This window comes from Clostridium sulfidigenes (assembly GCF_000732635.1).
Lineage (GTDB): Bacteria > Bacillota > Clostridia > Clostridiales > Clostridiaceae > Clostridium_J > Clostridium_J sulfidigenes.
The window spans coordinates 57672-115342 of record NZ_JPMD01000035.1 but is presented as its reverse complement, the minus strand read 5'-3'; the positions used below and the strand labels follow the sequence as shown (position 1 = coordinate 115342).

At 30.3% G+C, this 57671-nt stretch carries 56 protein-coding genes and 1 other RNA gene (2 of these 57 cut by a window edge); 12 read left to right on the top strand and 45 right to left on the bottom strand.

Translation table 11 applies throughout. The annotated features are described in order from the left end of the window. Together IO99_RS14080 and IO99_RS14075 are read right to left on the bottom strand one after the other, a co-directional pair. Nucleotides 1-41 carry the 5' end (the start) of a MarR family winged helix-turn-helix transcriptional regulator gene (locus tag IO99_RS14080; protein WP_035134522.1) on the bottom strand. 382 nt of this gene lie to the left of the window's left edge, so the window shows 41 of its 423 coding nt (coding positions 1-41); its start codon is at nucleotides 39-41; its stop codon lies off the left edge, out of view. Nucleotides 42-113: 72 nt separating this feature from the next. After that, complete coding sequence (locus IO99_RS14075) at nucleotides 114-1019, bottom strand: AEC family transporter (RefSeq protein ID WP_051824149.1); 906 nt, start codon at nucleotides 1017-1019, stop codon at nucleotides 114-116. A 172-nt stretch (nucleotides 1020-1191) separates the two neighbouring features. Here IO99_RS14075 and IO99_RS14070 point away from each other — a divergent pair, with 172 nt between their 5' ends. After that, entirely contained in the window at nucleotides 1192-1458 is a 267-nt protein-coding gene (locus tag IO99_RS14070) for a DUF1294 domain-containing protein (protein WP_035134518.1), read from the top strand. A 228-nt stretch (nucleotides 1459-1686) separates the two neighbouring features. Here IO99_RS14070 and IO99_RS14065 read toward each other — a convergent pair whose 3' ends face one another. The 9 genes from IO99_RS14065 to IO99_RS14025 form a co-directional block, all read right to left on the bottom strand. Beyond that, nucleotides 1687-2196, bottom strand: coding sequence for a flavin reductase family protein (locus tag IO99_RS14065; RefSeq protein ID WP_035134516.1), 510 nt, complete (start codon nucleotides 2194-2196; stop codon nucleotides 1687-1689). A gap of 30 nt (nucleotides 2197-2226) precedes the next feature. After that, the gene (gene orr, locus IO99_RS14060) at nucleotides 2227-3381 is read right to left on the bottom strand and encodes an ornithine racemase Orr (protein WP_084178192.1); all 1155 of its coding nucleotides are present in this window, start codon (nucleotides 3379-3381) and stop codon (nucleotides 2227-2229) included. Between the two features lie 45 nt (nucleotides 3382-3426). Next, nucleotides 3427-4755 carry a GlmL-related ornithine degradation protein gene (locus tag IO99_RS14055; protein ID WP_035134514.1) on the bottom strand — a complete coding sequence of 443 codons (1329 nt, stop codon included), beginning with the start codon at nucleotides 4753-4755 and terminating at the stop codon, nucleotides 3427-3429. A gap of 166 nt (nucleotides 4756-4921) precedes the next feature. Continuing rightward, a complete protein-coding gene (oraE, locus tag IO99_RS14050) occupies nucleotides 4922-7102 on the bottom strand; it encodes a D-ornithine 4,5-aminomutase subunit OraE (RefSeq protein WP_198028597.1) in 2181 nt (726 codons plus the stop codon). Between the two features lie 3 nt (nucleotides 7103-7105). Next, nucleotides 7106-7465, bottom strand: coding sequence for an ornithine aminomutase subunit alpha (locus IO99_RS14045; RefSeq protein ID WP_035134510.1), 360 nt, complete (start codon nucleotides 7463-7465; stop codon nucleotides 7106-7108). Nucleotides 7466-7537: 72 nt separating this feature from the next. Continuing rightward, nucleotides 7538-8950, bottom strand: a complete 1413-nt coding sequence (gene ortB, locus IO99_RS14040; RefSeq protein ID WP_035134508.1) for a 2-amino-4-oxopentanoate thiolase subunit OrtB — start codon at nucleotides 8948-8950, stop codon at nucleotides 7538-7540. A gap of 24 nt (nucleotides 8951-8974) precedes the next feature. Further along, nucleotides 8975-9271 (bottom strand): 2-amino-4-oxopentanoate thiolase subunit OrtA, encoded by a 297-nt coding sequence (gene ortA / locus IO99_RS14035; RefSeq protein ID WP_242844134.1) that lies wholly within the window; start codon nucleotides 9269-9271, stop codon nucleotides 8975-8977. A 37-nt stretch (nucleotides 9272-9308) separates the two neighbouring features. Then, nucleotides 9309-10355, bottom strand: coding sequence for a 2,4-diaminopentanoate dehydrogenase (ord, locus tag IO99_RS14030; protein ID WP_035134504.1), 1047 nt, complete (start codon nucleotides 10353-10355; stop codon nucleotides 9309-9311). Nucleotides 10356-10687: 332 nt separating this feature from the next. Continuing rightward, complete coding sequence (locus tag IO99_RS14025) at nucleotides 10688-12046, bottom strand: sigma-54 interaction domain-containing protein (protein WP_035134502.1); 1359 nt, start codon at nucleotides 12044-12046, stop codon at nucleotides 10688-10690. 238 nt (nucleotides 12047-12284) lie between these two features. Between IO99_RS14025 and IO99_RS14020 the strand changes: the two genes are divergently transcribed. Further along, nucleotides 12285-13052 (top strand): threonine/serine exporter family protein, encoded by a 768-nt coding sequence (locus tag IO99_RS14020; RefSeq protein WP_035134500.1) that lies wholly within the window; start codon nucleotides 12285-12287, stop codon nucleotides 13050-13052. 1 nt (nucleotide 13053) lies between these two features. Continuing rightward, a complete protein-coding gene (locus tag IO99_RS14015) occupies nucleotides 13054-13515 on the top strand; it encodes a threonine/serine exporter family protein (RefSeq protein WP_035134497.1) in 462 nt (153 codons plus the stop codon). Nucleotides 13516-13571: 56 nt separating this feature from the next. On the opposite strand, the gene IO99_RS14010 is transcribed toward IO99_RS14015, so the two are convergent. From IO99_RS14010 to IO99_RS13985, 6 genes are all read right to left on the bottom strand, one after another. Further along, nucleotides 13572-14078, bottom strand: coding sequence for a hypothetical protein (locus tag IO99_RS14010; protein ID WP_051824146.1), 507 nt, complete (start codon nucleotides 14076-14078; stop codon nucleotides 13572-13574). Next, nucleotides 14057-15583: a TrkH family potassium uptake protein gene (locus IO99_RS14005; RefSeq protein WP_035134495.1), complete on the bottom strand. Its 1527-nt coding sequence runs from the start codon at nucleotides 15581-15583 to the stop codon at nucleotides 14057-14059. The genes IO99_RS14010 and IO99_RS14005 overlap by 22 nt, the downstream gene beginning before the upstream one ends. 77 nt (nucleotides 15584-15660) lie before the next feature. Next, on the bottom strand, nucleotides 15661-16350 hold the full coding sequence (locus IO99_RS14000; protein ID WP_051824145.1) for a potassium channel family protein: 690 nt from the start codon (nucleotides 16348-16350) through the stop codon (nucleotides 15661-15663). Further along, nucleotides 16335-16742, bottom strand: a complete 408-nt coding sequence (locus IO99_RS13995) for an NAD-binding protein (RefSeq protein WP_051824143.1) — start codon at nucleotides 16740-16742, stop codon at nucleotides 16335-16337. Before IO99_RS13995 ends, IO99_RS14000 begins: the two co-directional genes overlap by 16 nt. A gap of 2 nt (nucleotides 16743-16744) precedes the next feature. After that, nucleotides 16745-17110: an NAD-binding protein gene (locus IO99_RS13990; protein ID WP_035134494.1), complete on the bottom strand. Its 366-nt coding sequence runs from the start codon at nucleotides 17108-17110 to the stop codon at nucleotides 16745-16747. Between the two features lies 1 nt (nucleotide 17111). Then, nucleotides 17112-17492, bottom strand: coding sequence for an NAD-binding protein (locus tag IO99_RS13985; RefSeq protein WP_035134492.1), 381 nt, complete (start codon nucleotides 17490-17492; stop codon nucleotides 17112-17114). Between the two features lie 196 nt (nucleotides 17493-17688). Here IO99_RS13985 and IO99_RS13980 point away from each other — a divergent pair, with 196 nt between their 5' ends. Together IO99_RS13980 and IO99_RS13975 are read left to right on the top strand one after the other, a co-directional pair. Beyond that, entirely contained in the window at nucleotides 17689-19518 is a 1830-nt protein-coding gene (locus IO99_RS13980; protein WP_035134490.1) for a HAMP domain-containing histidine kinase, read from the top strand. Nucleotides 19519-19526: 8 nt separating this feature from the next. Further along, nucleotides 19527-20102: a response regulator gene (locus IO99_RS13975; RefSeq protein WP_035134488.1), complete on the top strand. Its 576-nt coding sequence runs from the start codon at nucleotides 19527-19529 to the stop codon at nucleotides 20100-20102. A 237-nt stretch (nucleotides 20103-20339) separates the two neighbouring features. Here the strand turns inward: IO99_RS13975 and ssrS are convergent. From ssrS to IO99_RS13885, 19 genes are all read right to left on the bottom strand, one after another. Next, nucleotides 20340-20519, bottom strand: a non-coding RNA gene (ssrS, locus tag IO99_RS19865) — 6S RNA. A gap of 141 nt (nucleotides 20520-20660) precedes the next feature. Next, entirely contained in the window at nucleotides 20661-22445 is a 1785-nt protein-coding gene (gene aspS / locus IO99_RS13970) for an aspartate--tRNA ligase (protein WP_035134486.1), read from the bottom strand. A gap of 93 nt (nucleotides 22446-22538) precedes the next feature. Continuing rightward, nucleotides 22539-23987, bottom strand: a complete 1449-nt coding sequence (locus IO99_RS13965; RefSeq protein ID WP_084178191.1) for a coproporphyrinogen III oxidase — start codon at nucleotides 23985-23987, stop codon at nucleotides 22539-22541. 60 nt (nucleotides 23988-24047) lie between these two features. Continuing rightward, nucleotides 24048-24650: an MBL fold metallo-hydrolase gene (locus IO99_RS13960; RefSeq protein ID WP_035134484.1), complete on the bottom strand. Its 603-nt coding sequence runs from the start codon at nucleotides 24648-24650 to the stop codon at nucleotides 24048-24050. A gap of 36 nt (nucleotides 24651-24686) precedes the next feature. Continuing rightward, the gene (gene dtd / locus IO99_RS13955; protein ID WP_035134482.1) at nucleotides 24687-25136 is read right to left on the bottom strand and encodes a D-aminoacyl-tRNA deacylase; all 450 of its coding nucleotides are present in this window, start codon (nucleotides 25134-25136) and stop codon (nucleotides 24687-24689) included. A gap of 15 nt (nucleotides 25137-25151) precedes the next feature. Next, on the bottom strand, nucleotides 25152-27323 hold the full coding sequence (locus IO99_RS13950) for a RelA/SpoT family protein (protein WP_035134480.1): 2172 nt from the start codon (nucleotides 27321-27323) through the stop codon (nucleotides 25152-25154). A 106-nt stretch (nucleotides 27324-27429) separates the two neighbouring features. After that, complete coding sequence (locus IO99_RS13945) at nucleotides 27430-27948, bottom strand: adenine phosphoribosyltransferase (protein ID WP_035134477.1); 519 nt, start codon at nucleotides 27946-27948, stop codon at nucleotides 27430-27432. Between the two features lie 123 nt (nucleotides 27949-28071). Next, a complete protein-coding gene (locus IO99_RS13940; protein ID WP_035134475.1) occupies nucleotides 28072-28917 on the bottom strand; it encodes a DHH family phosphoesterase in 846 nt (281 codons plus the stop codon). Between the two features lie 252 nt (nucleotides 28918-29169). Then, nucleotides 29170-31314, bottom strand: a complete 2145-nt coding sequence (locus IO99_RS13935; protein ID WP_035134473.1) for a protein translocase subunit SecDF — start codon at nucleotides 31312-31314, stop codon at nucleotides 29170-29172. Nucleotides 31315-31482: 168 nt separating this feature from the next. Next, nucleotides 31483-32847, bottom strand: coding sequence for a thioether cross-link-forming SCIFF peptide maturase (scfB, locus tag IO99_RS13930; RefSeq protein ID WP_035134471.1), 1365 nt, complete (start codon nucleotides 32845-32847; stop codon nucleotides 31483-31485). A 58-nt stretch (nucleotides 32848-32905) separates the two neighbouring features. Beyond that, on the bottom strand, nucleotides 32906-33043 hold the full coding sequence (scfA, locus tag IO99_RS13925) for a six-cysteine ranthipeptide SCIFF (protein ID WP_035134469.1): 138 nt from the start codon (nucleotides 33041-33043) through the stop codon (nucleotides 32906-32908). A 27-nt stretch (nucleotides 33044-33070) separates the two neighbouring features. Beyond that, a complete protein-coding gene (locus IO99_RS13920; RefSeq protein WP_035134467.1) occupies nucleotides 33071-33439 on the bottom strand; it encodes a TIGR04086 family membrane protein in 369 nt (122 codons plus the stop codon). A gap of 54 nt (nucleotides 33440-33493) precedes the next feature. Then, the gene (gene yajC, locus IO99_RS13915; protein WP_035134465.1) at nucleotides 33494-33784 is read right to left on the bottom strand and encodes a preprotein translocase subunit YajC; all 291 of its coding nucleotides are present in this window, start codon (nucleotides 33782-33784) and stop codon (nucleotides 33494-33496) included. Between the two features lie 51 nt (nucleotides 33785-33835). Further along, nucleotides 33836-34963: a tRNA guanosine(34) transglycosylase Tgt gene (gene tgt / locus IO99_RS13910; protein ID WP_035134462.1), complete on the bottom strand. Its 1128-nt coding sequence runs from the start codon at nucleotides 34961-34963 to the stop codon at nucleotides 33836-33838. Nucleotides 34964-34979: 16 nt separating this feature from the next. Further along, complete coding sequence (gene queA / locus IO99_RS13905; protein WP_035134460.1) at nucleotides 34980-36008, bottom strand: tRNA preQ1(34) S-adenosylmethionine ribosyltransferase-isomerase QueA; 1029 nt, start codon at nucleotides 36006-36008, stop codon at nucleotides 34980-34982. Nucleotides 36009-36046: 38 nt separating this feature from the next. After that, nucleotides 36047-37054, bottom strand: a complete 1008-nt coding sequence (gene ruvB / locus IO99_RS13900; RefSeq protein ID WP_035134458.1) for a Holliday junction branch migration DNA helicase RuvB — start codon at nucleotides 37052-37054, stop codon at nucleotides 36047-36049. 37 nt (nucleotides 37055-37091) lie between these two features. Next, nucleotides 37092-37685, bottom strand: coding sequence for a Holliday junction branch migration protein RuvA (gene ruvA, locus IO99_RS13895; RefSeq protein WP_035134456.1), 594 nt, complete (start codon nucleotides 37683-37685; stop codon nucleotides 37092-37094). 294 nt (nucleotides 37686-37979) lie between these two features. Continuing rightward, nucleotides 37980-38639, bottom strand: coding sequence for a hypothetical protein (locus IO99_RS13890; RefSeq protein WP_035134453.1), 660 nt, complete (start codon nucleotides 38637-38639; stop codon nucleotides 37980-37982). 184 nt (nucleotides 38640-38823) lie between these two features. Beyond that, the gene (locus IO99_RS13885) at nucleotides 38824-39237 is read right to left on the bottom strand and encodes a DUF3785 family protein (protein ID WP_035134451.1); all 414 of its coding nucleotides are present in this window, start codon (nucleotides 39235-39237) and stop codon (nucleotides 38824-38826) included. Between the two features lie 233 nt (nucleotides 39238-39470). Here IO99_RS13885 and IO99_RS13880 point away from each other — a divergent pair, with 233 nt between their 5' ends. The 4 genes from IO99_RS13880 to IO99_RS19365 all read left to right on the top strand — a co-directional run bounded on the left by IO99_RS13880 (nucleotide 39471) and on the right by IO99_RS19365 (nucleotide 44618). Beyond that, nucleotides 39471-40862, top strand: a complete 1392-nt coding sequence (locus IO99_RS13880) for a transporter permease (protein ID WP_035134448.1) — start codon at nucleotides 39471-39473, stop codon at nucleotides 40860-40862. Nucleotides 40863-41059: 197 nt separating this feature from the next. Beyond that, entirely contained in the window at nucleotides 41060-41353 is a 294-nt protein-coding gene (locus IO99_RS13875) for an ArsR/SmtB family transcription factor (RefSeq protein WP_051824141.1), read from the top strand. Nucleotides 41354-41511: 158 nt separating this feature from the next. Next, nucleotides 41512-44004 (top strand): CoA-disulfide reductase, encoded by a 2493-nt coding sequence (locus IO99_RS13870; RefSeq protein ID WP_035134446.1) that lies wholly within the window; start codon nucleotides 41512-41514, stop codon nucleotides 44002-44004. Nucleotides 44005-44450: 446 nt separating this feature from the next. Beyond that, nucleotides 44451-44618, top strand: coding sequence for a hypothetical protein (locus IO99_RS19365; protein ID WP_198028596.1), 168 nt, complete (start codon nucleotides 44451-44453; stop codon nucleotides 44616-44618). 252 nt (nucleotides 44619-44870) lie between these two features. Here IO99_RS19365 and IO99_RS13865 read toward each other — a convergent pair whose 3' ends face one another. From IO99_RS13865 to IO99_RS13855, 4 genes are all read right to left on the bottom strand, one after another. Further along, nucleotides 44871-45119: a BhlA/UviB family holin-like peptide gene (locus tag IO99_RS13865; protein WP_035134549.1), complete on the bottom strand. Its 249-nt coding sequence runs from the start codon at nucleotides 45117-45119 to the stop codon at nucleotides 44871-44873. A 268-nt stretch (nucleotides 45120-45387) separates the two neighbouring features. Continuing rightward, entirely contained in the window at nucleotides 45388-45552 is a 165-nt protein-coding gene (locus IO99_RS19165) for a hypothetical protein (RefSeq protein WP_156964377.1), read from the bottom strand. 402 nt (nucleotides 45553-45954) lie between these two features. Continuing rightward, nucleotides 45955-46431, bottom strand: coding sequence for a hypothetical protein (locus tag IO99_RS13860; protein ID WP_035134444.1), 477 nt, complete (start codon nucleotides 46429-46431; stop codon nucleotides 45955-45957). Nucleotides 46432-47103: 672 nt separating this feature from the next. Continuing rightward, complete coding sequence (locus tag IO99_RS13855; RefSeq protein WP_051824139.1) at nucleotides 47104-47466, bottom strand: helix-turn-helix domain-containing protein; 363 nt, start codon at nucleotides 47464-47466, stop codon at nucleotides 47104-47106. 428 nt (nucleotides 47467-47894) lie between these two features. On the opposite strand from IO99_RS13855, the gene IO99_RS13850 reads away from it, so the two are divergent. The 3 genes from IO99_RS13850 to IO99_RS13840 are packed head-to-tail and all read left to right on the top strand — an operon-like array spanning nucleotide 47895 to nucleotide 52576. Continuing rightward, complete coding sequence (locus IO99_RS13850) at nucleotides 47895-49538, top strand: ABC transporter transmembrane domain-containing protein (protein WP_051824138.1); 1644 nt, start codon at nucleotides 47895-47897, stop codon at nucleotides 49536-49538. Beyond that, on the top strand, nucleotides 49531-51342 hold the full coding sequence (locus IO99_RS13845; RefSeq protein ID WP_035134442.1) for a YcaO-like family protein: 1812 nt from the start codon (nucleotides 49531-49533) through the stop codon (nucleotides 51340-51342). Before IO99_RS13850 ends, IO99_RS13845 begins: the two co-directional genes overlap by 8 nt. A gap of 4 nt (nucleotides 51343-51346) precedes the next feature. Beyond that, nucleotides 51347-52576 carry a radical SAM protein gene (locus IO99_RS13840; RefSeq protein ID WP_035134438.1) on the top strand — a complete coding sequence of 410 codons (1230 nt, stop codon included), beginning with the start codon at nucleotides 51347-51349 and terminating at the stop codon, nucleotides 52574-52576. Nucleotides 52577-52946: 370 nt separating this feature from the next. Here the strand turns inward: IO99_RS13840 and IO99_RS13835 are convergent, their stop codons facing one another. The 5 genes from IO99_RS13835 to hflX all read right to left on the bottom strand — a co-directional run. Then, nucleotides 52947-53687, bottom strand: coding sequence for a YebC/PmpR family DNA-binding transcriptional regulator (locus tag IO99_RS13835; protein ID WP_035134436.1), 741 nt, complete (start codon nucleotides 53685-53687; stop codon nucleotides 52947-52949). Between the two features lie 95 nt (nucleotides 53688-53782). Continuing rightward, on the bottom strand, nucleotides 53783-54436 hold the full coding sequence (locus tag IO99_RS13830; RefSeq protein WP_035134433.1) for a YigZ family protein: 654 nt from the start codon (nucleotides 54434-54436) through the stop codon (nucleotides 53783-53785). A gap of 73 nt (nucleotides 54437-54509) precedes the next feature. Then, nucleotides 54510-55418 carry an EamA family transporter gene (locus tag IO99_RS13825; RefSeq protein WP_035134432.1) on the bottom strand — a complete coding sequence of 303 codons (909 nt, stop codon included), beginning with the start codon at nucleotides 55416-55418 and terminating at the stop codon, nucleotides 54510-54512. After that, nucleotides 55411-56115, bottom strand: coding sequence for a HEAT repeat domain-containing protein (locus IO99_RS13820; RefSeq protein WP_035134430.1), 705 nt, complete (start codon nucleotides 56113-56115; stop codon nucleotides 55411-55413). Before IO99_RS13820 ends, IO99_RS13825 begins: the two co-directional genes overlap by 8 nt. Before the next feature lie 71 nt (nucleotides 56116-56186). Continuing rightward, nucleotides 56187-57671, bottom strand: the 3' portion of a protein-coding gene (gene hflX, locus IO99_RS13815) for a GTPase HflX (RefSeq protein ID WP_035134428.1). It continues 303 nt past the right edge of the window; the window shows 1485 of its 1788 coding nt (coding positions 304-1788); its start codon lies off the right edge, out of view; the stop codon is at nucleotides 56187-56189.

The window sequence follows — 57671 nt, the reverse complement described above, 5'->3', positions numbered from 1 at the left end:
TTATTTGTTATAAATGCAATGCAATCATCTAAATCAAACATATATAATTTACATTCCCTTCTATACTTATTTAAAATAGCTAAATCATTAAAACCTATTACCTATATAATTAATTATCTTACTAAATATATAAATAGTGGAATAGTTATTACGGATAAAAGTGTAGTTATAAATATACACTGTGAGCCATACTTACCATCTCCACCAGCAGATAATGCAATTACAGGTCCTACCACCGCTCCTGGCATAGCCATAAGTAAAGTGCATATAGCTACCAACATTGAATCTATACTAAACATATTCATAGTAAAATATGTTGCTATAGGAACTAAAATTAGTCTAACAATAGATAAATAGTATAAACTAAAATCTCCTATCATTTCCTTTATGTTAGAACCACAAAGCATAGAGCCAATGATTATCATAGATATTGGAGTCGTCATATTTCCTACACTTTTTACCGTTGAGTTAATGGCAAAGGGTAGTTTAATTTGACCTACAAATATTATAATTCCTATAATTACAGCCCATATGGATGGATTCTTTAAAATGCTCTTACTAGCTTCCTTCATAGATATTTTCCCTGTAAACAAAGATACCCCTACGGTCCACACTAAAGCAGTGAATACCATAGTAAAAATTGAAGCATAAAACACTCCTATTTCTCCAAATATGCTGTTTAATACTGGATAACCCATAAATCCACAGTTGGAAAAAGATGTTGTAAATATAAGTAGTGGTTTCTTTCTATCACTAGCCTTAATATAAATATATCTTGATAAAATAAGTAACACCAAATGTATAACTATGGAATAGAAGAATATCTTTATAGCATTTCCCATAATAGCTTTATCAAATTCTAAGCAAAAACTATTTATGATCATTAATGGTAAAGTTATATTGATTAATATTGCACTTAATCCCTTCTCTACTCTATCATCTATAAAGCCTTTCTTTCTAGCATATATTCCTATAACCATCATAATGGATAGAACTAAAACTTGATTTACTGCATCCATTAAATTATCCCCCATACATAAAAAAATTAAATTCCATACTAATTATACTCTATTTTCTTTGGTTTTTAATTATTATTTTATTTTTTATTTTTGAACTTAAATTAAATATATCCTTATTGCTTTTTATTTTTATATAATATAAATTAAATATATAAATACTTTAGGAGGTCTTATGTTTAATAATCTTATTTTATATTTAGTAGTAATAAACCTTATTGGATTTTTTATAATGTTAATAGATAAAAGGAAGGCTATAAAAAGACAATGGAGGGTTAGTGAAAAAGCTCTTATATGTATATCTATAATAGGAGGTTCCATTGGTATGTTAGCTGGTATGAGCACTTTTAGACATAAAACTAAGCATAAAAAATTCACTATTGGTATTCCTCTTATCCTTGTTATACAAATAGCTATATTAACTTATTTTAGCAGTTTATAATTATAAAAATGGCTTAATAATCCTTGAACTTTCAGTGTGTTTTCACTGGTATTATTTTTTGCTGGTATTATATAGTAAACCCCTGAAACCCGCATGAATAGAACAAATAGTTAACTAGTTATATAGTTTTATAGCTTCATAGTTAACTATTTTTATAGTTCTATATAAAAATAGCTTCCTATACAAATATTTATATAGGAAGCTATTAATTCAATTTAAAATACAGTTTTATAGTTTATAGCAAGCTTCTACTTCACCTACATATAATACATGATAGTCCTCTGCTGGATAGCTTGAGCTCTTTATTGAATCAGATAAAAACTCTGGATTCATTTCTTGTTTATAAACTATTTTACATTCATAAGTCAATACATTAGATTTTTCTATTATTGGAGTATCTACAGTTTTAGCTGGAATTAGTTTTAAATTACATTCCTTAAATTTATCATAATCTCTTCCTGATTTAGTACCACAGAATTTAATTTCCTCCTTTAAGCTATCATCAAGAGGAATTGTTACAGTAAAGTTATCAGCTTTTTCTATAATAGAAAAGGTATGTCTATGCTTTCTCACTAGTACTGTAAATATAGGTTTTCCCCATTGGAAGCCAACATTTCCCCAACCTATTGTCATAGTATTAACTTCATCTCCAGCCTTTACAGTTAAAAAGGCACCTTTTTCATGCAGATTCCTTATTGCTACATTTAAGTCTTCAGTAAATAATTTAAAATCAACCATTTAAATCTCTCCTTAAAATTATTTTTTTATTTACATTATACACTTATTTATATAGGAGGAGGTCATTGAAGATAATAATGCTCCATAATCTACATCAAAGGAAATTATATCACCAACTTTGTAGTCTGCTTCACTTTCCGTTACATCTAATAAAAGATGATCACTACTGCCACCTAATATTATTATTTTTTCATCTCTAGGAGTTATTCCATCAATTTTTACATCTTGTCTTCCCATTGAAATTATAGCTCTTTTTATTGTTCCTCTATCCTTAAAGGTTGGAACCTCTCCAAAGGCATCCATTCCAATATTTCCTATTGGTACAGATGGCTTATCCTTAATTTCTATAATTTCACCCTTTAAGGTAAACACATCTTTAAACATTCCTGGAATATCTCTTCCATAAGCAGTTTCTCTTCCTAAAACCACTGATTCACCAAGTCTTAAATTATTAATTCCTTCTGGAATAGTTTTATTCATTACCATATATAAACTACTAGAATTTCCTCCTGATACTATAGGTATCTTAATATTTAATTCTTCTTCTATGGTGTTTTTTATTTCTAGCAACCTTCCTAAATTTACTTCATCAGGTATTACTCCTCCATAGCAAGTTAAATTTGTTCCTATCCCCATAAGCTTTATATTAGGCAATTTAATAATTTCCCTGGACATTTCTAGTACATCCTTCTCTAAAACACCTTCCCTTAAATCTCCCAAATCCACCATTAAAATTATTTTATGAGTTTTCTTAGCTCTTATAGCTTCCTTTGATAATGCCTTAATTGTATCTATCTCTGAATTAAGGGAAATATCACTATACATGATTACTTCTCTTACTTCACTAAGAGCTGGAATTCTAAGAAGTAGCTTTTCACAATTTAAATTTGCTATCTTTTTTAAATTAGCCACTCTTGAATCTCCTATGGTTTTTACCCCTGCATCTAAAACACCTTGAACTATATCGGGGTGTGAACAAAACACCTTAGTTACTACAGCGATGTCTATCATTTTTCCATTACACATATTTAATAAAAATTTAGTATTATAGGTTAATTTATTTAAATCAATTTCAATTCTAGGATATCTATCCTTTACTTCTTCTTTCCATAACTCTTGTTCAAGGGCAATATTATAAGTTAAATTTTCTTGATTTAATTCTACTTCTGAATAACATTTTTCCATTCTCTAACTCTCCTCCTTTACAGAAACTAAAAATCTAATTTGTCATTATAAATTTAAACTAGCTTTAAGCAATTCTATTGCAGCTTCTTTATTTTCTCTACTTAAAACTCCAGCACAGGCCATGATATACATATTATCTAGGAGTACCTTTGCCTCTTTTGTGGGACGCATAGTAATGTCTCCCTTAACATCCTTTATACTCTCTAGCATTTCCTTGCCTTTACCTAACCTAGTTAGAGCACCCCCTGTACCTATGATATATTTAACCATTGATAAATCCTTTCCATAGGCACTAAACTTTCTTCCTGAATTGTATACTCTTTTAATTTGCCCTACATGTCTATCTATGGCAGTGTTTACAGCCTTTTGAGCAAGGACCCTACTCCAATATTTCTCTTCTTCTGTAGTTGGAATAGGCTTAATGAAACTACTTATACTATCCTTAGTTCTTCCTTCTAACTCGTGATATTGTAAAAGTTCTAATACATTTTCTCTATTTACATATACCCCTAAATCACCTTCTACGGTACGCTTTGCTTTTGGTTCTGGAGTGACTAATATATCTAAAATTTCCACACTACCTTCTGTTACGGAATGAACATCTGTAGTAGCTCCTCCAACATCCACCACTATTACATCACCGATTATTTCATAGAGTAACTTTGTAGCTTCCATTACAGCTCCAGGAGTTGGCATTATAGCTCCATCCACCATTTCCTTAATTTTATCCATACCACCGGCTTTAACAATATTTACTTCAAAAGCATCTTGAATTATCCCCCTAGCAGGCTCCACATTTAGTTCATCTACCCTAGGATATACATTATCTATTACATAAAGTTCTCTACCTTCAAAAATCTCTTTTATTTCCTCTTGGTTAGCTATATTACCACAATAAACTACAGGGATATTCAGCTCAGCATCTCTTATAATCTCAGCATTGTCTAAGGCAGTTTCTCTCTCTCCATAGTCTGTACCACCTGCAATCATTATAAGATTAGGATTTATTTCTTTTATTTTTTTAATATCCGTTCTTCTAAGCCTACCTGCTGTAACCATTTTTATAATTCCGCCTGCACCTAGGGCTGCTTCCTTTGCAGCTTTAACTGTCATATCTTGTACTAATCCATGAACAGTTATTTTTAATCCTCCTGCGGCGCTACTAGTACCTATCATTCTGTCATATTCAATGGATTCTCCTAGCTGTTCCTCCATTTCATTAATTGCATTTCTAAGTCCAATAGTTACATCACCTTGTAAAACAGAAGTAAAGGCCTTACCTTGTCCTACAACCTCAACTCCTTTTTTAAAATTAAAGGCTGTTACTACAGTGGTTGTACTTCCGATTTCCGCTATTAAATATTCAACTCTCATAGCTTCCCTCCTAGTTTAAAGGGGATACCTCAAAATTTTACTAAGTATTAATCTATCCTTAAGGTAAACTTAGTTTAATTATTTGAGACACCCCCAGTACTTTATATAAATATCATATATTTTTTATTATTTAATCTAGTTTATCTAATAATAAATCTTGAAATTATTATTGTTCTTTTTTCATTAAGGTTTCAATGATAAAGGAGGCAACATTATTTCCATGAGTTCCTCTACCAAAGCCTGCATCCATACCATTAGCTACAGCAATCTCATTAGTTACTTGAGTTCCTCCACAAGCTATTATGAATTTGTCTCTTACACCTTTTTCTATGCATAGGTCATGAATCTTTTGCATGTTCTTAGTGTGTACATCATTGTGAGTGATAATAGTACTCATTATTATAGCTTGAGCCTTTGTTTCAATAGCTGCATCTATTAATTTTTCTACTGGACAAGAAGTTCCAAGATATACTACATCTATACCATATCTTTCAATACCACCATGCTTAATATCTATAATTTCTCTTAGCCCAACAGAATGTTCATCTTCTCCAACAGTAGCAGCTACCACTCTAATAGGATTATTCTTAACGTAATCTCTCATTACATCATCTGGTAAAAGCTCTTGCTTTTCTGGAATCTTAAGTTCATCTTTTTTAATTGCAAAGCTTACTCTACCTTTGATTTCTACTAAAGTACCTTCTGCATCTTGCATAACTTGTTTATGAATAACTTCTACATCAGTTAAATTCATTCGTCTTCCTATTTCAAGGGCTGCAGCCTCTGCTATATTTTCCTCTTCAGTTAGGAATAATGTTGTAGATACATATCCATCGTTCTTCCACTCTACTTCTGGAATTATAGTTCCTTCCTCTTTACTATTTTTAGCCATTCTTACATTAACATTATCTTCTTCATCAAGTTCATCTATATAAACTATTTTGCTATGATTACATAATGTACATTCATCTATTGCATCGCATGGTTTGTTATATTCTTCTGGAACATTATTATATCCAAAGTGAGCACATACTGGAGCAAAGTATTCTTTATCTCTTGGAACTACTGTATCAACAGCAATACCTCCATCTATCTTTCTTACAATACCATCACTATTTCTTTCTGGATATTCTCCTGAATCTACAAAGAATCCATCTTCTACAGCTTTGAAGTATCCACCATTTTCAATCATTTCCTCTAGGAATAATACTGCTCTTTCCTTAAGTTCTCTAACCTTCTCTGGAAGATATCCATCCTTTTTAAGCTCTATCATATCCATTAAGCCATCCATACCAATTAAAGCTTGCTTAGCTGTATTTACAGCATGGATATTATTATAATGCCAAGGTACATTTCTTCCTTCATCAGGAGTGATTGTACTTTGAATATCTGCTGAAGTAAGTTCAGATATTAACAAGTTTAGTGAATGGGTTACTGTAGCTTCTCTAGTACAAGATGCCATGTATTTTGTGTTCATCTGTGCTCTCATTTTATAGTTTTTAAATAAGTCTCTAAGTGCTACAGCATAAGGTAAATCATATCTTAAACATGGAGCTGGTGGTGCTGTTGGTGGTACTGTAGATAGTGATATATTGCTTTGTTTCATACCAACCTTCTCAGAGAATTTTGAATTTATAGCATGTTGAACCATAAGTTCAGGCATTACCTTATAACCCTTCATTGCAGTTGCGTTTGCATTATGTGCTCCATCTATTTGTAAAATATCAGCCCATGCCATTATATGTTTTGCTACTGCTGCATCAACGAAGGATCTAACCATATTTATGTTTCTGTAAAGTACATTATATTGAGGATCCTGGTGAGCTCCATTTATTCCTTCCTCTGCAAACATTACAGCAATATCTGGACCTGCGACCCCTGATACATAGGAGTGGAAATTTATTGGTCTTCCTACTTCTTCCTCTATCATATCAAGAGCTTTTCTTGTAGCTCTAACTTCTTTTCTAGTTATTGGAACTCCTCCAGTTCCTTCTGGACTTCCTTCAATTAAACTATCATAGTGACTTTGTCCTGATGTTCTTATAACCATTATATGATCTGCACCATGCCAAGCTGCCATTCTCATTCTTCTAATATCATCTTCAAATCTTCCTGAAGCTATTTCTGAAGTTATTACAGCTTTTGGTTGAGGGTCTATATTAGCAAAGCTAGTTGCTGATGGAAGTGCTTTACTATTTTTTAGGGGTTTTGATATCTCCTTATATTCAAACTCTCCCATTGGCTCTTTATATTCTTCTCTCCAATGCCAACCTCTTCTTTTAGGTTCATACTTATCTAAGTCCTTAAGTATTTCTGCTACATCTATTTTCTTATTTATATCTAGCATTATTTATCCCCCCACAAACAAATTAGTTACTTCATTCCAGCCTTTTCCTTCTCCAAGTTCTCTACCAGCTTCTAAATATGGCACACTCTTTAATTTTGCATATTTTAAAACTACGTTTCCCATACCTTTTCCAAGAAGTCCTGCTTTTAAGCCTTCTTGAACTATAGCTTGAGATTCTATGCTTGAAAAGCCCATTCTAAGAAGTACTGACCTTTCTATAGAGGATGAGGTATTTCCATATGCTAAATCCACCATAGGATTTACTATTTCTTCTGTCAATTTCCAAAACCTTTCATATAATTCTTCATCACTTAAACTTTCTAAATGTTTTCTTCTTATTTCAAAATCGTCTTCTCTTTTCACTACTTCTCTCCCCCTAATGGTTTTTTTATTATTTCACACATTATTTATCTTTACCCTATTTACTTATTAACCCTATTTCACATTAACCCCAAATTCTTTAAGAATATCTATTACTGTTTCTTTTCTAAATTTTGTTTCCTCACATAAGAAATCTAAATCTACCTGTCCAATTTCTTTTTCTTTTAAGAGTTTTACTGTGTTTTTAATTAGTGATTTTCTATAATCATCTAGCTCTTTATTATCTATTTGCAAATAAGATGGATCCTCTGGAAGTATAATATTTTCTCCTGGAACTTCATCCATTGGATTACCTCTAAGCACTTTAATTCCATTTTCCTTTGCAAAGGTTAATTGTGGAACTATATGCTTTCCAGCACCAGTATACTCAGTCTCCTGAACTACTAAAATTGCATCATCCTCCATCTCTTGAGCTATGACAAAGGCCGCTGCTAAAGAAGTATTTCCAGCTGGTCCTCTTTCAAGTCCTTCAAGCTGTGCTAAAAGCTCAGTCATGTAGAACACTTCCCCTTGAGGCAAGGTTACATATCTATCTAAATATCTTAGAGGTCTTGCTGCACTTCTTGGTACGTCACTTCTATCTGGCCATACCATGAATGGAATGCCAAATCCAGTGTGTCCAGTAGTGAAGGATTTTCTATTAAAGGCTTTATCACTTGCCATATGAAGACCTTGTAAATTTACAGAAGCTCCAATAACTTTTGTATTATTTGCTCCTGCCTTTATAAGTCCTCTTGCAGTACCAGTAACATTACCACCACCTGCATGGGTAATTACTACAGCTTCTGGATCCTTTCCAAATCTCTCTCTACATTCTGTAGCTATCTCATAACCTAAAGTTTCAACTCCAGCTATTCCATAAGCAGAATATAAGGATGCATTATAAAAACCTGTTTCTTCTAAAGTCTGCAAATATGTGTAGAATAATTCTGGTCCTACTGTTAATTGTAAAACTTCAGCCCCTAACCATTCACATTTTCTGCCCTTCTCAAGAATCTCTGGTTGTCCTACTTTTTTAGAGTCATAACATTCTTGAACTATGGTGCATTTTAATCCCTTCATAGCTGCTTGAGATGCTACTGCTGCTCCATAATTTCCAGAAGTAGCTGATGCAACACCCTTATAGCCTCTTTCCTTAGCATCATACACAGATACGGATGCTCTTCTATCTTTAAAACTTCCAGATGGATTACAGCTTTCATCCTTAACAAATATCCTAGCTGCTTTTCCAGTCTTTGATACCTTTCTTGCCAAGGCAGTAATATTTCTTAATTCTAAGAGAGGTGTATTTCCAACTCCCACTTCTCGTTGAATTTTCATAATATCACTTAGGGAATATCCTATATCTCTCATCATTGCTTCATAATCAAAAGCTATACTTCCCTTTTCATATTTGTCAAAATCCATTCCTACAGACTTAATCATAATTTGATTTTTTCTGCTCATAACCTCTTCATACTTATTCATATCAATCACCTACTTTCTGTATAACTATTTATTGAAAATCATTTCCTTAGCTTGCTTTCCAATATAGGCTATTTCACTTACATAGCTACCAAAATTATGAGAATATGAAGGTTCTACCACCTTAGCTATACCTCTCATAGTTCTTCCAATAGTTGTAGTGATTTCAACTTCATCACCCAGCTCACAATCTGAATTTACGAAACCCCTAACCCACATTTTAAGTGGAGTTTCCTTTGTATCGTCTGGAATTGCTGGTGATCTATCCTCACATTGTAATACTACTGTTTCTATTTCAATAAATGTGCCCTTCTTAATCAACACCTTCACCTCCGAAGTAAATATCTATAATTAAATAAGTTTATCTATCTATGAAATTTCTAAAGTCTCCCATTATAGCCCTTGGTACTGGTAAATCTATCATAGTTTTTAATCCTGGATTTGCATTAATTACATGTGGAATCATATTAACGCACATAGCAATTGTTCCAAGTCCACCATCAACCTCTGGCTTAATTGACATATTAACTTCTGGTATACCTTTTATTGTGATGTAATCTCCAGTAAATGTACCTTCCATTTCAGGTTCTATTTGCTGTGGATGAATCATATCTATTTTTACTTCTCCATCAACATATCCTTGACCTGTCATATTAACACCTGCAACATCTCCAGCAGCTGCAAAGCCATAAGGTGACTTTCTATCTACAGTAGTTACTATTGGAGCCATTTGTTGTTCAAACTTATCAACTTTCCAGCCCATAGAATCAGCTATCATATTTACAGATTCTATAAATCCAACATGTCCTGCTAAACTTCCATCCTTAACTCCTGCATTAAAATCTTCAATCTTCATCCCAACTCCTTGTTCTTCCATAACAGCTGGTCCAAATGGTGATAAACTATTTACTCTCTTCGCTTCAACATGAGTTACTTCAGTCATACAACCTGTTAAACATACAACAAGTAAATCCATGATTAATCCTGGATTTATACCTGTTCCAAGAATTGTAACTCCATTTTCCTTTGCAACTCTATTTAACTCTGCAGCTAGTTCAGGATTTTTAGCTTGAGGATAAGACATTTCTTCTGCTGTAGAAATAACATTTATTTTCTTTTCAAGTACAGATTTCAACTTTGGAAAAGCATTTTTTGTGAAAGAATCTGTTGCACATAAACAAATATCACAGCATTTTTCTGTTAACACTTCATCTATGTTAGCTTTTATTATTACATCTTCCCTATCTCCTCTTTCTACTCCCAAAACTTGAAAAATACTTTTTCCGGCTCTAGCAGGGTGCATATCACAAACCCCTATTATGTCTACACCTTTTTTAGTTAATAGCATTTTTGCCATTCCACTTCCCATAGCTCCAAAGCCCCAAATTGCTACCTTAACATTTTCCATTGTAAAATCCCCCTCGTGATTAAATTATTTTTATATATTCTATATTTTACTAGAGCAATTCACATGCCAAAGAAAATACATTATTTAGATACTTTCATAACTTTAAATAGGTTAAATGTATATAATTTCATCACTTTTAAAAATTTACCGCAAAAAATTTTTCTATATTTACTTAGGTTCTATCCACTTAAAAAGCGTATGCAAAATTATTTGCATACGCTTTGCCGAATTTTAGGCATATATGTTTCTAAATATTTTTAATATTTAATTAATTCTTTTTATTAACATATTGTTTATATTTTTCATATTATATCCTCAGAAAAAATAGTTAACTAAAGTAATTTATACTTCTTAAGTTTGTATTGAAGATTTTGCCTTGATATTTTTAATTCCTCTGAAGTTTTTGTTATGTTTTTATTGTTCTTTTTGTAGCTTTTTTCTATTATATTTTTTTCAAGACTATCTATATATTCATTTAAAGGGGTATCTCCTCTAAATCCTTCTTCTGCAGTTACTTCTACTACAGAATTAATCTTATTACCAAAGCACTCCTTTGTTAGTATTTCTCCATCTTCAACCATGTTCATAGCACTTTCTATATTATTCTTAAGTTCTCTTACGTTTCCAGGCCAACTATAGTTTAAAAATCCCTCCATAACATCTTCACTAATTCCTTTTACATTTCTATATAGAATACCATTATAATAGTTTATAAAAAAATCACATAACTGGCTTATATCTTCTTTACGTTCTCTAAGTGGTGGTATCATTACTTTAATTACACTCAATCTATAATAAAAATCTTTTCTAAGCTTTCCTTCTCTTATAAGTTTGTCTGCTTCCTCATTTATTGTTGCAATAATCCTTACATCTACATCAATAATCTTATTACTTCCTAGTGGTCTTATATATCCATCTTGGAGTACTCTTAATAATTTTGATTGTAAATAGGGATCCATAGAATTTATTTCATCAAGTAGAATAGTACCTCTATGAGCTTCTTCGAAAAGCCCTTTTTTATTTTCTGCTCCTGTAAAACTACCTTTAACCGTTCCAAAGAGCATTCCCTCTAACAGTGCACTTGGTATAGCTGCACAGTTAATAGCTATAAAAGGCTTGTCTCTTCTTATTCCTTCATAATGTATACCTTGCGCAAATAGTTCCTTACCGCATCCAGTTTCTCCATATATGAGTACTGAAGAATTAGATATACTAGCTCTTTTACTTTTTAAAATTTCTTCATTTAACACCTTACTACTTCCTATAATATCATTAAAGGTATAATAATTTTTCTTTGATTTACTTTTATTTTCTAACTGACATATAGTTTCATTTAATTTCTTTATTTGTGTCATATCTCTAGCTATCTCAATTACTGCTTCAACTTTTCCGTCTACCATTACTGGAATAGTAGAGTTTACACTGGTTATTATCTTACCTGCTCCATTACTATAGTTTTGTAAAGTATCTCTATAGGTGTGTCCACTTTTTAAACTTTCTAATATAGTTGAGTGTTCTATATCCCTAAGATACTCTTGAATTTCCTTTCCCATAACATCTTCACTTTTCATGCCTTCTATGTTTTCCATGGCATGATTATAATAGATGGTCTTTCCTTTACTATCAACTATGTGAATTCCTTCTTTTAAGTTACTAATTAGACTTTCTAATAATATATTTACATTATCCATAAAATCCCCCTTAGCTATCTCTTTAATCGACCCTAAACTTGAAAACAATATCATATTGAAAGTTGCCCTTGATTATTGTAACCTTATAATATTTGCCTATATAATAAATTTAACACAATATTGTAATATAATAAATTTATTATTCTAACAATTATACATTATCTTATTTTTTGTTCTATAATATCTTTGATGAATGTTAATAATAAGATATTGTTAATATAACAAAAGGAGTACCATTATGATTACTGATAATATAGTAAACTTGGCTGCAGAGGCCGGAAAAATAATGCTTGAAAATGGTGGTGAAACCTACAGAGTTGAACAAACAATAAATATGATATGTAAGTCTTATGGCATAGATAATGCGGAAAGCTTTGTATCTCCTACAGCAATAATCACCTCCACTATGGATGAAAACGGTAGGAATAGTACCATAATTAAGAGAATTACTTCTAGAGCCACAGATTTAGAAAAAGTAGCTTTAATTAATAACTTATCTCGACAAATACAAAGTCATCCTTTAACTTTAGATGAACTTAGAAAAGAATTGAAATATATACGCAGCTTTCCCAAATATTCTAACAGCATAAAAACTTTTTTTGCTGGAGTAACTACTGGTACATTTACCTTACTTTTTGGTGGTAGCTTTAGTGACTTCATTATAGCCTTTGGTGTAGGAATTTTAATTAATTTATTATCTTCTATGTTATCTCGTTTAAGCGTTAATGAATTTTTCATTAATGTGGCAGGTGGTGCGTTAGCCGCTATAATTGGACTTTTCTTCTCTTACATAAATCCCATATTTCATAAAGATGAAATAATTATTGGTTCAATTATGTTACTTGTTCCAGGCTTAGTTATAACTAACGCTATTCGTGATACCATAGCTGGAGATTTACTTTCAGGCCTTTCAAGAACTCTGGAAGCTATTATGATAGCTGGAGCCATTGCTATTGGAGCTGCTTTTAGTTTCAAAATATGGATGTCTATTATAGGAGGGATGTAAAATGTTTTTGCAAGTTATATATGCATTTATTGTTTCCTTAGGTTTTGGAGTTCTCTTTAATGTAAGGGATAAAAACTTGTTCTTTGCAGCCCTTGGAGGTGCCGTTGGATGGTTTTTTTACAGCCTTACTATGAACTTATCTAACTCTAGCATCTTAGCTATGCTTATAGCATCTATAAGCATCAGTATCTATGCTGAAATCTTCTCTAGAGTTTTAAAAAATCCTGTAACATTATTTTTAGTTTGCTCTCTTATTCCGTTAGTTCCTGGAAGTGGAATGTATTATACAGTTTTTGAAGCAGTTGAAGGTAATGTATTTGGTTCCTTAAATAATGGAATCGAAACTCTTTCTTTAGCAGGAGTTATAGCTGTTGGAATTATTTTAGTATCTACCTTGAGTAGATTGATGCAAAAATTAAAAATCAGAAGAAATCAACGTAAACTAGGAAATGTTGAGGAATAACAAAAGAGAAAAAACACATATAAACTGATGTGGTTTTTCTCTTTAATTACTCATACCTAATCTTTATTATTTTTTCTAATTACTCCATAAGTCTTCATTGTTCCATAGATTACAAAAGGCATCAGTACGATAGTTAAAATTATCTTATGTTTGTTAATGTCATGAGTCCTTTCATAGCCATCTGAAACTATTTGTATTGAATCACAGTGAATATCCATATCACCACCATGCTCTTTGCAGGCTCTATTGAAAACCCCAGTAATTCTTACTGAATCTCCAATCTTATGATAATTTCCATAAGATTTAATCATTTCGCCATCTGTAGTCTTTAAATAAATACCTATGGCAGAGGTTCCATCATTTATATTAACAAATGAATATTTCCCCCTTTCTAAAAGTTCACCAATAGCCTCACCTTGGATATTTATACTTTTAGAGTCATATTCCCAACCGTTATCAATAAGCTCACTTACAGAAGTTATAGCCTCACTAGCTAATACTGGAAATGAAGAAAAAATCGCTGTAATAATTACAATTAACATTATTTTTTGTATCTTACACATAACTTTTTAATTCCTCCTATAAAATACCCTATTAATGCAAATACTGAAATAAACTCTAATCTACCTAGATACATAATAATGATATAACAAATCTTTAATGGTATAGGCATAGTTATAGAAGTTACACCTATAGATAATCCAACATTTCCAGATATAGAAGCTGCCTCAAAAGCTGATTCTACAAGTGAGTAGCCATAATATGTTCCAAGTAAAGTTGCAAAAATAAACATAGCAATATAACAAAGTATTATAAGCATTGATGATTTTACTAAACTATCATCTAAAATTATATCCTTAATGTGATGAACTTTTGTAGTTAAAATCTTTCTATCAGAACTAAGAACTCTTTTTATATCTGCAATTATTCCCTTAAAGATAATCCCCATCCTTAGTCCCTTAAATCCACCGGCCGTTGAACATGCACTTCCTCCAATGAGCATTGCTATTGTCATAATAAAAATTGCAAAATCTCCCCATTCGAATAATAGTTGCCTGGCATAAAGGTTGCCAAATCCAGTGGTGGTATGTGCAGATAAGAGCTGATAAGCACCCTTTCTAAATAGGGAAACAGCATCTGTGTATACTCCTGTCTTTGATAAGAACATAACTAATAATCCTGTAAGAATAAAAGAAGTTATAAAAAAGCTTTGAGCTTCAACATTTTTAAAAATTTCCTTTCTCTTACCCTTTATAACTGCGAAATGAAGACCAAAATTTAATGAACCAATAATGAACAAAACCATTGTAATTAATTCATATGAAAAACTATGATAATACAATATATTTTGAGACATTGGAGCAAATCCACCTGTACTCCAACTTGACGCAAATATAAATAGTCCATGCATAAATGAATTAGATGGTGATAACCCTATAAATAAACCATTAATTGTAAGTGCTACCGTACCAATTACTAAATATATTATACTAATTTTCCAAATGGCCTTGGTAGTTCCCTTAATATTAGGTAAAAGTCCAATATCTTTTCCTTCACCTACATACATCTTATATCCACCAGAAAAATTTTTAATTAGTATTGATAAAGCTAATACAACCATGCCCTGCCCACCTACAAATGTTAGTATATGTCTCCACATATTAAGTCCAAGGGACATATGATCTAGATCCTGCATAAGAAATACTCCAGTTGTAGTAAAGCCACTCATCACATCGAAACAAGCATCTATATAAGATTTTGCATGTCCACTAAAAACATAAGGAAGGGCACACAAAAGCATTAGAATCAACCATGAATATGATGCAATTATAAGACCGTGTTTCCATTCAATTTTGTTATTTTCTTTTTCCTCTTTTCCCGAAAGAATCAGTGAAAAGGCTATAGATAATCCAATAAATAAAGCAAGAATAAAATCTACAAGCGAACTCCACTCCTTATAAAAAATAGTTACGATGATAGGTATAATCATTAATGAAATTGTTCCCAATATAATAATTCCAGCATAATAATTTATGACTTTAAAGTCCTTTAAATATTTTTCACTCATTTAATCACCCTAAAAAACTCAAAAGAAAAATTACTATTATATACATAGCTAAAACTAGGATTTCAAATAATATTCCCTTAAAATAATCCGAATTTCTTACCATTACTACCATCTCCATAAATAGATTTTCTTAATTTATTAGCTACACTAGTATTTGTTATCAATACAACAGTGTCCTCAAGTAAGATCTTTGTATGTCCCCTAGGATATATAATCTCGTTGTTTCTTAAAATAGAAACTATTATACTATCATTTGGTAAAATTAAGCTTTTAATCTCTATATCTCTCCAGTGGGAATTTTTATCTATATAAGCTTCAATTATTACCATTTCTCCTCTATCTAAAGTTTTTACAATTTTAAAATTATCCTCTACTAGTTCATTTTCAATTAAAGTTGAAATAACTTCTGTACTACAAACAGTAGATGTTATACCTAATTTACTAAATAACTGTCTATTTTTAGGATTATTAATTCTTGCAATAGCACTTTTAATAGAGAAATTACGCTTGCTCATTTGGCAAATAATTAAATTTTCCTCATCTTTACCTGTAACTGCTGCAACAATAGTATTTGTTCCTTCTATAGCCTCTGATAATTCTTCTAAATTTGAACCATCACCGCATATTACTTCAATATCTAGTTCATTAGATATTTTCTTACATATATCATAATTCTTTTCTATCAAAGTTATTAAACACCCAATGTTTAAGAGGTTTTTTATTAAGTAATACCCAACTTTACCTCCGCCAATTACAACTGCTCGCATTTTATATCCTCCTTAATATTTCTAACAGCTAGTTTTATAGGATTAATTGTTCTAATACCTAAGGAATTATAAATGTGGCCCCTATCATCATTAAATACTCTTCCAATTACAGTTGGAACCTTATAAATATTCTGTGCTATTTCACATGCAACAATATTTATATTATCGTTTTGAGTCAAAGCAAGTAGCACATCAGCTTCCTCAATACCTGCTTCTTCTAGTAAATCAATATCAATTTCAACCCCATTTAATATCCTTCCATTAAACCCTGAACCTAGTTTATTCGTTTTCTCCTCATCCCTATCTATTACACATATATCATGGGATGTTTCAGCTAAATCCGCAGCTAATTTGCTTCCCATCTTGCCACATCCAATAATAATAATATACATATTTAAATTGCTCCTTTTTCTAAAAATTTATATAAAGTTTCTTTTGCATAACAATTAAAATCTATTACATCCAAAACTCCAATTGAAGCAAAAACATCTTTATTGTTTGAATTGTTAATTAATGTAATAACTTTTCTAGTTTCATAAAATGTTTTACAAACCTTTGAAATATAGAAATTAAACTGATCTTTAGGTGTGATAATCACCACCACATCTGCTCTTTTTAATAAGTAATTATTAAAAATATCGGAAGACGCGGGTGAAAGTTCTTGTGGTGAAATTACATTTGAGAAATCTAAGCTTAAACCTTCTAAACTTTCCTTATATCGATTAATAAATTTACTTTCACTTATAACAACAACAAACAAATTAAATTACCCCCTTACCTAATGGCTCAAAGAAATCTTGAAGATACAAATTTTTATTACCGTTGTTAGATATCTTTTCTAATGCTCTAAAATTATAAACAACTTGTACATTCTCTAAAAGTTTTAAATTATCTTCAATCATTAAATTTAAATAATCATCTTCAGTTATTATAAAAACATGTGATAACATTGCTTTCGATGACTTATCTAGTATCTGTTTCATATCAGTTATATTGACTTGATAATAATAAAGAAATTTATTCTTTATTTTAATTTCTTCTGGTGATTTATCATCAATCAAAAATACAATTTTTTCTTTACAAATAAGTGATTTAATTAAGTTGATACTTGAGTTATTGTAACCTATAATTAAGTTATACATAATACTACCTTCCTACGTAATTTTTACTACCTACTAATTCTAATCTTATTAGATATAAATATCAAAGTACGCTAAAAGTACTATTAACAATTATCCATACTTCAGAAATTGGAGTTTTTAAATTAGCTTAATTAATCTTAGCTTTGCTATATTTTACTTTGCTTTACTATAAGAATTAAATTAAGGAGGAAAAACTATGGTTAAAACCTTAAATGGTAAACTATCACTTATTTATATTGTTATAATCCTAGCAATGTCATTGCTAGGATTAGTTTCAGTTAGAAATTTAATTACAATTTCAAATGATATAGATGGACTTTTAACTAACAATTATAAAAGTATTCAATCTGTTGAAAATATGAAAGATGCACTTTATAATCAACAACAGAGCCTATTTCTTTACATATCTGGTGATAAAAAAGAAGGTCTCGCTGAATATTCTAAAAATAACTCTTTATTTTTAGATAACTTTTACTTTGAAAAAAATAATATAACTGAAGATGGAGAAATGGAATATGTAAATAGTCTTGATACTTACTATCTTCAATATAGCCAGAATTTTTTTACCTTATCTGAAATTATTAAAAATAATGGTAAAGTATCAGGGTATAATTTTTTCTTCGATGAAATTAAAGTTAATTATGATACAATTGTAAAGACTCTAGATAATATAAGTAGTCTAAATGAAACTATGATGATTAATTCAAAAGCTAGAGTTGAAAATAAAACTAAAATTATAATAAATACAACAATACTTTTTACTTTAGCTTCAATATTAATTTCATTTTTCTTATCAAGACATCTTCTTAAAAAGATATTATACCCATTAAATAATATCATTGATGCTATTAAAGATATAAAAACTAACTCTGCATATAAAGAATTGGAAATAACAACAAAAGATGAACTAGGAGAATTAGCAAATCAATTTAACTTAATGGCAAAAAGAATTGAAAGTTTTGAAAAAAGCACACTAGGTCAAATATTAAAAGAAAGAAATAATTCAAACTCCATATTAAGAAGCATAGATTCTCCAATGGTAGTTATTGATAAAGATTATAAAGTTACCATGGTTAACGAAAATTTTATTGATGCCTTTGATATTAGCGATGAAAAACCAGAAGGACGATATTTAACTCATTTGGTTAATGATAGAAGTTTTTTTTCAGTTATCTATGATATAACATTAAATAACTGTCAATGGGATTTTTTGAATATTATCACTCTAAAAAACAAAAATGGAGATATACTCTATTACAATATATCAATTAAAGAAATTAAAGAGGAAGATCTTCAAGTTGGCTATGTAATTTTATTAAAGGATGTAACACACTTAAAAGAAATAGAGCAAACTAGTAAGGATTTCTTTGCAACAATTTCACACGAATTTAAAACTCCATTAACTTCAATTATGATTGGTACAGGTTTACTAGAAAGTAGTAAATTAGGAGATTTAAGTTACGAACAAAGAAAAATATTAACCACTATTAAGGAAGATGGGGAAAGATTAAACTTACTTGTTTCAAATATGCTTTTATTATCGAAACTGGAATCTTCAACTGAGATTTATAATAAAGAGTATAATTCCATTGAGGATTTGATAAAAGCCTCAGTCTCTAGTAACAAAGGTATCGCAAATTATAGTGGAATTATTCTTGAATACAATGTAGATATAAATGTAAAACCATTATCCTGTGACGGTGAAAAATTAGTATGGGTACTTAATAATTTAATAATAAATGCCATTAGACACTGCAAGGATGGCGATTTAATTTCTATACGAGGATTCTTAAAAGATAATAAATTAAATATAACTGTAACTGATACTGGTGTTGGAATTTTAAAGGATAATACTACAAAAATATTTGATAAATATACTCAATTAACTAATAAAGACATTAAAAATAATTCTGGTCTTGGTCTCTGGATATGTAAAGACATAATAGCTGCTCACAATGGTGAAATAACATGTGAAAGTGATTTAGGTGAAGGGGCAACATTTACAATTATTATTCCATATAATTAGGAGGTACTATGAAAAAAGCACTTGTAGTTGATGATACTAAAAATATAAGAAAATTATTAAAAACATCATTAGAGCTAAATGAATACATTGTCACTGAAGCTCTAAATGGATTAGAGGCATTAGAAATATTATCTAGAGAACCCTTTGATTTAATTTTTTTAGATATTAAAATGCCAACATTAAGTGGCACTGAAGTATTGAAAAGAATTCGGGAAGATGGAATATTTTCTACGGTAATAATTATGACAGCTTTCCCAACAGTTAAAAATGCTGTTGATTGTACTAAATTGGGAGCTGTTGAATATTTACTTAAGCCATTTACTACAGACAAAATTAATTCATTAATCTATAGATTAAATAATCTTACTGAAGACACAAAGATTCTTGAAAATATAATAAAGGGAGTATCAAAGTTAATGTATCTAAAAAAATATGACGATTCAATACTTCTATTAAATAAAGCATTATCTATCGATGCGACTAATTCTAATGTATATAAGCTTCTTTCGGAATGTTATGAAGGTCTAGGTGATAACGCTAATAGAGATAAATTTTTAGATTGCTATACCACCTTTAAGAAGTAGTTGCTATAAAATTACAATACTTAGTTATTTTATAACTATTATGTAAATTAGCTATAATTATGTAGCCAACTTAATTTATAAGTATATTCTTTTATTCAATAGACTTATAATTTTTTACCTATTCTATTATTTATATTCCCTCCATTGTTTCACTTTCTTCTTAACTTTTTTAATAATATCCATGGATGTCAAAAAAAGAGTAAATACAAAGTATTTACTCTTTAATATTAAAACTATTGATACCCACCGTGCCGTATTAATGATGTATTTGAACCCTGTCTACCAGGGGTGGAATCGCCTCACTACTTCTGGTACCAACTATAAAATAGTCAGTCAACACTCCATGATGAGAACATCAGCCACAACGTTTAAATGTTGGCTCAACATAAACCATTTCCACGCACACAGCAGAATATTCTTTAGTATTATTATATAGCAATTGTAATTAAATTGCAATTGTAAAATAAATATTAATCACTAAGTATCAATAGTTTTATGAAGTTATTATGTCCATATAACTTATTATTATTCTCTATAATAATAATATCTTCTATTAAACTATTTTTCTACTTTACTAACTTCTATTCCTAAGTCAATTAATTGCTTTTTATCAACTACATTAGGTGCTTCACTCATTGGGCAATAAGCATTTTGATTTTTAGGGAAGGTAATAACGTCTTTTATGTTATCAGTTCCTGCAAGGAACATTACCATTCTATCTAAACCATATGCAAGTCCGCCATGTGGTGGTGGTCCATATTTGAATGCCTCTAGTAAGAATCCAAATCTTTCCCACGCACTTTCATCAGTAAAGCCTAGAAGATTAAATATTCTTTGTTGAAGGTTTGTATCATGAATTCTTATACTTCCTCCACCAAGTTCTTCTCCATTTAATACTATATCATAAGCCTTAGCACGAGCTCTTCCTGGATCTGTTTCTAGAAGTTCTAAATCTTCATCCATAGGTGCTGTGAATGGATGGTGAAGAGCTACGAATCTCTTCTCTTCTTCGTCATATTCAAACATTGGGAATTCAGTAATCCATACAAAGTTAAATTCTTTGTTTCCTTCTAAGATTCCAAGTTCCTTAGCAAGTTCTAATCTTAAAGCTCCAAGAGATTGAAGTACTACACTATCAACATCTGCAACTATTAAAACTAAATCTCCTACTTCTGCTCCAGCAGCATTTAATAATTTAGCCATATCTTCTTCTGAGAAGAATTTAGCTATTGGAGATTTTATTTCTCCTTCTTTATAAGCTATCCAAGCAAGACCTTTTGCTTTATAAGTTTTAACAAACTCACCTAGTTTATCAATTTTCTTTCTACCCATGTCTGCACAGTTTTTAGCTACAATAGCTCTTACTGAACCACCATTTTCAATGGCTCCTTTAAACACAGCAAAATCTGTACCTCTTACTGCTTCAGTAATATTTTGTATCTCCATACCAAATCTTAAATCTGGCTTGTCACTACCATATTTATTCATAGCTTCTGCATATGGCATTCTCTTTATTGGAAGTTGTACATCTACATCTATAACTTCTTTAAATACTCTTTTTAAAAGACCTTCATTTAAGGCTATGATATCCTCCATTTCAACAAAGCTCATCTCTAAATCTATTTGCGTAAATTCTGGTTGTCTATTAGCTCTTAAATCTTCATCTCTAAAACATTTAACAATTTGAAAATACTTGTCATATCCAGAAACCATTAATAATTGTTTAAATATTTGTGGAGATTGAGGTAATGCATAAAACATTCCTGGGTAATTTCTACTAGGCACTAAGTAATCTCTAGCTCCTTCTGGAGTGCTCTTAGTAAGCATTGGTGTTTCCATTTCTAAGAATCCATTTTCATCTAGATAATCTCTTACTACTTTTCCAGCTTTATGTCTAATCATTAATATTTTTTGCATATCTGGTCTTCTAAGATCTAAATATCTATATTTTAATCTTATATTTTCACTAGCATCTAAGTTTTCTTTAATATATATAGGTGGAGTTTCTGATTCTGAAAGTATTTTAATACTTTCCCCTTTAAGCTCTACCATTCCTGTTGGTAAATTTTTATTAGGAGATTCTCTTTTTATAACCTCTCCAGTAACAGCTATGCAGTACTCAGATTTAACTAAATCAGCTTTTTCAAAGGCTTCTTTATTTATTTCTTCACCAAATACAACTTGTAACAATCCAGTTCTGTCTCTTAAATCTACAAAAACTAAACTTCCTAAATTTCTTTTTCTTTGGACCCAACCCATAACAGTGATTTTTTCAGAGATATTTGATTCTCTTACTTCACCACACATAATGGTTCTTTTAAGTCCATTAAGTGATTCTCCCATTTAAATTCCTCCTATTTACTTATTAAGTCTAAAATATATTATAATATCATTACCCAAATAAATTTTTCTTTAAAACCTATGTACATAATTGTTTTAATATAGAGTATTGAGTAATTCTATCTTTCTAGCTATCATCTCGTCTATTCTACTATTATACTCTTTTACATCCTTAACATTTGCAAATCTCTCTATTCGATTCTCATCTAGGAAAACAACCTTTGAAACTCCATCTGCTCCAAGAGCAATAATAGTTTGCTTTTCCTCTATCATCTGAATATTATATATACATATTTTTTCATCTCTACAGTAGCCTACATTCTCCATGTTACCTACCATATTTTTTTGTCTATACATATAATAAGGTTTCATATTTAAATCTAAAGAAAGATTTTTTGTAGCTTCATACATAGCATTTAACTCATGCTGATTAGGAATAGTAAACTGTCCCTTATTAATTAGATTTTCATGTAGTCTAGAGCCTCTTTTAATAGACATACCATGTATAGTTATGCTATCTGGATTTAGTTTAAGTATTTCTTCGCAACTTCTATTTATATGACTTAGCTCTTCTCCTGGAAGCCCAACTATCATATCCATATTTATATTATCAAAGCCTAGACTTCGTGCTAGATTAAAGCAATTTTCTACATCCTTACTACTATGATTTCTACCAATATTTTTTAAAGTATCATCATTCATACTTTGAGGATTTATACTAATCCTATGAACCTTATATTTTTTCATAGATTGAAGTTTTCTTTCTGTTATACTATCTACTCTTCCACATTCTACAGTAAATTCTTTAACACCCTTACCTTCAACAAAACACTTATATATCTTATTCATTATATCTTCAAACTCTTCATCATTTACAGAAGTAGGAGTACCTCCTCCAAAATAAACACTTTCAATAGTTAAATTCTTTTCAGATACATATTTACTTATAGCTTTTATTTCCTTGGTAATAGCATTAAGATAGTCTTTAACTAAAGCTGACTTTCCACCTATAGGATTTGAGGTAAAAGAACAATAAACACATCTAGTTGGACAAAAAGGCATACCCACATATATACTTATAGTATCTTTATCTTTGTTAACTACACTTTTTTCGTACTTAGCTACATCAATACAAAGCTTTGTCTTCTCCTTGCTAGTTTCATGTCTATCCTTAAATTCTTTTATTACCTCTTCTTCACTATATCCTTTTTCTAAAAGATCTAGTGCTTTTTTAGAAGGCCTTATCCCAACTAAAGTTCCCCATGGAAGAACCTTGCCAGTGATATTTCTAAGATATATGAATAAGGACTTTTTAACTTCCTCTGAAAGCTTATAATTGCTATTGATTTTATAATTAAAGAATCCTTCGGTTCCTCCAATTATAATACTTCCCGTTTCTTCATCTATATCTATAGATAAGTCAAATTCCTCATTTACAAATTCTATATTAATAAAACTATAAAATAGATTTATCATAAGAAATACATCATATCTAAAATTCATATTGCTTAGCTTTACTTTTATAGACTTCATATCCTTTGTCATATTTATCAAATCCTTATTTCAAATTACCTTCTTATAACCCAATATACAGTTTAATTTTACCTATAGAAATGGGTTTTCCATTCTTTCTTGGCCTACGGTACTACTTGGTCCATGACCTGGGTGAACTGCCACACTATCACTAAGAGGCATTAAATTATTTTTTATACTTGTTATAAGCTCATTGTGATCTCCACCAGCTAAATCACTTCTGCCAACAGATCCCTTGAATAGAGTATCTCCAGTAAACACATTTCCATCTACTAAAAGACTTATTCCTCCTGGTGTATGTCCTGGCGTTGCTAAAACTTCTATTTTATAATTACCAAACTTTAATATATCACCATGTTTTAATAAAAGTTCTGCTCCACCTTCAATAAGTGGTCCATAATACATTATATTATTTAAAATCATATCATTATCTTCTTTAGCCATAGCTACAGTTGCTCCTGTTTCAGCCTTTAATCCATCTACACCTGTAGTATGATCAAAGTGACCATGGGTTAATATGATATATTTGACCTTAGCTTCTAGTTGATTAAGAGCTTTACATACATCATCTATGTCTCCACCTGGGTCTAAAACTACAGCTTCCTTTGTTTCTTCATCAAATAATATATAACAGTTAGCAGCATAAACTCCTGCCATCATTCTTTTTATAATCATAGTATCACCTCAAAATGCCATATATTTCTTAAAATTTTAAAAATCCTTCTTACTCTCTAATAAAAGTGTTACTGGTCCATCATTTATAATTTCAACCTTCATATCAGCTCCAAATTCCCCTGTTTGAAGATTAGGTATTTCTTTTTTAAAGGCTTCTACTAGTTCATTATATAATTCTCTAGCAGCATCTCCACCTTGTGCCTTCATAAAGTCAGGTCTCTTGCCCTTTCTACAATCACCATATAGAGTAAATTGGGATATTATTAATAGCTCCCCATCTATATCTTGAAGAGAAAAGTTCATTCTTTCATTTTCATCTTCAAAAATTCTCATTCCAAGAACTTTTCTTACTATATAATCTATATCTTCTTTAGTATCTTCCTTACTTATTCCCACAAGTAAGTTAATTCCTTTTCCTATTTCACTAATAACTTTATTATCTACTTCAACCTTTGAAGATTTAACTCTTTGTACTACAGCTCTCATATTAAGCACTCCTTTTTATTGTTTCTTTCTATAGACATCCTTAACATCCTTGATTTTCTTAAGTTTAGTTTGAATATCCTTTAAATGCTCTATACTAGAAATATTTATTTTTAGGCTTACAACTGCTATATTTTTTTTATTTGTTACAGCACTTATTGATAAAATATTAGCTTTTACAAGCCCTAGTATCTCTATAATATCTGTAAGAAGACCTAATCTATCCTCAGCTATTACTTCTATGTCAGCAATATATTTATCTTTATTTTCTTTTCCCCAAGCTACTTCAACTATTTTGTGACTTTCTTTATCCTGTAAGTTAATTACATTCTTACAGTCACTTCTATGAATAGATACACCCTTGCCTCTTGTAATATATCCAATAATATCATCTCCATATACAGGACTACAACATTTTGCAAATCTTACTTGAATATTAGACATATCCTTAACTGTAACTCCAGAATAAGTATTATTCTTTTGTTTTTTACTTTTTTCCTCATGAATTAGCCTTAATTCATCAAGTTTTAACTGCTTAGAGTTCTCTTTATCATAAGCATCCTTTAGCTTGCTTATCATATTATTAGGGTTTATGTCTCCAATTCCTACACCATGGTATAAATCATCCATGTTCTTTAGGTTATATCTCCTAATAATTTTCTCAATAATATCCTCATTAATTACTTGAGAAAAAATACAATTTTGCTTCTTACACTCTTTATCTACTAATTCTTTTCCCTTTGCTATGGTCTCTTCTCTATTTGCTTTTTTAAACCAAAGTTTAATTTTACTCCTTGCTTGATTACTCTTAACTATATTAAGCCAATCAATGCTAGGTCCTTTTGAATTAGTAGCTGTAATTACCTCTACAATTTCTCCAGTTCTGAGCTTATAATCGAGAGGTACTATCTTCCCATTTACCTTACCTCCAACACACTTGTGACCTACTGCAGTATGGATAGCATAGGCAAAGTCTATAGGTGTAGAGTCATTTGGTAAATTTATAACATCACCCTTTGGAGTAAATACAAATACTTCATCTGAAAATAAATCTATCTTAAAGCCTTCCATAAATTCTTCAGCATCAGAAGTCTCTCCTTGCCATTCTAGCATTTCTCTAAGCCAATATAGCTTTGAATCTAGAGATTTATCCTCATCTTGAACACTTTCTTTATATTTCCAGTGAGCTGCAATACCATATTCAGCAGTTCTGTGCATTTCAAAGGTTCTAATTTGTATTTCAAAGGGTTTTCCGAAAGGTCCTATTACCGTTGAATGGAGTGACTGATACATATTAGGTTTAGGCATAGCAATATAGTCCTTAAATCTACCCGGTATAGGCTTATACATAGTATGTACTATTCCCAACGCAGCATAGCAATTTCCAATATCATCTACTAATATCCTCACTGCTGTAAGATCAAATATTTGATCTATAGTTTTACTACTTTTTATCATTTTTCTATAAATACTATAGAAGTGCTTTGGTCTACCTTCTATTTCTGCTGTAATTCCACCCATATTAAGATTTAATTTAAGTTGTGATATGATATGACTTATTTGCTCTTCTCTTTCATTTCTCTTATCTGAAATCAGCTTTACTAAGTCATAATATTCTGTTGGATTTAAGTATCTTAATGCTAAATCCTCTAGCTCCCACTTTATTTTTGATATACCTAATCTATGAGCTAAAGGTGCATATATATCTAGAGTTTCCTTAGCCTTTTCCTTTTGTTTATTCTCTGGCATGTATTTTAACGTTCTCAAGTTATGTAATCTATCAGCCAATTTTATAAGTATTACTCTTATATCCTTAGCCATAGCAAGAAGCATTTTCCTAACATTATCTGCTTGTTGTTCTTCTTTTGACTTATATTTTATTTTACCTAGCTTAGATACCCCTTCTACTAAATCTGCCACTTCTATAGAAAAGATGTTACAAACATCTTCATATGTATATTCTGTATCTTCAATTACATCATGTAAAAGACCTGCCACTATGGTAGAGGTATCAAGTCCTAGTTCAGCCAAAATACAAGCTACTTCTAAAGGATGAATAATATAAGGCTCTCCTGACTCTCTTTTTTGTTCTTTATGGGCATTTACAGAAAATTCATAGGCCTTATTTACAAAATTGATATCTACATTGTGACAATTACTATTAATTTTTTCTATCAATTTATCAATCATTGTAATACACTCCTAAAATTAAAGGCTGGTTAATGAACCAGCCACCTATTTAAACTCAGTAATTATTATATACTATAACCCAAATTATTGCAATTTATGTTCAATTCTAAAATGGATAGTCTATAACAGACATAATATCATATTGTGCTATTTTTTCTCTACCTTTAAGTTCTGTTAGCTCTATTAAAAAGTCTATGGCTACAACTTCTCCACCTGATTCCTCAACAAGCTTTGCAACAGCAGCTACGGTTCCTCCTGTAGCAAGTAAATCATCAACAATTGCTACTCTCTGACCTTTTTTAATAGCATCCTTATGAATTTCTAACGCATCACTTCCATATTCTAAATCATAGGAAGTTTTAATAGTTTCATAGGGTAATTTACCAGGTTTTCTAACTGGCACAAAACCAGCTCCTAAAGCATAAGCTACTGGTACTCCAAATAAAAACCCTCTAGCCTCTGGTCCTATTACTATATCAATTTTTTTATCCCTCAAATGATTGGCAATAACATCTATTGACTCTCTTAATGCCTCTCTATCTTGAAGTAAAGTAGTTACATCTTTAAAACTTATACCTTTTTTCGGAAAATCTTCTATTATTCTAACTTTATCCTTTAAATTCATTTTCTACTCCTCCTAAAGCCTTTACCCAAACACATCTTTACCATAATTAAATTATATATTAACCTTGATATTTAATGCAATACTTTAAAAAATATGTATATTTAAATGCTTATATATATTATTCTATTCTAAACTCATCATAACCTCTTTATATAAGTATTTTGATATTTGCTTTGCTCTATAACTATCATTAGTAGTAAAAAGTTCAACAATTATTCTTGCATTATCTAGCTTATTCTTGGAAATCATCTTTGGTAAGAGCTTTATAATACCTTCATCATAAAACTTCATTATACCACCATAATTCCGCTCATGTTCTCTTATCAACGCCCTAACTCCATAGTTATTAGTTTGTTTTAATTTTTTGCACCCTTCTTCTACAAAGTATTTATTCTCTTCTTCTATTTCTATCTCTGTTGTAATTATACCCATCATTACTAAATCTAAATACTTTTGTGTGCAACTTATCTTATAATAAGAAGCTATAACTTCTATGAATTTATATATAAGGGAACAAGCTGTAAAATCCTTAAAAGGATAATTACAATTTGTTTGATAGGTATTTATTGTTATACAATTATTATCCTCTACTATGTGATTATGATAATCCGTTACAATTATATCTATGTTATTTTCCTTACAAAGCTGTATTTCTGCTTTAGATTTAACTCCACAACCAACTGTTATAATTAAATTTGCTCCAAGACATAATAAATTATTCTCTATATCTTCTTTATTTAAATTTCTATCATTTCTATATACACTGGGTATATAATACTCTACATCACTATTTACATATCGTAATACTAACATAAGAAGAGATATGGCACATACGCTATCAAAGTCATGATAGCCATATATAACTATCTTTTCTCTCTCATTGATAGCTTTCACAATTCTGTTTAATGCAATTTTCATATTTCCTAATAGAAACGGATCATTATCTTTCCTATTCATACTATACTCCATATGCGCTCCTCCAAATTAGTTCCATGAGTAGTTTTTTGATCCCTTATAATTTCATCATATATTTCAGTGATCACATTCTCCTTGAACAAAAAACTTCTAACTCCATATTACTTGTACATATTATGGAGTTTAAGAAATCTATTTATAGAAAACAAATATATTATAATTTAAAACTGACAATTTTACAAACAAATTATTATAAAAATGGCGAAAAACATGATAAAATGTTTTTCGCCATGAACTTTGTTTATATTATGCTACTACTTTAGCTTTCTTTTTTTGCTTTGCATTTTTAATTATTACCCATAGTGGTGAAGCTATAAATATTGAAGAATACGCTCCACAGGCAATTCCCACTATAAGTGGAAGTGAGAACTCTCTTATGGATGGCACTAAAACGTAAACTGCCACTATAGTTATAAGTGTTGTTAAGGATGTATTTATACTTCTAGTCATAGTTTCTGTTATACTCATATTAGCAACCTCTGATTGATCCATTCTTCTGTTTCTCTTAACATTTTCTCTTATTCTATCAAAGATAACAATAGTATCATTAATAGAATATCCTACTATAGTCAAAATAGCTGCTATAAATGGTGAATTGGCTTGAATTCCAAATATAGCATAGAAAGAAATTGTAATTAACACATCATGAAGTAAAGCTATAATAGATGCTGCTGCATAGCTAAATTCAAATCTAGCAGTGATATATATAAGCATAGCAATAGATGCTACTCCTAAGGCTAACAGTGCCTTCTTCTTTAATTCATTTCCAACAGTAGCTCCTATACTTTCCTTGCCAATAAGTGCACTATCTTCTAATGAATACTTTTCTTTTATTTCATCAATAAGAGCATTAGTCTTTTCTTCATTCAATACCCCTTCTTGAACAATAATTTGTATCTCTTTTCCTTCACTAGCTAATTTGGTAGAGTATTTATCTTTAGCATACTTATCAATAATAGTATTTACATCAGCCTTATTGAATTCTTTATTCATATCTAATGTAATTAATGTACCACCTTTGAAATCTATTCCATAATTTAAACCTTTAGTTGCTATAAATCCAACTCCAATAGCAATTATAATTATTGATATAGCAAACCATATTTTAGTCTTCTCTATTATTTTTAAACTAGTAAATTCATGTTTTTTTCCTTCTCTTACGCCAAAATATGAAGGCTTATTTATCCAACCTGCATTTACAGCATTATTGAGTAGAAACTTTGTAACAAATAAGGCAGTAAATATACTTACAATAATACCTATAAGTAGCGTTACTGCAAATCCCTTAACAGAACCTGAACCTAGGAAGTATAATACTAGTGCTGCAATAATTGTAGTTATGTTAGAGTCTAAAATTGATGATAATGCTCTACTATAACCAGCTTCAACAGAAGTCTTTATAGATTTACCTAATCTTAACTCTTCCTTAGTTCTTTCAAATATGAGTACATTAGCATCTACAGCCATACCAATGGTAAGAATTAACCCTGCTATACCTGCTAAAGTTAATACTACTCCAAATTGAGAGAATATTACAAGTAATAAACTTACATATAAAACTATAGCCACAGAAGCAATTATTCCTGGAACTCTATAGTATGCAACCATAAATAGTATTATACAAGCTATACCAATCATAGCTGCCTTTTTACTAAGGGATAATGCTTCAGCTCCAATAGTTGGTCCTACTGTTTTAACTGAAGTAGCTTCTATTTTTACTGGAAGAGCTCCTGAAGTTATGATACTAGCAATAGAATTTGCCTCTTCTAAAGAACTCATCCCTTCAATAATTGCCTTTCCATCACTGATAACAGCATTTACTTGTGGATTAGTTAAAATTTCACCATCCATTTTTATAGCTATACTTTTATTTAAGAAAGTCTTAGTTGCTTCCGCAAATTTTGCAGTTCCATCTTCATTTAATTCAAGATTAACAACATACTTATTATCTTGAGATATATATGCTCCTGCTTCTTTAACCTCTTTACCAGTTAAAATTACTTTTCCATCTGGACCTTCAAAGGTTAATTCACCAGTTTTACCAATGGTATCTAAAACCTTATCTGTATCAAACTCTCCTGGTATTTCTATTCTAATTCTATTTTCGCCTTCTTGAGTTATAGGAATTTCGCTTACTCCATCTTTATTTATTCTCATAGAAATAAGTTCTATAGTTCTATCTATAACAGCTTGATCTACCTTCTCCTCCTTTATCTCCATTAAAAGAGAAGTTCCTCCTACTAAATCAAGCCCTTTATCAATACTACTTCCAAAGGTTTTGATTCTATAATTACCTAAATTCACCCCATAAAGACCAGCGTATGCAAAAAGACCTATTAATATTATTGCTATGATAACTACAATTCCACTTTTTCTATTTTTCCTCCTCATGGTTATCCCCTTCCTGTTTTCTAATTGTATTTTCTAATTGTCTATTTATTATTTATTTTACAGGTATTGTATGGATAAAATCAAGTACATATAACTTAATTTTCTGTATACTTCTTATTTTTTATCAAAATAAGGATAGAATTTTTAATTCTATCCTTTAAAACACAATTATTTATTCATTGTTTTCGCTTTTAAAGCAATAGCACACTCTATTCTCTTCTTTTGCATTTTACAACCTAATTCATATGGCACGTGAACATCACCATTAAAGTTAAAGTTATTAGCTTGACATCCTCCACTACAGTAGAATCTTGCCCAGCAGTTTTTACATGTAGGTTTATTATATATATGAGCATCCTTAAGATTTTGAACTATAGAAAAGTCCTTAACCCCTTCATATATATCTCCCATAAGAAAGTCTTTATTCCCTACAAATTGATGACAAGGATATATTTCTCCATCAGGAGTAACTGCTACATACTCATGTCCAGCTCCACATCCTGAAATTCTCTTATAGATGCATGGACCTCCTTGTAAATCTATATTGAAGTGATAGAATTTAAAGGATTTTCCTGCTTCATATTTTTCAACCATATATTCATATAATCTATCATATTGTTCAAAAATTGTAGGAAGGTCCTCTTCTCTTAATGAAAGTTCATGGTCATCAGGAAGTACTACTGGTTCAATAGATACTTCATCAAAGCCTAGCTCCACCATATGCTTTACATCTTCAAAGAAATCTGTATTTTCTCTTGTAAAAGTACCTCTTACATAATAAGTCTTAGACTTATCTCTTATATCTACCATTTTCTTTATTTTAGGTAATATAGATTCATAGGTACCAGTTCCATCAAATCTTATTCTTACTTTATCATTGACTTCTTTTCTTCCATCTATACTTAAAATTATATTTCCCATGTTTTTATCAAGGTAGTCCATTATTTCATCATTTAAAAGAGTAGAGTTAGTAGTCATAGTAAATCTAATGTTTTTATTGTGAAGTTTTTCTTGTTCTCTACCGTAATCTACTATTTCCTTTATAATATCAAAGGCCATAAGTGGCTCTCCACCAAATAAGTCAATTTCTATATTTTTTCTTTTCCCTGAGTTTTTTATAACAAAATCTATAGCGTCTTTACCGGTTTGTGCGCTCATGGTTTTTCTACAACCCTTATATTCTCCTTCATCTGCAAAACAATATTTGCACTTCAAATTACAATCATGAATTATATTAAGACAAAGGGCTTTAATAGCTACCTCTGCTTGTCCACTCATCATTGCTATATTTTCATATAAATCTTTAGAATAAAGCATTTCTTCATGAACTAAAGATTCTAATTCCTCATATACCTCATCAATTTCTTCACTGGAGTATCTATCCTTATATATTTCTTTTAACTCGTCTTTAGTTTTAAGTTTATCTGAGTCTAACATGTCATATACAAGCTCATCTACTTCATGAACTGCACCTGAATTTACATCTATAACATAAAAATCATTGCCTTGTCTAAATTTGTGAATTAATTCCATTGTTTTTCCTCCTAACTAAACACAAAGCAGTAACTTTTTGTTACTGCCTTTAAAATGATTAGTTTTCACACTCTAAATTAGCTACTGTACAAGAAGTTTTGCAAGCTGATTGACATGAGTTAGCACACTCTTTACAACCTGGTTTTTTTAAACTTTCTTTAATGTTAGATTTGTTGATAGTTTTTATATGTTTCATTTTTATTCCTCCTAAAATTGATAATATCTATAGATTCACTCCTAGCATTCCTGACAATGATCCTGCTGCTAATGCTAAAATTAATCTAACTACGTCTTTTCCTCCTAATGCCAAGTCATTTCCAAAGCATAAGGATACTATATAAAGTATTAACATATAAAATACTGCTACTAGCAACCCCACAAGCCAACCTTTACTTCCCATTTTTAATGTAGCATATATAGCTCCATATACCACACTAGCCAATGTAGCTATAACTAAAAATACTGATGTGACTGCGTCACTAAATGGGAAATATGAAGTAACTAGTGAATATACTAAAACGCAAATTACTGTTAAAATTGATGCTCTTAGCACCCCCACTCCTATAGCGGAATAATTAAACTTTTTATACATACCCAAAACCCCCTTATATTAATAAATATGTTTATATAAGGGGTTTTATGATGATTATGCCTTTATTTCTTCTGGTTCATTAGCTGATTTTGAAACTGAAGCAATACCTAGTTTGCTCATTTTTATTCTAGCTCTATCTGGACCACTTTCTAAAATAATATATTCTTCTTGAATATTTATTATTCTTCCCATGATTCCACCTTTAGTCATAATCTCATCATTTATAGCTAAAGAATTTAACATATCATTGTATTGTTTCTTTCTTTTCTTTTCTGGCATGAAAATCATGAAGTAAAACAACACAAGCACAAGTACCATTGGAAGAAACGCCATTAAGTTTTGCATAATATCTCTCCTTTCACTAGTTATGTATATATTTAAAAAATAGATACCTAATTATTTTTTTCCCCACTCTGAAAGTCTTTGATTTTTAAATTCTTCAAAGTAATCCCCATCAATTGCATTTCTTATATCTTCCATTAATATATTATAGAAGTACAAGTTATGAAGCACACAAAGTCTCATTGCCAACATTTCCTTAGCTTTAAATAAGTGCCTTATGTATCCTCTTGTATAATGCCTACAAGTGGGACAGTCACAGCCTTCATCTATAGGATTTTTATCTAATTCAAATTTAGCATTCATGATGTTTATTTTACCATACTTAGTAAACACATGTCCATGCCTTCCATTTCTAGCTGGTAATACACAATCAAAGAAATCTACACCTCTTGAAACTGCCTCTAATATATTTTCTGGAGTCCCAACTCCCATAAGATAAATTGGTTTATCCTCTGGAAGATATGGAACCACAGCATCAATAATTCTATACATATCCTCATGACTTTCACCAACAGCCAATCCTCCAATTGCATATCCATCTAGGTCTAGTTTTCTAATGGTCTTAGCATGTTCTATTCTAATATCCTCGTAAACTCCACCTTGATTTATACCAAATAGCATTTGCTTTTTATTTATTGTATTAGGATCTGCATTTAATCTATCCATCTCTACTTTACATCTTTCAAGCCATCTAGTAGTTCTTGCTACAGATTTTTCTACATATTCTCTTGAAGATGGATTTGGAATACACTCATCAAAGGCCATAGCAATAGTTGAAGCTAGGTTACTTTGAATTTGCATGCTTTCTTCAGGTCCCATAAATATTTTTCTTCCATCAATATGAGAGCTAAAGTATACACCCTCTTCTTTAATTTTTCTCATGCTTGCTAATGAGAACACTTGAAACCCACCTGAATCTGTAAGAATAGGTCTATCCCAATTCATAAATTCATGAAGTCCTCCCATTTTTTTAACTACTTCATCTCCTGGTCTTAAATGAAGATGATATGTATTTGACAATTCTACCTGACACCCGATTTCTTTTAAATCCATGGATGATACTGCTCCTTTTATTGCAGCCAAAGTTCCAACATTCATGAACACAGGGGTCTGTATTGTACCATGAGGAGTAACAAATTCCCCACGTCTAACTTTTCCACTCTTTTTAAGTAATTTATACACCTATTCATCGTCCTTCCTATTCATGGATAAACATAGCATCACCAAAACTAAAGAATCTATATTTGTTTTCTACTGCAATTTTATAAGCATTCATCACTATTTCCCTAGTTGAAAAAGCACTGATAAGCATTATTAAAGTAGATTCTGGCAAATGAAAATTAGTTATTATGGCATCTACTATTTTAAATTTATACCCTGGATATATGAATATACTAGTATATCCTGATTGTTCTTTAACTTGACCTTCTTCATTAGCTATACTTTCAAGGGTTCTATTTGATGTGGTTCCTACAGCTATAACTCTTTTCCCACTTCTTTTAGCATTATTTATTATTTCAGCGTTTTCCTTATCTAAAATATAATACTCAGAATGCATTTCATGATCTTGAATTTCTTCAGCTTTTACTGGTCTAAAGGTTCCAAGTCCCACATGCAAAGTTACAAAAGCTATATTAATCCCCTTTTTCTTGATAGCTTGTAGTAGCTCATCTGTAAAGTGTAGTCCAGCTGTAGGGGCTGCTGCAGAACCTACTTCCTTTGAGTAAACCGTTTGATATCTTTCTCTATCTTCCAGTTTTTCTTCTATATATGGTGGCAATGGCATTTCACCAAGTCTATCTAATACTTCTTCAAATATACCATCATAATAAAACTTTACTTTTCTATTTCCATTGTCTAAAACTTCTACTACCTCGGCTTTTAGTTCTCCATTTCCAAATACAAATTTAGCTCCAACTTTTCCTCTTTTGCCAGGCTTAACTAAGGTTTCCCATATATCATCTTCATGCCTATTTAAAAGCAAAAACTCCATTTTACCACCGGAACCTTCCTTAGCTCCATAAAGTCTAGCCGGCATAACTCTTGTATCATTTAATACAAGACAATCTCCTGGATTTAAATACTCTATAATATCTTTAAACACTTTATGTTCTACTTCACCACTTTTTTTATTTAGAACCATAAGCCTTGATTCATCTCTTTTTTCTAAAGGATGCTGGGCTATTAATTCCTTTGGTAAATCAAAATAAAAATCCTTTACTTTCAAAGTCTATACACTTCCCTATTCTATCTATATGTTTATTTCTATAATATATGATCTGGAATAATCCTTCCTAAATGTTCATAGGCTTTCTTTGCCGCCATTCTACCTCTTGGAGTTCTTACAATAAACCCCTTTTGTATTAGGTATGGTTCATATACATCCTCAATGGTACTGACTTCTTCACCTATAAAATAAGCTAGGGTTTCAACTCCAACGGGCCCCCCATTAAAGTTATCTACTATGGCTTCTAATATCTTATTATCTAATCTATCAAAACCTTCTCTATCCACTTCTAAAAGTTCAGCTGCTTGCTCCACCATGTTACTATCAATTACATTTATACCTTTAACCATAGAGTAGTCTCTAACTCTTTTTAGTAACCTATTAGCTATCCTTGGTGTCCCTCTAGATCTCATTCCCAGACTAAAGGCACCTTCCTTATCAATTTCAACTCCTAATATTTCAGAAGACCTTAAAACAATTTCTTTAAGCTCGTCATCATTATAATATTCCATTGAACATAGTACTCCAAATCTATCTCTTAAAGGTGCAGTCAAAAGTCCTACCCTTGTAGTTGCTCCTATGAGGGTAAATTTAGGTAAATCTAGTCTTATAGATTTTGCTGATGCCCCCTTACCAATAACAATATCTAAAGCGAAATCTTCCATGGCTGGATATAAAATTTCTTCTACAGACCTATTCAATCTATGAATTTCATCTATGAATAATACATCATTGGTATTTAGATTAGTTAACAATGCTGCTAAATCTCCAGCTCTCTCTATAGCAGGCCCAGATGTAATTTTTAAATTTCCACCCATTTCTTTTGCTACTATGTTAGCTAATGTAGTTTTACCAAGGCCTGGTGGTCCATATAATAATAAATGGTCTAAGGGTTCTTTTCTCATCTTTGCAGCTTTTAAAAATATATCTAACTTATTTTTAACTTTTTCTTGTCCTATATATTCCTTAAGTCGCTGAGGTCTTAAGGAATATTCTACTTCTATATCTTCCTCAATAATATTAGATGTAATAACTCTATCTTCCATAATCCCCCTCCTTAACTAAAAACCCTTAATAAGGTTATTATCCCATTAAAATTTTCAAACATTCTTTTATAATATCTTCAACACTCTTACTCCTATCAGCTTTTTCTATTGCTTTTTCTGCCTCTTTATCCGAGTATCCAAGAGCTATAAGTGCCCCCACTGCTTCTGATAGTTTTTCATTATCAATGTCAATATCACTAATAGTAGCTCCCTTAGGCATGGCATCTCCTAGTGCTATCTTATCCTTAAGTTCTAATATGATCCTTTGAGCAGTTTTCTTACCAATGCCCGGTGCCTTAGTTATTAATTTATCATCATCGGTAATTATAGCATACTTTAATGTAGAAACATTGGCAATAGACATGAGTGATAGTGCCGCCTTAGGTCCTACACCATTAATGGAAATAAGAAGATTAAACATGGATATTTCATCTTTAGTTAAAAAACCATAAAGTCCAATGAAATCTTCTCTTACAATTTGATGAGTATAAATCTTTATTTGTTGATCTATAGCTGGCATATTAGAAATTGTACTACCTGATGTGAAAATTTTATATCCAATATTACCACATTCTATAACTATATATTCCTTTTCTATAGACTTAAAAATTCCTTTTATATATTCATACATGCTTTGTCACCTATCTTTTTTATTTAACCATTTGTTAATTCTTCATTACTATATAGTCATCATCTGCAAATTTAGACCTATAATCTATTATATACCTATATGTATTGATATTAAACTTCACTAATTAATTATATTACCTTACAATCGTAACTATATTATACTTTACCATCTACAATGTAACAATTCAATAAAAACTATTTTAAACTTATTTCAAATTAAATTTATACCATTTCTACAATTTCTCATGAAAAAAGAGTGCTTCAAAATTCCTTTCGAAACACTCCTTTTCTGATACTATGTGCTACAAAGAGCCTGAGCATATTCCATAGCCTCTTGTATATTTGAAAACTGATAATCTCTATGTCCTTCGTAGAATGTCCTCAAAAGATTACCTCTGTTCTCTATGTCGTTAATTTTTAAATACGACTGTCCATTATCATCTTTAGGATTCAATATCTTCTCTTCTACTACTTTTATTGTTCCATTAGAATCCTTATTATAAATAACAATATTTTCATCCTTTATTCCTATAAAATAAGAATCTTCTTTGTAGGAATATCCTTCTATGTCCTTTACAAATATAATATCTTCTTTTGTGAATTTTTCTACCTTGTATCCAAAACTAGAAAATATCTTTTCAGCCTGCTCCTGATTAAGACCAATCAAATTATCTTTTTCTACATTTATAGTTTTATCTAATTTATCATTAATCTTTACCTTACCTAAAGAGTTTTTATAGTTTAACATGAACTCTATATTACTTTTATCTGAAATTAATACATCATTCATATTTAAAAAGCTTGCTTGAGATGCTTCGCCTAAAATTCCAGCTCCTCCATCTTTTGAACTTCTTAAGAAGGCTATACTCACAGTATAGCTAAGTAAAAAAACTATTATTCCTACAGAGGCTATAAAAATATATAATCCTTTATTTTTTTTATATCTTTCAATCATACAATCCCTCCTACTAGGAATTGTATCCAGCTTTGATATGTTTATACACTATTGCTTACAAAAATTTATAAATTATACATCTCCACTCTTCTTCCATTAAAGAGTATATGGAATTAACCTAAAAATATACACAATTATTTAAATTCATGCCACAGATATTTAAATTCATGTCACAGTTATTTATTTACATATCACACTGTTCAACTTCTATTGCAAAATTCTTACAACTTTCACAGATGATAATAGATACTATATAACTTTCATCAATTTTTTTCATTCTCTCTAATTGGGAATAAGTAGTGGTTTCAAACTCATTACTTATATTACTAATTATATATTTTCCTTCTTTAGTAAAAATATAAAAATGATACTCTAAATATCTATAATGTTTTTTATCTATAGCTTCACTATTTCCACATGCTTCACAGTTATCAGCATAATATTCATAGTCAAATTCTACTTTTTCTTTACCTTCTTCTAAAATTTCTAATACTTTTCCTATGGTAAAATCTTGTACTTCCTCAGCTTCAATATAAGAAAGGTTATCTTCTGATAAAATAAACTCTTCATCCTTATGTTTAAATTTAAAATTATTCATATTATTTCTCCTCAATTCTTCAATTTGTTCCAAAATATCATACTATTATTATATATTATTTAAAACTATTTAAACAGTTTTATTCATAATATAAAACCTCTTATATTTTTAGTCCATAGAACTAACTAATGAAAATCTGAATTTTTAAAATTTCCATCTTGCTTTTTTAACACTAATTTCTCCTGTCAGCATATTCTATTATTAAATTAGGATAAGTTAGTAGGAGGCTACAAATGATTGAATTAACCGCAATACACTATATATATTTAATTTTTATTATATTAATTTTAATAGCAATGATAAAAAAATTAGACTGTTCCCTTATTTGCATTGTTGGAGTAGTATTAATTGCATTAATTAGCACTAAATCTATTCCTGCATCTCTAATTAGTATTTTTAATAGTTTTATCTACTCAATTACGGAATTACTGCCAACAATACTTATAATATCTATAATTGCTGGATTAAGTAAAGCATTATCCTATACTGGCATAAGTAAAGTTATGATAGAACCCTTTAGTAAGTTTATGAAAAATGACTTTATAGCCTTTTGGGGTATAGGTATAATAATGATGATTATTTCTTATTTCTTTTGGCCATCTCCAGCCGTTGCATTAGTTGGAGCTGTATTAGTTCCTGTGGCTATCAAATCTGGTCTCCCTGCCATAGGTGCTGCTATAGCTATGAATCTTTTCGGTCATGGTATTGCATTGTCTACAGACTTTGTAATTCAAGCTGCTCCAAAGTTAACTGCGGATGCTGCTGGTATTCCTGTATCTGAAGTAGTTAAAGCTAGTGTTCCTCTTATAATTATTATGGGAATTGTGACTACTGTTACAGCCTTTATCATGCTAAAGAAAGATATGAAAAATGGAACCCTTGAAAATCTCACCTACACTGAATATTCAGAAGAGGTTGAGTCTACAGATGAATCTCTTTTAAGCAAAGGATGGAAATCCTTTTTTGCAATATTAATTCCTCTTCTCTTTGCTATTGATGTATTTTTGATGGTTTCCTTAAATTTAAAAGGTGGAGATGCTACAGCACTAATAGGTGGTACAACCTTAATTATACTCATATTGATATCTGTAAAAGCTTATAAAAAGGCTTCTCTTGATAAAATCACTAGACATCTGGTAGAAGGCCTCCAATTTGGCTTTAAAGTTTTTGGAATAGTAGTTCCAATTGCTGCCTTTTTCTATGTAGGTGGTGATGGATTTACAGCTATTATAGGTAACTATTTACCTACTGGCTCCTTAGGTATAGTAAACGACTTGGGATATGCCCTTTCTAAGGCAGTTCCACTAAACAATTTTTTAAGTGCTTTCGGTGTAACTACTGTAGGTGCAATCACTGGACTAGATGGTTCTGGATTTTCCGGTATAGCTCTAGCCGGTTCCACTGCAAATTTATTTGGAACAGCCACTGGTGGAAATGTGGCTACTTTAACCGCTCTTGGACAATTAGGTGCTATTTGGGTAGGTGGAGGCACATTAATACCTTGGGCCATTATCCCCGTTTCTGCTATATGCAAGGTATCCCCTTTTGAGCTTGCAAAGCGCAACTTTAAACCAGTAGTTTTAGGTTTAATTGTTACTACCATAGTGGCCCTATTCTTCTTATAATATTTAATTCAACTAAACTTCATAGATAGTTTACTCTCACTGAAGTTTAGTTGAGTTTAACTTTTTATATTACAACACAATATCTAAACTTATAATAAGTTATTCTTTTAAAATATATAAAATTTTTTTAATTTTCATTGACACATTTGGAACTATATCGTATTATATGAATATAGTGATATGGAGGTGTATAAAACATGACTGAGAATGACACATTTTTAACTAACCCAAGACTGTTTGAAGAAAAAGCAAATATTTTAAAGGCATTAGCCCACCCCGTAAGACTATGCATTGTTAAAGGTCTCATTGAAACTGGTGGAAGCAATGTTACCAATATGCAAAATTGCCTAGATATGCCTCAATCAACTATATCGCAACACATTGGAAAGCTAAAAGCTTTTGGCATTATAGACTGGCAGCGTAATGGTCTTGAAATTATATATAGTGTTAGTGATGAGAATATAAAAAAGTTAATAGAAGTATTATTTTAACTATTAAGAAGTCAAAATTCTTTAGACTTCTTTTTTATAAATATTTTAAATCGTATTATTATGATATATAAATATTAAGATTTAAATGTTCCTGAGTATTGTAAAGGTTATATTGTTTATACTATTTGTATTGTTTAATATTGAAAGGAGATTTTATTATGAGTAAAAAAGTTATTATCGTTGGTGGAGTTGCTGGTGGGGCTTCTACTGCTGCACGTTTAAAAAGACTAGATGAATCTTTAGAAATAATTATGTTTGAAAAAGGGGAATATATTTCTTTTGCCAATTGTGGACTTCCTTATTATATAGGTGAAACTATAAAGGAAAGAGATAATCTTCTAGTGCAAACGGTAGAAGGCATGAGTTCTAGATTTAACATTGACATAAGAAACTTTAGTGAAGTTATTAAAATTGATAAGGATGCTAAAAAAGTTACTGTAAAAAATCATAGTTCTTCTCAAGTTTATGAAGAAAGTTATGATGTATTAGTTTTATCACCGGGTGCTAGTCCAATAACTCCACCTATTCCTGGTCTTAAAGAAGCAACCAATTTATTTACTCTTAGAAATATACCAGATACAGATAAGATTAAAGCCTTTGTTGATAATAACTCTCCAAAGGAAGCTGTAATTGTTGGTGGTGGCTTTATAGGTCTTGAAATGGCTGAAAACCTTAATGAAAGAGGAGTTTCTGTAACTCTTGTAGAGATGGCAGATCAAGTAATGGCTCCTCTAGATTACGAAATGGCAGCAATAGTTCACGAACATCTACTTCAAAATGGAGTTAATTTAATTCTTAAAGATGGAGTTAAATCCTTTGAAAACCGTGGTAAAAAAGTAGTTTTAAATAGTGGTAAAGAAATTGTAACAGACATGATTGTTTTATCAATAGGAGTTTCTCCTGAAAGTAAGATTGCCATAGATGCTGGTCTAGAAGTTAACAATAGAAAAGCAATTGTTGTAAATAAAGAAATGAAAACTTCTGATGAAAACATCTACGCTCTTGGTGATGCTGTAGAAGTAATTGATTATATAAATGGTAATCCAACTATGATTCCACTTGCATGGCCAGCTAATAGACAAGGGCATGTTGTAGCTGATAATATCTGTGGTAAAAAAGCTGAATATAATGGTACTTTAGGTTCTTCTGTAGCAAAGGTATTTTCACTAACTGTTGCAACTACAGGCAATAATGAAAAAACTTTAAAAAGACTTAACTTAGAGTATAAGGCAATCCATTTACATCCAAATTCCCATGCTGGTTACTATCCTGGTGCCTTCCCTATCTCTCTTAAAGTTTTATTTAATCCAAAGGATGGAAAACTATTAGGAGCACAGGGTGTAGGTTTGGATGGCGTAGAAAAGCGTATCGATGTTATAGCTACTGCTATAAAAGGTAATCTAAAGGTTACAGATTTACCTGAGTTAGAATTATGCTACGCTCCACCATATTCTTCTGCAAAAGACCCTGTTAATATGGCTGGATATATAGGAACTAATATAATGGATAATTTAGTTTCTATAGTTCAATGGGATGAAGTTGATAATTTAATAGCTAACAATGAATTTATCCTAGATGTACGAGAAGAGATGGAGTTTGAAGTTGGTCATATAGAAAATGCTATAAATATTCCTCTAGGTACCCTTAGAAATAATTTAAATAAAATACCAAAGGACAAAACAATCTATGTTTATTGTCAAGTAGGTCTTCGTGGATATATCGGCTGTAGAATACTTTCTCAATATGGATTTAATTGTGTGAACTTAGATGGTGGTTATAAAACTTATGCTACCGTTAAATCTTCTTTAAATAATAAAGATACTCAATCTAACTTAAATAATAATACTGAAGACTGTACTTGTGAAACTAGTGCTTCTCCTAATATAGAAGATTCTACTAAAGTTACTGTAAGTCTTGATGCTTGTGGACTTCAATGTCCAGGTCCTATTAGAAGAGTTTTTGAGGAAATGGGCAAAATGAAGGGTGGAGATATCTTAGAAGTTAAAGCTTCTGATCCAGGTTTCCAAAAGGACATCAATAGTTGGTGCAGTAAAACAGGAAATACTCTTGTAAAAGGTGAATTTAATAAAAAAGAAAAAGCCTTTGTAGCATTAATCAAGAAAGGTACCTCTCAAAATTTAACAAGTAGCTCATCACCTATTAGTTGTGATATTTCTAAAAAGGATGGTGCAACCCTTGTAGTCTTTAGTGGTGACCTTGATAAAGCTATAGCTTCCTTCATCATAGCTACTGGTGCAGCATCCATGGGTAAACCAGTTACCATGTTCTTTACCTTCTGGGGACTTAATATCTTAAAAAGAAAAGATAAGCCTTCTGTTAAAAAGGATACTATGGAAAAAATGTTTGATATGATGCTTCCAAGTAGCACTGGAAAACTTCCATTGTCTAAAATGAATATGGCTGGTATGGGCCCTGCTATGATTAAAAATATTATGGCTAAAAACAACGTAGATGACCTTGATACTTTAATTGCTAATGCTCTTAAAATGGGAGTTAAAATCATTGCTTGTGCTATGTCTATGGATTTAATGGGTATTAAACATGAGGAATTAATTCCTGAAGTTGAGGTTGGTGGAGTTGCAACCTATTTAGCTTCCACAGAAGATGCTGGACTTAACTTATTTATCTAATGTATAACTCATATATTTGTCTACCTCTAGATGAATAGTTCCTTAATTAAAACTTTATGTTTCTATTTAAGTAAATGACTATCTCTTTATTGAGATAGTCATTTACTTATTCAAAATAACCTATACCTTACGTAAATATATTAAGCTATTCTTTTTCCTTAGGAGATTTAATTCCTGCCTTTGAAGATATATGATCTTTTACATTTCCAGTCTTAGGGTTACTTGGAGTATGTTCATGCTTTTTATGATTTTTAGCCATTTTTAATACCTCCCATATAATTTTATTGTCAATATTATTATGTGTCCAAACATTCAATCTATACCTTTAATAAAATGGTAATGTTTCTTTCTAAGGAAGCTAATCCTTTACTTTCCTTAATAATTTCTTACTTTAAGGACAAAATAATTGTGTAGTTATCCTTTATATAATTTAAGGAGGTGTTTTTATGGTTGATAATAATAAAAGTCGTCTTAAGGATCAAAAAAGAAGTCAAGCTGAACTAAGAAAAATGTATCCTAAGGATGGAGCTGACGTAGGAATAATAGATGGAGTTAAAATAGGCTCCTATGCAAATAGCAAAGACCATTCTGAAAAAGACGAGATAACTTATTAATAAAGATTAGCAGAAAAGTCTCTATAGCAATTGCTAATTTACTAGATGGATTAGTTAAAAATTTCCCTATATAAATAGTTATATAGGGAAATTTTAAAATATATAAATATATGCCTATTTTGCTATTTAACTAGTTAAATAGTTAAATAGTTGTTCTGTCCATGCGGGTTTCAGAGATTTTCATATGGCAGTATTATGACTATATATAAATTTAAATTCAAAGAAATAATGCTCTAATTATATTTTCACTTCTTAATTTTTTCTCATATAATTTTTTAAATCCCCTACATCCTTCTTTAGATCTTCTACATCTTTTTTTACTTCATCTACTATCCTTAATTTATCAGTAAGGTGTGATATCACATCTTGATAATTTTTTTCTCTTTCTTCTTCCTTCACATCTCTTTTCTCTTGAGCTTTTAGTATATAAAACAACAGAAATATACTTAGTACAGCCCAAATACCTTGTGATAAGGCTACCTTTAGAATTTCATTCTCCATCATTTATTTCACACTCCTTACTTGATATATTTCTTTATTAGTAAGACTGTAATGACATTTTACTAAGAGAACACGTTTTCTGTTTATTATTTATATGCTAAAGCTTACAAATTAATATAAATGTATTTTACTATTAATAACCTTAAATTATCTGATAATTCTGAAAATTTATTTTCCATTTCAATTTCGTTGAATATAAATTTTATTGATCTATAATAATCTCACATAAGAATTTCTTGATGAATTTACTATTGTTCCCTTAGATAAGTTAAAGATATTCCATAATTGAATTGAATAAATCATTTTCAGCACGGCAATATCTTAGCTTCCTTGATAAAATATTAGTAATAGAATCAACTTTAATTAATAATGATTCCATACTATTCTTATCAAAAAATTTTGCTTTTTTTATTAGAGTCACCATTAATCCCATTCTATACCACCTCCTTAAGATTACTTAATAAAATAAGAAGTTACTTTTATGTAAAAGACAATTGATTCAATTATCATTTGTGATATTTTGTTATAGTTTATGCTAGAATCAATGAGAAGACAACTAATAGAGCCTAAAAAGGAAGAAAAGCAACACGAAATTCATTTAGAGTATCATTAATGGTATATTATTTTTAATAATGCAACATTAAAGTTAAATTATTATTTCAACCTAAACATTATAAAAATATCTCCCTAGTCGGATAATCATATCTAATTAAGGAGATAAATCATATAAACTTCTATTTAATAAGCATAACCTAATCTCTTATTTATAGTCTATTAGTTAAAACAATAAATTTTAGGCTATTGTTAAATTACTTCTATTTATATATAACTTTTATTAATATTCATAAGAATAACCTTTTATATGAATTCCTAAATTTCCAGGACAACGAACACTAGTCCACTCAATTAATATTTTAATCTCTTCATATACAGTCTCGCGGTCTACAGGAACTGATAAATTTAGACTTATACAGTCTTCACTTACTATTATATCATCCAAAATACAATCCAAATTCACACAGTTTTCATAATCCTCGTAGTCTTCTCTTTCATTATAATATATGTTTAAATTCTTTTGTAATTCATCCATATACTTTTTAGGTATTTTATCATTTAAATGTAAGTTTATTATAGATACTTCCGTTAAATTTTGATTTGATTGAATTTGACAAATATTATTTTTCATTTTATTAGTTTCAATGGTAGCTAAAGTTTCATCCGCTACTGATATCACGCTTCCTACCCCAGGTATCGTTTTTCCAAACTCCTTTACAGCTATTTTTACACTTTCTCCAATTGATATGTTTTTCATCATTTTCCCCTTAATTTCTATATGATTTAATTGTAAAATATCGTAAACATCTTCACAATTAATATAAAACCTATACTAAAATTAATATTTACCAATACTTATTATAACTAAATAAACCTAAAATGTAAATTTTACTTAAAATTATTAGATATCAACATGAAAATGTATAAATATTTCATAGTGCTATTTAGTAAAAATATAAATTATTATTTTATTGAGACTCTTTCATAAAATCTATAATATCTTCCGTTCTATAAGAAATACCTACTTTTTTTATCATATGAGAGTGGTGCAACAACTATAAAGTATGTCATTAGTAGTGCTATAACTGAGAATACTATGCCACATTTTCTAAATGGGTGATTTGATATAATTATTGTTGATGAATACTTATACCTTTTATTATTAATTGAAAGAATAAATTTGCTCCTAATTTATCAATAGATATATAACTAATTTCATCAATAATTAGTACCTCGTACTTACCATATTGTTTTAGTCTTATCTATAGTCTATTTTCATGATAATCTTTTCTTGAATTAGAATCAACTCCATTAAACGAAAGAAATAAAAAAATAGAAATGCATAAAATCTTACATTTTTATGTTTCTCTAATTACGCATTTCCATTATATAATTTGTATATTTAAGTGACATTATCTAAAGTATAGTACTAGTCTATGCTAAACACATAAGGGTAGCGGTTAAGCTTTACACATTTCTTAATTGAATATTCATTACAGGCTCTGTAACAATTTATAAAAGCACATTTTTTACATTGCTTGCCGCAGGCATTATTACACAAATTTGTTTTACTACAACTCCTTCGGTTTTGACATGGATGTATATCATTTTCCTTTGCCTTACTTACTCTCAGAAATCTATTCCTTTTAATTTCCTTAGAGATAGTAGTTGGGTCCTTTTTTAGCTTATCAGCAATTTCTCTTAATGCATAATTTTGATCTAACCCATATTCAATTATAAGTCGATCCTCCATTATTAGGTGTTTACCTTTGCTTAATTCATAATTTGACATAATTAATCCTCCTAATATAATCAGGACAAATATCAAACTAATTATACCAAACACTTTGCAACAGTAAGTTCTGTTTCAGCTAAAAAACGGAATTTAACTTTTCAATTTACCTATTAAATTGCAATATGGTGATATGGCTATGAAAACCTATGATTGTATGTCAATAAATTTATAATCATGTATTTATTGACATATATATTATATTTTGGTATGATCTGTAAGGAGAGAGGTGTATTTATGAAGATTTTACATGTTAACCAGCAGGACAAGAAAAAAGAGGAAAAGAAATCAACAGTTGTTGAACCTATGGGCTGTGGAAAGTGCCATTGGTCAAAGCAAAGAGAATAATCCTCTTGTTGTATTGAGGCAAAAATTGAGCCCTAGGGCTCAATTTTTTTAATATAAGTATAAAAGGTGGGATTTATTATATGTTAAATTATTTAATAAAGAAAAGAATAAACTTTTTTGCAACACTAATATTTAGTTCTTTTAATAGTTTGTTAGCAGTGGGACTAGCTTATGTGATGATGACATGTGTTGACTTTGCCACGTCTGGTCAACTATCTTCAGCTCTGAATTTTCTTCCTTGGCTATTACTGTATTTGTTGTTGTGCGTCTGTATTGATCTTTTATATCGTAAATCAAAATGGGAATGTTTATCTATTGCAAAATCAAATCTTCGTGATGATACTTTTAAGAAAATTCAAAATTTGTCCAGTATTAGTTTTCATAAGAAAAATACTGGTGAATGGATATCTCTGCTAACCAACGATTTGGACATAGTTGAGGAATCTTATTTTAGTGCTTTTTTTAGATTATTTGAGAGTATATTTGAACTTACAATTAGTTTGTTATTGTTGTTACTTATATCACCTATACTTGCAGGATTTGTCTTGTTAATCACTTTTATTCAATTAATAATACCTAAAATAATGAGTAAAAACCTATCTAAAGCGAAAGGAATTATGTCCGATGCAGCTTCATCATTTACCACCACTGCATCAGAGCATTTAACAGGAATGGACCTTTTAAAATGTTTTCATGTTACTGCCCAGTCCTTTGATATGATGAGTGAAAGAAATAATAACTGGGAGAAAAAAAGATATCATTCCAGGTTACTTTCATCTTTTGCTAATCTAATGTCTTTTACTATGGGCAATATACTGTATATTGGTATATATTTTATCGGAGCTATACTTGTTATTCTAGGATATGAAACTGTTGGAACCCTTGTTGCAGCATCCCAACTTGTAGTGTACATTAGTTCACCCCTTGTATGTTTAAGTGATGATTTAGGTGAAATAAAAAGTGCCCGAGAAATAATTCATCAGCTTCATAACAATTTTGATGACACAGGAATATTCTTAAATGAATATAAACAAATTGATAAGACTTTTGAAGCTCTTAGAGTAGTTAATCTGGATTTTAATTACGATGATAATACTATTTTTAGTGATGTAAATTTTGAGATTGCTGCAAATAAAAAATATTTCTTCTCCGCCCAGTCAGGGTCAGGTAAGACTACCCTTATTAACTTATTAATAGGAACCCTTCCTCCTACAAATGGAAATATCTATTTCAATCATACAAATATAACTGAATTAAATCCAGTTGATTATAACCGATTTCTTCAAGTAAGCTCACAAAATACTTTTATATTTAATGCAACACTTCGAAATAACATTACTCTGTTTTCTGAACAGTTTACTGATAAGGAAATAAATGATGTAATTGAGAGAGTTGGACTGAAATACATCTTGGAGCGCACAAGACAAGGATTGGATCAAGTTATAGGGCAAAGTGGATTTACTTTATCTGGAGGAGAGAAACAGCGTATAGCATTAGCCAGAATAGAATTATTTAATCCAAATATGATAATTTATGATGAAAGTTTTGCAAATCTTGATGAAGGAACAACCCAAGAATTGCTTGAGTTGATATTATCTCGTCCAAAAAGTACAGTTATTATTATATCCCATCAAATGTCGCCAAATATGATTAAGTGGTTTGATTATTTAATTACAATTAATAATAAGAAAATCGCTATTGAGGAGATTGAAAGTTATGAGTAATAGTAGTGATCTATCAATTAAAAATAAAGATGATTTCCCCATTAATAGTATTTTAAAAGCACGACTTGATTTACAACAAATTGGTATTTTGGTCCAAGAGTTATGGAATTCAGTTGGCTCTAGTATATTTAGCGTGCATATTATTGTGTTAAACACAACACTTACAGCAAACGGAAAGGGGATTTCGAAGGAATTAGCTTTAGCAAGTGCCTATGGTGAATTAATAGAAAGACTATCATTTTGTTTGCCTTTTAGAGTATCTCCTTTCTATAAAATGTTTTATGAAAAAATTTATTCAATAGAAGAAAATAAACTATTTATTCATATGCCATTTGAAAATTGGATTAAAAGTAGTAGTGCTGATACCTATTTTAGTCTGTTAAATAACGGTTTGGAAGAAAACAGTAAAGATCATTGTATTAATCTGTGGTGTGAACGAAAAGGAAACTGCCGCAATTATGATTTGGTTTCACGCTTTAATTTACTGTTACCTAGTAACTCAAGTTTAGATGAAAGCTTATTTCAATATGAACTTGATATTTCATATGCAGTATTAGATTACTACTATGGCTCTAATGGCATGTGTGCTGGTAATACTAAAGAAGAAGCTTTAGTTCAAGGCATTTGCGAAATTATTGAACGTGCAGTGCAATTTCAAGTGCTTGCTGAAAATGAAAATGAAATTTACGATATAACAGATTCATACTTTACAAATAGTTCCAATATAAATAATGATTATAAATATCTATATTCACATAACTTTAAATTAAAGATACTTTTGGTAGAAAATAAATTTAATTGTCCTGTTATAGCAGTTATTATTTTTAATGATATTGGGGGCTACTATGTTTCTTTTGGGTGTCATCCAAATATCTGGATAGCAATTGAGAGGAGCATTACTGAGTTATTTCAGGGATATAGCTTAGATACTCTTAGTGATGCATTTAAATACGAGTATTTATATCATGATGATCACCATAAAAATGAAAATTATGTAGCTTTGCTAAAATATGGAGTGGGGCATTATCCCATGAATTTTATTTTAAGGAATTATCCTGTTATGGATATCAAAAATTTTACCTGTGCAGTAAAGACAAATGTAGATTATTTAGATGAAATAATAGTTAATATAATGAATTTAGGCCTACCGATTTATGCAGTTAGCGGTTTGGATTTCGACTTACACACCTTTCAAGTAATTATTCCAAGTGTAAGTGAAGCTGAAAATATCCTTCCTGCAAGAAAACTTCGTTCTGACGCTCATGACAGCATTTATTCAAATTTAAGTGAAGTAGACAGAAAATCATGCCTAAAAATAGCAGATTATTGTTCTGAACTTTGGGCAAATGGAGATAAAACTATGGTTCAGCTATTAGATATTTCTAATTATTCTATTTACGAAAGATGTGAAACTCAAGTTGATGGTATTCAGTCTTCCCTCTTTATAAGTATGTTATATATTAAGGCAAAAGAGTGGGATAAGGCCTATGAGTATATGTTACATTTTCTCTCTGAAATAAAAATAATTAATGGAATTAATAAAGAAAACTTCATTTATTATTCTTTGTATAGCAATGCACTTGATATGCTAAGAAAAGGCGCAAGTAAAGATTATATTCTGGAATCTATAAAAATGATTGATCCACAAACTTTTGATGAGCTTCAAGGTGTTTTATTTAATAATGAAGACATTTTTATAAACTTCCCCAAGCTTGAATCAGAATCTTTACTTGCTTATAGTGAATCCCTTAGAAATTGCTTTGAGGCTGAAAAAACATGCTTAAATAGCCTTCTATGTAGGTAACTATATGAGAAAATTAAGTAATTATGTAGAGATAATAAAAACAGATATGGGATACTTGTTGTTTAATAAGCTTAATGAAATGATTGTAGAATTTGAAACTAAATACATTTGTGCGAGAAAAGATGGCTTTTTTGTAAATACCGTTGATAGAGATGACTTAGACGAATTAGAAAACAACGATTTTTTTATTACTGATGAACTTGTGCAAGATAGAATACGGAAAATGGAAGCATCAAGAAATGTAACTAATATTACTAATATTACCATCAGTGTTACTGAACAATGTAATTTGAGATGTAGATATTGTTATCAACTGCAATGGGATAAGTATTTACCGTTATCAGATGACGAATTTTGCAACTATATATTGGAGTATATACAAGGAATTCTTAAAGATCTTCAAGAACACAATAGTAAGCTTGTTATTAACTATATAGGGGGAGGACCACTTTTAAAAGCTGAACTAATTTTAGTACTGACAGATAAGATTTTGAATCTAGTAAATTCAACAAATGATAAAATTGATATTGGCTTTCATATTGATTCAAATATAATGATGATAACAGAAGAATTTGTCAAGCATTTCCCTAAACTAACTATAAATACAACATTTTCATTACCAGAGGATCACAATACACTGCGCTCTAGTTCATTTGAGCAAGTTAAGTGCAAACTGGAAATGCTTAGAGAAGTTGTAAAATTGCCAAATTATAATTTAATTATTCGCTATAACACAAACCATATTAATAAGAATTATTTAGAGTCATTCTTGATTTTTCTTAACACCATTGGCTTAAAATGTGCAATTGATATTCAAAATATCTTTAATAATGAAAATGTAGAATTTATTAACAATTTATGTGATAGTGAATTTGAAGACTTATATATCTCTGAATTTGTACCACTTTTATTAAATTATGGTTATAACCCAAACATGAGTATCCCCTATGGTTTAGGGAGAAAATGTCAAGGCTCGAATATCTTAAGCTGTAAATTTTATTCAAATGGATCCAAAGTTCTTTGCGACGCGTTCCCACCCAAAGATGATCTTAGCACGAAATTATGCATAGAAAATGAACATATTTTACAACCTCTCACAGATAATTGTGTTAAATGTTATGATTATCCTTACTGTGGGGGACCAAAACCTTGTGATAAGGAAAAATGTCAAGGCACTTTTAATAATAAAGAAATTATTAGAAAGAGAATTAAAATGTTTGCAAAATATCTATAATTACAAAGTTCAAAACTTGCAGAGCTTATTTATCTCCTTTTAAAAAACATATATTAATTTATACTTACATCTGGTAAAATTTAACATTGTGGAGCTAACTCTTTAAATGTCAACATTAAAATAAAAAATAAGGAAGTGTCGCAAAACTAGTCCGAATTCCTATTCACAGAAATATCAAGGTACTTTTGTAAAATAGATAATTCTATTTTACAAAAGCTCTAACAAAAAAAACTGAAGTCCCTATGGATTTCAGTTTTTTATTGTTAATACTTCTGATTATATAATCTTTTAATAAACTAAACAATACATAAAATTAATAGGCTTATTAAGGTGAATCTAAAAATAAATAACCGATGGTTTTGAGTGTAGATTAACCTTCCCATCCTTCTGGGAATTCAGCGTTGTGATATACGTTTTGTACATCATCATCATCTTCTAAAACATCTAACATCTTTTGGAATTTAGTCGCAACTTCTTCATTAATTTCAGTGTATGTGTCTGGAATCATTTTAACATCAGCTTCTAAGAATTCTATTCCGTTAGATTCTAAAGCTTCTCTCACAGTACCAAAGTCTTCTGGAGTTGTAGTTACTACAAATACTTCATCTTCAGCTACAAAGTCCTCAGCACCTGCATCTAAAGCCATCATCATTAACTCATCTTCATCTACTGAATCAGTTTTTTCTATGATGATTTCACCTTTACTTTGGAACATGAAGCCTACACATCCAACGGTTCCCATATTTCCACCTTGTTTAGAGAAGGCGTATCTTACATTTCCTGCTGTTCTATTTTTATTCTCAGTAAGACACTCAACTATAACTGCTATTCCTTCTGGCCCGTATCCTTCATAGATTATAGTTTCATAGTTTACTGCACTTAACTCTCCTGCGGCTTTTTTAATTGCTCTAGTAATTGTATCATTAGGCATATTAGCTGCTTTTGCTTTTGCTATAACGTCTCTAAGCTTAGCATTTGTCTCTGGATTAGAGCCACCATTTTTAGCTGCAACAACTATTTCCTTACCTATTTTAGTAAATATTTTACCTCTCTTAGCATCTGCTTTACCCTTTTTAGCTTGGATATTATGCCACTTTGAATGTCCTGACATATTAACTTCCTCCTGTACTATATATATAATTATTAACTTTAAAATCAATGTACCTATTATAACATAATATGTCTAATAATTTCAAATTTCAAGAGCTATCCTTCAATAGCTCTATAATATCTGTATCCTTCTTTAAATAAATACTCTTCATCCTCTTCACATATAGTTACTTTTCCACTAGTAGCCTCTACAAAATCTGCAATTATTGTTTCCTTATTTTCTACCTCTGTGAACAGTGATAACTCCACTTTATCTGTATATATGGTATCTTCAATATGCCAATTATTTGTACCACATAGGTATTGTATTTTACCTATTAAATCATATTCTAAAGTAAATCTTAATTTTAAGCCCTTTACTTTTTCTACAATACCTACTTCTTCAATGGCTGAAGAGGCTCCTTTAGAGTAAGCTCTTATTAGCCCACCTCCCCCTAAAAGAATACCACCAAAGTAACGAGTAACTACCACCGCTACATCGGTTAAATCATTTTTCTTTATGACTTCTAAAACTGGAATACCTGCTGTTCCTTGGGGTTCACCGTCATCACTGTATCTTTGTATGCCTTTATTTTCTCCCACTATATAAGCATAAACATTGTGGGTTGCTTCTTTATGCATACTCTTTATTTCATTTACAAAGTTCTTTGCTTCTTCTTCAGTATTTACTCTCTTTATGTATCCTATAAATGTAGATTTCTTTTCTTGAAATTCTGAAGTAGCACTCCCTTTCACTGTAAAATAACTCATATTTAAGCCCCCTCTATAATATTTAAAATAGATTTCTGTACTCTAAACCATAATGAAGATTTCTCGAAGACTGTTAGCTCATAAGTATTATGGCTATTATGGTAAGTACTATAGCAGCAATCTCCTTCTTCCCTAACTTTTCTTTAAAGAATATAACTCCACAAAAGTTTGTGATTAAAATAGTTCCTGCACTTACCATAGGAAAGGCTATAACTGCTCTTACTTCTTCTAAGCCCTTTATTAAAAAGCTTGGCATTAATACATTAGGAATACCTACCATGACACCAAAACACATATCTATTAACTTTACTTTTCTATTTTTAATAATTAACATAATTAAGCTTATAGTAAATCCTGTTAGGAAAGTATAAAATAAATATAAATTTTTATATTGTACCATACCAAAGTTTTGGAATAGCTTTGTTACAAAATCTCCTCCACCAGCTAGTATAAAAAGAAGTATTAAATCTACTTTCATAGTATCTTTAACCTTTTGTTCTTCTTTATTATTTAGATTTATAACTATTATAGCTATGATAGACAAGATTATTCCTAATATAGGTAATAATTCTATGGTCTCTCCTAATAGTATAACAGATAAAATTGTAGGTATTAATACTCCTAGCTTCATAAAAGTTGCAGATACAGATACTCCATTCTTTCCTACAGATTTTTGATATAGAATAAAACTTAAAAAATATAAAATACCTGTTATTATACCTAGAATTATTGCTAAAGCTCCTGTTCCTTCTTTGGAGAAAAGTTGTCCACTTATAAGTACCTGATTAAATTCCTGCATAAACATAGAAAACCAATTTATGTGGAAAATATTTAAACTTCCCATCATTATTATACTTGCCATCATTCCTGATAGATAATTTATGCTAGTTACCATATATCTATTACTTTCTCTACCTTCACTAAACTTAAATACAATAGCTATTAAAGAACTGCATAATATAGATAATAAAATATTAATCATTATTTTTATCTCCGTCACTTATATCTTGAAAATTTAATTCTTCATTATCTCTTTGCTTAATATAACCCTCACAAGCCTTTTTAATATACTCTTTATCAGTACTATTAAATAAAGCTCTTATTTTATCATCGGCTTCTCCACTGCTTATCTTCTGTAAGGACTTAACTGCATAACTTATTACTTGAGGATTTTTATCCTCCAAAGCTCTAATAAGAGCTCTCTCAGCTCTGGAATCACCTATTTTTCCAAGAGCTGAAATTGCCATTCTTCTAATATTTACATGATTATTAACCGTTGCCTTTATAAGTATGTCTACGGTGACATTACTTTTTAGTTCACCCATGATCCATATGGCGGCTTCTTTGTCCTTAAGACCTAGCTCCATATAGTTTTTAACTAAAAAATGAATTAGCTTTTCTTTATTAACTCTATCTAAACTATTCAAAACCAAAATTCTTTCTTCCTTAGCTGCTAAAATTAGGGATTTAAATAGATCTGATGACGATTCACTTTTAACTAAAAACCTGTATTTTATTTTGCAATTTATGAGATGTTTTTGAACTGTGGCTCTATCTAAATTTCTAATTTTACATATGGCTTCTATAGATTTTCCTTCTAAGCTTAGAAAATAGCTGATTTCTTCATCACTATAATTTTCAATGAAATTCCAATCATATTTAACTAATCCTGTACTCAAATTTTCTCCCTACTCTCCCCTTCAAATAATGCTCTAATTTCTATCCTAACAATATAATCATACTTTAGTTACTACTCTATAATATATTTAGAACTTTTATTGTAGACCTCATCATCACCTTGAACTACAAGAATAGTACCTTCTTCACCGTACTCTTCACTTTCTACCAAAGCATTTCTATGTAGATATGCAACTGATGAAGAATCGCTATATGGTATTAATACCTTAAAGGTTTTTAATTTATAAGGAAGTATATCTGTACATCTATTTAGCAACTCTTCAAAATTGATTTTATGTTTAGCTGAAACTTCTAAAATAGAGTAGTTATTAAATGTTTCCTTTAAAGAATTTAAAATATCATCATTAGAATTATCAATTTTGTTGAGCACCAATAAAGTTGGCTTATCTCCTGCACCTAATTCCTTAAGTACTTCCTCTACCACTGTTATTTGCTTTTCTGCTGCATTACTAGATGCATCTACTACGTGAAGTAATAAGTCTGAATAAACTACCTCCTCTAAAGTTGATTTAAAAGCTTCTACTAAATCGTGAGGTAATTTTCTTATAAAGCCTACAGTGTCTGTTACTGTGGCAACTCTATTGTCTGGAAGAGCCATAGCCCTGGTTGTAATATCTAAGGTTGCAAATAACATATCAGCTTCAAAAACTTTTTCTTTTACCGTAGCTGACTTAACTGGTGAGTATTCACAAAGAGCATTTCTAAGGGTAGATTTTCCTGCATTAGTATATCCCACTAATGATATCTTAGAAATATTATCCTTACTTCTTCTTTCTCTTTGGGTTGCTCTTATACTTTTTATCTTTTCTAATTCTTTATTTAAATCATAGATAGTATCTCTGATCTTTCTTTTGTCTGTCTCTAGCTTTTTCTCTCCTGGTCCCTTTGTTCCTATACCTCCTCCTGTTCTTGAAAGCATAGTTCCTAATCCACTAAGCCTGCTTAATCTGTATTTTAACTGGGATAACTCTACCTGAATTTTAGATTCCTTACTTCTGGCTCTCCTTGCAAATATCTCTAAAATAAGAGTAGTTCTATCAATTACCTTTGTTCCTATAGCTTGCTCTAGATTTCTTACTTGAGATCCTGATAATTCCTCATCAAATATTACTACATTGGCTCTTAGTGACTGTCTTAAATATGCTATTTCTTCAACCTTACCACTACCTATAAAATAAGCTGAATCAATTTTATTACGTTTTTGAAGTATTTCAAAAACTGGCTCTACATCACAGGCTTTAGTAAGTTCCTTTAACTCAGCTAGGCTTTCCTCATCTTCTATAGATACTAATATTGCTCTTTCTGAATTATCTTCCACTATGTTATCTACTTTAAAAACATCTTCAATATATCTAACCTTATCTAAAAACTTGTAGCTTAAAACTTTATTGATAGTTAAATTTTCAACTTCTTCTTCTATGAGCATGTTATCCTTCACATCACAGAAACCCATATTATAAATTAGAGGTTTATCCTCTGATACACCAATGGCAACTATACAATCTAGTTTTAATTTTAGAAGTGCAGATAAATCTAA

Excerpts from the sequence above, each read along its gene's own strand:
- IO99_RS14075 (WP_051824149.1), bottom strand. The coding sequence starts at position 1,019 with ATGGATGCAGTAAATCAAGTTTTAGTTCTATCCATTATGATGGTTATA.
- IO99_RS14070 (WP_035134518.1), top strand. The coding sequence starts at position 1,192 with ATGTTTAATAATCTTATTTTATATTTAGTAGTAATAAACCTTATTGGA.
- IO99_RS14065 (WP_035134516.1), bottom strand. The coding sequence starts at position 2,196 with ATGGTTGATTTTAAATTATTTACTGAAGACTTAAATGTAGCAATAAGG.
- orr (WP_084178192.1), bottom strand. The coding sequence starts at position 3,381 with ATGGAAAAATGTTATTCAGAAGTAGAATTAAATCAAGAAAATTTAACT.
- IO99_RS14055 (WP_035134514.1), bottom strand. The coding sequence starts at position 4,755 with ATGAGAGTTGAATATTTAATAGCGGAAATCGGAAGTACAACCACTGTA.
- oraE (WP_198028597.1), bottom strand. The coding sequence starts at position 7,102 with ATGCTAGATATAAATAAGAAAATAGATGTAGCAGAAATACTTAAGGAC.
- ortB (WP_035134508.1), bottom strand. The coding sequence starts at position 8,950 with ATGAATAAGTATGAAGAGGTTATGAGCAGAAAAAATCAAATTATGATT.
- ord (WP_035134504.1), bottom strand. The coding sequence starts at position 10,355 with ATGGAAAATGTTAAGGTAGCAATTTGGGGCTTTGGAGCTATGGGAAGT.
- IO99_RS14025 (WP_035134502.1), bottom strand. The coding sequence starts at position 12,046 with ATGGATAATGTAAATATATTATTAGAAAGTCTAATTAGTAACTTAAAA.
- IO99_RS14020 (WP_035134500.1), top strand. The coding sequence starts at position 12,285 with ATGATTACTGATAATATAGTAAACTTGGCTGCAGAGGCCGGAAAAATA.
- IO99_RS14015 (WP_035134497.1), top strand. The coding sequence starts at position 13,054 with ATGTTTTTGCAAGTTATATATGCATTTATTGTTTCCTTAGGTTTTGGA.
- IO99_RS14010 (WP_051824146.1), bottom strand. The coding sequence starts at position 14,078 with ATGTGTAAGATACAAAAAATAATGTTAATTGTAATTATTACAGCGATT.
- IO99_RS14005 (WP_035134495.1), bottom strand. The coding sequence starts at position 15,583 with ATGAGTGAAAAATATTTAAAGGACTTTAAAGTCATAAATTATTATGCT.
- IO99_RS14000 (WP_051824145.1), bottom strand. The coding sequence starts at position 16,350 with ATGCGAGCAGTTGTAATTGGCGGAGGTAAAGTTGGGTATTACTTAATA.
- IO99_RS13995 (WP_051824143.1), bottom strand. The coding sequence starts at position 16,742 with ATGTATATTATTATTATTGGATGTGGCAAGATGGGAAGCAAATTAGCT.
- IO99_RS13985 (WP_035134492.1), bottom strand. The coding sequence starts at position 17,492 with ATGTATAACTTAATTATAGGTTACAATAACTCAAGTATCAACTTAATT.
- IO99_RS13980 (WP_035134490.1), top strand. The coding sequence starts at position 17,689 with ATGGTTAAAACCTTAAATGGTAAACTATCACTTATTTATATTGTTATA.
- IO99_RS13975 (WP_035134488.1), top strand. The coding sequence starts at position 19,527 with ATGAAAAAAGCACTTGTAGTTGATGATACTAAAAATATAAGAAAATTA.
- aspS (WP_035134486.1), bottom strand. The coding sequence starts at position 22,445 with ATGGGAGAATCACTTAATGGACTTAAAAGAACCATTATGTGTGGTGAA.
- IO99_RS13965 (WP_084178191.1), bottom strand. The coding sequence starts at position 23,987 with ATGACAAAGGATATGAAGTCTATAAAAGTAAAGCTAAGCAATATGAAT.
- IO99_RS13960 (WP_035134484.1), bottom strand. The coding sequence starts at position 24,650 with ATGATTATAAAAAGAATGATGGCAGGAGTTTATGCTGCTAACTGTTAT.
- dtd (WP_035134482.1), bottom strand. The coding sequence starts at position 25,136 with ATGAGAGCTGTAGTACAAAGAGTTAAATCTTCAAAGGTTGAAGTAGAT.
- IO99_RS13950 (WP_035134480.1), bottom strand. The coding sequence starts at position 27,323 with ATGATTGATAAATTGATAGAAAAAATTAATAGTAATTGTCACAATGTA.
- IO99_RS13945 (WP_035134477.1), bottom strand. The coding sequence starts at position 27,948 with ATGAATTTAAAGGATAAAGTTAGAATAATAGAAGATTTTCCGAAAAAA.
- IO99_RS13940 (WP_035134475.1), bottom strand. The coding sequence starts at position 28,917 with ATGGAGTATAGTATGAATAGGAAAGATAATGATCCGTTTCTATTAGGA.
- IO99_RS13935 (WP_035134473.1), bottom strand. The coding sequence starts at position 31,314 with ATGAGGAGGAAAAATAGAAAAAGTGGAATTGTAGTTATCATAGCAATA.
- scfB (WP_035134471.1), bottom strand. The coding sequence starts at position 32,847 with ATGGAATTAATTCACAAATTTAGACAAGGCAATGATTTTTATGTTATA.
- scfA (WP_035134469.1), bottom strand. The coding sequence starts at position 33,043 with ATGAAACATATAAAAACTATCAACAAATCTAACATTAAAGAAAGTTTA.
- IO99_RS13920 (WP_035134467.1), bottom strand. The coding sequence starts at position 33,439 with ATGTATAAAAAGTTTAATTATTCCGCTATAGGAGTGGGGGTGCTAAGA.
- yajC (WP_035134465.1), bottom strand. The coding sequence starts at position 33,784 with ATGCAAAACTTAATGGCGTTTCTTCCAATGGTACTTGTGCTTGTGTTG.
- ruvB (WP_035134458.1), bottom strand. The coding sequence starts at position 37,054 with ATGGAAGATAGAGTTATTACATCTAATATTATTGAGGAAGATATAGAA.
- ruvA (WP_035134456.1), bottom strand. The coding sequence starts at position 37,685 with ATGTATGAATATATAAAAGGAATTTTTAAGTCTATAGAAAAGGAATAT.
- IO99_RS13890 (WP_035134453.1), bottom strand. The coding sequence starts at position 38,639 with ATGATTGAAAGATATAAAAAAAATAAAGGATTATATATTTTTATAGCC.
- IO99_RS13885 (WP_035134451.1), bottom strand. The coding sequence starts at position 39,237 with ATGAATAATTTTAAATTTAAACATAAGGATGAAGAGTTTATTTTATCA.
- IO99_RS13880 (WP_035134448.1), top strand. The coding sequence starts at position 39,471 with ATGATTGAATTAACCGCAATACACTATATATATTTAATTTTTATTATA.
- IO99_RS13875 (WP_051824141.1), top strand. The coding sequence starts at position 41,060 with ATGACTGAGAATGACACATTTTTAACTAACCCAAGACTGTTTGAAGAA.
- IO99_RS13870 (WP_035134446.1), top strand. The coding sequence starts at position 41,512 with ATGAGTAAAAAAGTTATTATCGTTGGTGGAGTTGCTGGTGGGGCTTCT.
- IO99_RS19365 (WP_198028596.1), top strand. The coding sequence starts at position 44,451 with ATGGTTGATAATAATAAAAGTCGTCTTAAGGATCAAAAAAGAAGTCAA.
- IO99_RS13865 (WP_035134549.1), bottom strand. The coding sequence starts at position 45,119 with ATGGAGAATGAAATTCTAAAGGTAGCCTTATCACAAGGTATTTGGGCT.
- IO99_RS19165 (WP_156964377.1), bottom strand. The coding sequence starts at position 45,552 with ATGGGATTAATGGTGACTCTAATAAAAAAAGCAAAATTTTTTGATAAG.
- IO99_RS13860 (WP_035134444.1), bottom strand. The coding sequence starts at position 46,431 with ATGAAAAACATATCAATTGGAGAAAGTGTAAAAATAGCTGTAAAGGAG.
- IO99_RS13855 (WP_051824139.1), bottom strand. The coding sequence starts at position 47,466 with ATGTCAAATTATGAATTAAGCAAAGGTAAACACCTAATAATGGAGGAT.
- IO99_RS13850 (WP_051824138.1), top strand. The coding sequence starts at position 47,895 with ATGTTAAATTATTTAATAAAGAAAAGAATAAACTTTTTTGCAACACTA.
- IO99_RS13845 (WP_035134442.1), top strand. The coding sequence starts at position 49,531 with ATGAGTAATAGTAGTGATCTATCAATTAAAAATAAAGATGATTTCCCC.
- IO99_RS13840 (WP_035134438.1), top strand. The coding sequence starts at position 51,347 with ATGAGAAAATTAAGTAATTATGTAGAGATAATAAAAACAGATATGGGA.
- IO99_RS13835 (WP_035134436.1), bottom strand. The coding sequence starts at position 53,687 with ATGTCAGGACATTCAAAGTGGCATAATATCCAAGCTAAAAAGGGTAAA.
- IO99_RS13830 (WP_035134433.1), bottom strand. The coding sequence starts at position 54,436 with ATGAGTTATTTTACAGTGAAAGGGAGTGCTACTTCAGAATTTCAAGAA.
- IO99_RS13825 (WP_035134432.1), bottom strand. The coding sequence starts at position 55,418 with ATGATTAATATTTTATTATCTATATTATGCAGTTCTTTAATAGCTATT.